At 70.9% G+C, this 54,290-nt stretch carries 58 protein-coding genes and 2 pseudogenes (1 of these 60 running past the window's edge); 38 read left to right on the top strand and 22 right to left on the bottom strand.

All coding sequences use genetic code 11. The annotated features are described in order from the left end of the window. The 5 genes from ACZ7OY_RS30095 to ACZ7OY_RS30075 all read left to right on the top strand — a co-directional run. On the top strand, positions 1 to 582 hold the 3' portion of the coding sequence (locus tag ACZ7OY_RS30095; protein ID WP_471914315.1) for a DJ-1/PfpI family protein. The gene continues 108 nt to the left of window position 1, outside the view; the window shows 582 of its 690 coding nt (coding positions 109-690); its start codon lies beyond the left edge, outside the window; its stop codon occupies positions 580 to 582. Between the two features lie 63 nt (positions 583 to 645). Beyond that, the gene (locus tag ACZ7OY_RS30090; RefSeq protein ID WP_471914314.1) at positions 646 to 963 is read left to right on the top strand and encodes a hypothetical protein; all 318 of its coding nucleotides are present in this window, start codon (positions 646 to 648) and stop codon (positions 961 to 963) included. 675 nt (positions 964 to 1,638) lie between these two features. After that, positions 1,639 to 2,580 (top strand): MerR family transcriptional regulator, encoded by a 942-nt coding sequence (locus tag ACZ7OY_RS30085; protein ID WP_471914313.1) that lies wholly within the window; start codon positions 1,639 to 1,641, stop codon positions 2,578 to 2,580. 146 nt (positions 2,581 to 2,726) lie between these two features. Further along, entirely contained in the window at positions 2,727 to 2,999 is a 273-nt protein-coding gene (locus ACZ7OY_RS30080) for a DUF3761 domain-containing protein (protein ID WP_471914312.1), read from the top strand. A 157-nt stretch (positions 3,000 to 3,156) separates the two neighbouring features. Continuing rightward, positions 3,157 to 4,116: a D-2-hydroxyacid dehydrogenase family protein gene (locus ACZ7OY_RS30075; protein WP_471914311.1), complete on the top strand. Its 960-nt coding sequence runs from the start codon at positions 3,157 to 3,159 to the stop codon at positions 4,114 to 4,116. Between the two features lie 27 nt (positions 4,117 to 4,143). Here the strand turns inward: ACZ7OY_RS30075 and ACZ7OY_RS30070 are convergent, their stop codons facing one another. Both ACZ7OY_RS30070 and ACZ7OY_RS30065 read right to left on the bottom strand, forming a co-directional pair. Then, on the bottom strand, positions 4,144 to 5,007 hold the full coding sequence (locus ACZ7OY_RS30070) for a PRD domain-containing protein (protein WP_471914310.1): 864 nt from the start codon (positions 5,005 to 5,007) through the stop codon (positions 4,144 to 4,146). Positions 5,008 to 5,111: 104 nt separating this feature from the next. Further along, positions 5,112 to 7,235, bottom strand: coding sequence for a glucose PTS transporter subunit IIA (locus ACZ7OY_RS30065; RefSeq protein ID WP_471914309.1), 2,124 nt, complete (start codon positions 7,233 to 7,235; stop codon positions 5,112 to 5,114). A 398-nt stretch (positions 7,236 to 7,633) separates the two neighbouring features. Between ACZ7OY_RS30065 and ACZ7OY_RS30060 the strand changes: the two genes are divergently transcribed. Next, entirely contained in the window at positions 7,634 to 8,152 is a 519-nt protein-coding gene (locus ACZ7OY_RS30060) for a zinc-binding dehydrogenase (protein ID WP_471914308.1), read from the top strand. 110 nt (positions 8,153 to 8,262) lie between these two features. Here ACZ7OY_RS30060 and ACZ7OY_RS30055 read toward each other — a convergent pair whose 3' ends face one another. Then, positions 8,263 to 8,682 carry a hypothetical protein gene (locus tag ACZ7OY_RS30055; protein ID WP_471914307.1) on the bottom strand — a complete coding sequence of 140 codons (420 nt, stop codon included), beginning with the start codon at positions 8,680 to 8,682 and terminating at the stop codon, positions 8,263 to 8,265. 420 nt (positions 8,683 to 9,102) lie between these two features. On the opposite strand from ACZ7OY_RS30055, the gene ACZ7OY_RS30050 reads away from it, so the two are divergent. From ACZ7OY_RS30050 to ACZ7OY_RS30035, 4 genes are all read left to right on the top strand, one after another. Further along, positions 9,103 to 9,729, top strand: coding sequence for an RNA polymerase sigma factor (locus tag ACZ7OY_RS30050; RefSeq protein WP_471914306.1), 627 nt, complete (start codon positions 9,103 to 9,105; stop codon positions 9,727 to 9,729). Beyond that, the gene (locus tag ACZ7OY_RS30045) at positions 9,726 to 10,769 is read left to right on the top strand and encodes a CU044_5270 family protein (protein WP_471914305.1); all 1,044 of its coding nucleotides are present in this window, start codon (positions 9,726 to 9,728) and stop codon (positions 10,767 to 10,769) included. The genes ACZ7OY_RS30050 and ACZ7OY_RS30045 overlap by 4 nt, the downstream gene beginning before the upstream one ends. A gap of 217 nt (positions 10,770 to 10,986) precedes the next feature. Beyond that, positions 10,987 to 11,496, top strand: coding sequence for a hypothetical protein (locus tag ACZ7OY_RS30040; RefSeq protein WP_471914304.1), 510 nt, complete (start codon positions 10,987 to 10,989; stop codon positions 11,494 to 11,496). A gap of 305 nt (positions 11,497 to 11,801) precedes the next feature. Next, the gene (locus ACZ7OY_RS30035) at positions 11,802 to 12,653 is read left to right on the top strand and encodes a COG4705 family protein (protein WP_471914303.1); all 852 of its coding nucleotides are present in this window, start codon (positions 11,802 to 11,804) and stop codon (positions 12,651 to 12,653) included. A 20-nt stretch (positions 12,654 to 12,673) separates the two neighbouring features. On the opposite strand, the gene ACZ7OY_RS30030 is transcribed toward ACZ7OY_RS30035, so the two are convergent. The 5 genes from ACZ7OY_RS30030 to ACZ7OY_RS30010 form a co-directional block, all read right to left on the bottom strand. Next, entirely contained in the window at positions 12,674 to 13,408 is a 735-nt protein-coding gene (locus ACZ7OY_RS30030) for a DUF4386 domain-containing protein (protein ID WP_471914302.1), read from the bottom strand. Between the two features lies 1 nt (position 13,409). Further along, entirely contained in the window at positions 13,410 to 13,715 is a 306-nt protein-coding gene (locus ACZ7OY_RS30025; protein WP_471914301.1) for a hypothetical protein, read from the bottom strand. A gap of 134 nt (positions 13,716 to 13,849) precedes the next feature. Continuing rightward, positions 13,850 to 16,597 (bottom strand): winged helix-turn-helix domain-containing protein, encoded by a 2,748-nt coding sequence (locus tag ACZ7OY_RS30020; protein ID WP_471914300.1) that lies wholly within the window; start codon positions 16,595 to 16,597, stop codon positions 13,850 to 13,852. 416 nt (positions 16,598 to 17,013) lie between these two features. Continuing rightward, positions 17,014 to 17,697 carry a lamin tail domain-containing protein gene (locus ACZ7OY_RS30015; protein ID WP_471914299.1) on the bottom strand — a complete coding sequence of 228 codons (684 nt, stop codon included), beginning with the start codon at positions 17,695 to 17,697 and terminating at the stop codon, positions 17,014 to 17,016. A 376-nt stretch (positions 17,698 to 18,073) separates the two neighbouring features. After that, complete coding sequence (locus ACZ7OY_RS30010; protein WP_471914298.1) at positions 18,074 to 18,805, bottom strand: TetR/AcrR family transcriptional regulator; 732 nt, start codon at positions 18,803 to 18,805, stop codon at positions 18,074 to 18,076. Between the two features lie 349 nt (positions 18,806 to 19,154). Here ACZ7OY_RS30010 and ACZ7OY_RS30005 point away from each other — a divergent pair, with 349 nt between their 5' ends. Further along, a complete protein-coding gene (locus ACZ7OY_RS30005; RefSeq protein ID WP_471914297.1) occupies positions 19,155 to 19,949 on the top strand; it encodes a polysaccharide deacetylase family protein in 795 nt (264 codons plus the stop codon). Here ACZ7OY_RS30005 and ACZ7OY_RS30000 read toward each other — a convergent pair. Beyond that, a complete protein-coding gene (locus tag ACZ7OY_RS30000) occupies positions 19,941 to 21,092 on the bottom strand; it encodes an MGDG synthase family glycosyltransferase (protein ID WP_471914296.1) in 1,152 nt (383 codons plus the stop codon). The genes ACZ7OY_RS30005 and ACZ7OY_RS30000 overlap by 9 nt on opposite strands. Before the next feature lie 414 nt (positions 21,093 to 21,506). Between ACZ7OY_RS30000 and ACZ7OY_RS29995 the strand changes: the two genes are divergently transcribed. Together ACZ7OY_RS29995 and ACZ7OY_RS29990 are read left to right on the top strand one after the other, a co-directional pair. After that, positions 21,507 to 22,355 carry an SDR family NAD(P)-dependent oxidoreductase gene (locus ACZ7OY_RS29995; protein ID WP_471914295.1) on the top strand — a complete coding sequence of 283 codons (849 nt, stop codon included), beginning with the start codon at positions 21,507 to 21,509 and terminating at the stop codon, positions 22,353 to 22,355. Between the two features lie 7 nt (positions 22,356 to 22,362). Then, a complete protein-coding gene (locus ACZ7OY_RS29990) occupies positions 22,363 to 23,280 on the top strand; it encodes a DMT family transporter (RefSeq protein ID WP_471914294.1) in 918 nt (305 codons plus the stop codon). Between the two features lie 103 nt (positions 23,281 to 23,383). Here ACZ7OY_RS29990 and ACZ7OY_RS29985 read toward each other — a convergent pair whose 3' ends face one another. Further along, positions 23,384 to 24,535, bottom strand: a complete 1,152-nt coding sequence (locus ACZ7OY_RS29985; protein WP_471914485.1) for an MFS transporter — start codon at positions 24,533 to 24,535, stop codon at positions 23,384 to 23,386. Positions 24,536 to 24,661: 126 nt separating this feature from the next. On the opposite strand from ACZ7OY_RS29985, the gene ACZ7OY_RS29980 reads away from it, so the two are divergent. Together ACZ7OY_RS29980 and ACZ7OY_RS29975 are read left to right on the top strand one after the other, a co-directional pair. Then, positions 24,662 to 25,447, top strand: a complete 786-nt coding sequence (locus ACZ7OY_RS29980; protein ID WP_471914293.1) for an AraC family transcriptional regulator — start codon at positions 24,662 to 24,664, stop codon at positions 25,445 to 25,447. Positions 25,448 to 25,626: 179 nt separating this feature from the next. Continuing rightward, positions 25,627 to 26,409, top strand: coding sequence for a DUF4232 domain-containing protein (locus ACZ7OY_RS29975; protein WP_471914292.1), 783 nt, complete (start codon positions 25,627 to 25,629; stop codon positions 26,407 to 26,409). Positions 26,410 to 26,483: 74 nt separating this feature from the next. Here the strand turns inward: ACZ7OY_RS29975 and ACZ7OY_RS29970 are convergent, their stop codons facing one another. Further along, the gene (locus ACZ7OY_RS29970) at positions 26,484 to 26,690 is read right to left on the bottom strand and encodes a DUF5988 family protein (protein ID WP_471914291.1); all 207 of its coding nucleotides are present in this window, start codon (positions 26,688 to 26,690) and stop codon (positions 26,484 to 26,486) included. 166 nt (positions 26,691 to 26,856) lie between these two features. On the opposite strand from ACZ7OY_RS29970, the gene ACZ7OY_RS29965 reads away from it, so the two are divergent. Both ACZ7OY_RS29965 and ACZ7OY_RS29960 read left to right on the top strand, forming a co-directional pair. Then, a complete protein-coding gene (locus tag ACZ7OY_RS29965) occupies positions 26,857 to 27,099 on the top strand; it encodes a DUF5302 domain-containing protein (protein ID WP_471914290.1) in 243 nt (80 codons plus the stop codon). 244 nt (positions 27,100 to 27,343) lie between these two features. After that, complete coding sequence (locus tag ACZ7OY_RS29960) at positions 27,344 to 28,330, top strand: L,D-transpeptidase (RefSeq protein ID WP_471914289.1); 987 nt, start codon at positions 27,344 to 27,346, stop codon at positions 28,328 to 28,330. 95 nt (positions 28,331 to 28,425) lie between these two features. Here the strand turns inward: ACZ7OY_RS29960 and ACZ7OY_RS29955 are convergent, their stop codons facing one another. After that, positions 28,426 to 29,322 (bottom strand): SCO6745 family protein, encoded by an 897-nt coding sequence (locus tag ACZ7OY_RS29955; RefSeq protein WP_471914288.1) that lies wholly within the window; start codon positions 29,320 to 29,322, stop codon positions 28,426 to 28,428. A gap of 157 nt (positions 29,323 to 29,479) precedes the next feature. Here ACZ7OY_RS29955 and ACZ7OY_RS29950 point away from each other — a divergent pair. Then, positions 29,480 to 30,214: pseudogene (locus ACZ7OY_RS29950) on the top strand (nSTAND1 domain-containing NTPase); the annotation flags it as partial. Positions 30,215 to 30,520: 306 nt separating this feature from the next. Here the strand turns inward: ACZ7OY_RS29950 and ACZ7OY_RS29945 are convergent. Next, positions 30,521 to 30,676 carry a DUF6131 family protein gene (locus ACZ7OY_RS29945; protein ID WP_351610354.1) on the bottom strand — a complete coding sequence of 52 codons (156 nt, stop codon included), beginning with the start codon at positions 30,674 to 30,676 and terminating at the stop codon, positions 30,521 to 30,523. A gap of 92 nt (positions 30,677 to 30,768) precedes the next feature. Here ACZ7OY_RS29945 and ACZ7OY_RS29940 point away from each other — a divergent pair, with 92 nt between their 5' ends. Then, positions 30,769 to 31,065: a hypothetical protein gene (locus ACZ7OY_RS29940; protein WP_471914287.1), complete on the top strand. Its 297-nt coding sequence runs from the start codon at positions 30,769 to 30,771 to the stop codon at positions 31,063 to 31,065. A gap of 38 nt (positions 31,066 to 31,103) precedes the next feature. On the opposite strand, the gene ACZ7OY_RS29935 is transcribed toward ACZ7OY_RS29940, so the two are convergent. Then, positions 31,104 to 31,547, bottom strand: a complete 444-nt coding sequence (locus ACZ7OY_RS29935) for a hypothetical protein (RefSeq protein ID WP_471914286.1) — start codon at positions 31,545 to 31,547, stop codon at positions 31,104 to 31,106. 220 nt (positions 31,548 to 31,767) lie between these two features. On the opposite strand from ACZ7OY_RS29935, the gene ACZ7OY_RS29930 reads away from it, so the two are divergent. Further along, positions 31,768 to 32,130: a PRC-barrel domain-containing protein gene (locus ACZ7OY_RS29930; RefSeq protein ID WP_471914285.1), complete on the top strand. Its 363-nt coding sequence runs from the start codon at positions 31,768 to 31,770 to the stop codon at positions 32,128 to 32,130. Between the two features lie 211 nt (positions 32,131 to 32,341). On the opposite strand, the gene ACZ7OY_RS29925 is transcribed toward ACZ7OY_RS29930, so the two are convergent. After that, a complete protein-coding gene (locus tag ACZ7OY_RS29925; RefSeq protein ID WP_471914284.1) occupies positions 32,342 to 32,626 on the bottom strand; it encodes a hypothetical protein in 285 nt (94 codons plus the stop codon). Positions 32,627 to 32,871: 245 nt separating this feature from the next. Here ACZ7OY_RS29925 and ACZ7OY_RS29920 point away from each other — a divergent pair, with 245 nt between their 5' ends. From ACZ7OY_RS29920 to ACZ7OY_RS29910, 3 genes are all read left to right on the top strand, one after another. After that, entirely contained in the window at positions 32,872 to 33,363 is a 492-nt protein-coding gene (locus ACZ7OY_RS29920) for a DUF2975 domain-containing protein (protein WP_471914283.1), read from the top strand. Next, positions 33,363 to 33,590: a helix-turn-helix domain-containing protein gene (locus ACZ7OY_RS29915; protein ID WP_471914282.1), complete on the top strand. Its 228-nt coding sequence runs from the start codon at positions 33,363 to 33,365 to the stop codon at positions 33,588 to 33,590. Before ACZ7OY_RS29920 ends, ACZ7OY_RS29915 begins: the two co-directional genes overlap by 1 nt. Before the next feature lie 258 nt (positions 33,591 to 33,848). After that, positions 33,849 to 34,361: a hypothetical protein gene (locus ACZ7OY_RS29910; RefSeq protein WP_471914281.1), complete on the top strand. Its 513-nt coding sequence runs from the start codon at positions 33,849 to 33,851 to the stop codon at positions 34,359 to 34,361. Positions 34,362 to 34,397: 36 nt separating this feature from the next. On the opposite strand, the gene ACZ7OY_RS29905 is transcribed toward ACZ7OY_RS29910, so the two are convergent. Then, positions 34,398 to 35,480 carry a sensor histidine kinase gene (locus ACZ7OY_RS29905; protein WP_471914280.1) on the bottom strand — a complete coding sequence of 361 codons (1,083 nt, stop codon included), beginning with the start codon at positions 35,478 to 35,480 and terminating at the stop codon, positions 34,398 to 34,400. A 179-nt stretch (positions 35,481 to 35,659) separates the two neighbouring features. Between ACZ7OY_RS29905 and ACZ7OY_RS29900 the strand changes: the two genes are divergently transcribed. Then, positions 35,660 to 36,739, top strand: a complete 1,080-nt coding sequence (locus tag ACZ7OY_RS29900) for an endonuclease/exonuclease/phosphatase family protein (RefSeq protein WP_471914279.1) — start codon at positions 35,660 to 35,662, stop codon at positions 36,737 to 36,739. Positions 36,740 to 37,269: 530 nt separating this feature from the next. Here ACZ7OY_RS29900 and ACZ7OY_RS29895 read toward each other — a convergent pair. After that, entirely contained in the window at positions 37,270 to 37,800 is a 531-nt protein-coding gene (locus tag ACZ7OY_RS29895) for an SRPBCC family protein (protein ID WP_471914278.1), read from the bottom strand. Positions 37,801 to 37,924: 124 nt separating this feature from the next. Here ACZ7OY_RS29895 and ACZ7OY_RS29890 point away from each other — a divergent pair, with 124 nt between their 5' ends. After that, entirely contained in the window at positions 37,925 to 38,248 is a 324-nt protein-coding gene (locus tag ACZ7OY_RS29890; RefSeq protein ID WP_471914277.1) for an HGxxPAAW family protein, read from the top strand. A gap of 65 nt (positions 38,249 to 38,313) precedes the next feature. On the opposite strand, the gene ACZ7OY_RS29885 is transcribed toward ACZ7OY_RS29890, so the two are convergent. Beyond that, positions 38,314 to 38,703, bottom strand: a complete 390-nt coding sequence (locus tag ACZ7OY_RS29885) for a hypothetical protein (RefSeq protein WP_471914484.1) — start codon at positions 38,701 to 38,703, stop codon at positions 38,314 to 38,316. A 143-nt stretch (positions 38,704 to 38,846) separates the two neighbouring features. Here ACZ7OY_RS29885 and sigJ point away from each other — a divergent pair, with 143 nt between their 5' ends. Beyond that, positions 38,847 to 39,779, top strand: coding sequence for an RNA polymerase sigma factor SigJ (gene sigJ / locus ACZ7OY_RS29880; protein ID WP_471914276.1), 933 nt, complete (start codon positions 38,847 to 38,849; stop codon positions 39,777 to 39,779). Positions 39,780 to 39,838: 59 nt separating this feature from the next. On the opposite strand, the gene ACZ7OY_RS29875 is transcribed toward sigJ, so the two are convergent. Beyond that, the gene (locus ACZ7OY_RS29875) at positions 39,839 to 40,243 is read right to left on the bottom strand and encodes a VOC family protein (protein ID WP_471914483.1); all 405 of its coding nucleotides are present in this window, start codon (positions 40,241 to 40,243) and stop codon (positions 39,839 to 39,841) included. Positions 40,244 to 40,702: 459 nt separating this feature from the next. Between ACZ7OY_RS29875 and ACZ7OY_RS29870 the strand changes: the two genes are divergently transcribed. The 4 genes from ACZ7OY_RS29870 (at position 40,703) to ACZ7OY_RS29855 (ending at position 44,006) form a co-directional block, all read left to right on the top strand. Then, on the top strand, positions 40,703 to 41,080 hold the full coding sequence (locus ACZ7OY_RS29870) for a hypothetical protein (protein WP_471914275.1): 378 nt from the start codon (positions 40,703 to 40,705) through the stop codon (positions 41,078 to 41,080). A 338-nt stretch (positions 41,081 to 41,418) separates the two neighbouring features. Next, positions 41,419 to 42,633, top strand: coding sequence for a globin domain-containing protein (locus ACZ7OY_RS29865; protein ID WP_471914274.1), 1,215 nt, complete (start codon positions 41,419 to 41,421; stop codon positions 42,631 to 42,633). 43 nt (positions 42,634 to 42,676) lie between these two features. Beyond that, positions 42,677 to 43,003, top strand: a complete 327-nt coding sequence (locus tag ACZ7OY_RS29860) for a hypothetical protein (RefSeq protein WP_471914273.1) — start codon at positions 42,677 to 42,679, stop codon at positions 43,001 to 43,003. 178 nt (positions 43,004 to 43,181) lie between these two features. Then, the gene (locus ACZ7OY_RS29855; RefSeq protein ID WP_471914272.1) at positions 43,182 to 44,006 is read left to right on the top strand and encodes a DUF1684 domain-containing protein; all 825 of its coding nucleotides are present in this window, start codon (positions 43,182 to 43,184) and stop codon (positions 44,004 to 44,006) included. Between the two features lie 276 nt (positions 44,007 to 44,282). Here ACZ7OY_RS29855 and ACZ7OY_RS29850 read toward each other — a convergent pair whose 3' ends face one another. Further along, positions 44,283 to 44,717 carry an ankyrin repeat domain-containing protein gene (locus tag ACZ7OY_RS29850; RefSeq protein WP_471914271.1) on the bottom strand — a complete coding sequence of 145 codons (435 nt, stop codon included), beginning with the start codon at positions 44,715 to 44,717 and terminating at the stop codon, positions 44,283 to 44,285. A 167-nt stretch (positions 44,718 to 44,884) separates the two neighbouring features. On the opposite strand from ACZ7OY_RS29850, the gene ACZ7OY_RS29845 reads away from it, so the two are divergent. The 5 genes from ACZ7OY_RS29845 to ACZ7OY_RS29825 all read left to right on the top strand — a co-directional run bounded on the left by ACZ7OY_RS29845 (position 44,885) and on the right by ACZ7OY_RS29825 (position 50,342). Next, a complete protein-coding gene (locus ACZ7OY_RS29845; protein WP_471914270.1) occupies positions 44,885 to 46,192 on the top strand; it encodes a M20 metallopeptidase family protein in 1,308 nt (435 codons plus the stop codon). 251 nt (positions 46,193 to 46,443) lie between these two features. Further along, positions 46,444 to 48,339, top strand: a complete 1,896-nt coding sequence (locus ACZ7OY_RS29840; protein WP_471914269.1) for an ATP-binding cassette domain-containing protein — start codon at positions 46,444 to 46,446, stop codon at positions 48,337 to 48,339. A 74-nt stretch (positions 48,340 to 48,413) separates the two neighbouring features. Continuing rightward, positions 48,414 to 48,938: a GNAT family N-acetyltransferase gene (locus tag ACZ7OY_RS29835; RefSeq protein WP_471914268.1), complete on the top strand. Its 525-nt coding sequence runs from the start codon at positions 48,414 to 48,416 to the stop codon at positions 48,936 to 48,938. A gap of 383 nt (positions 48,939 to 49,321) precedes the next feature. Beyond that, positions 49,322 to 49,735 carry an aggregation-promoting factor C-terminal-like domain-containing protein gene (locus ACZ7OY_RS29830; RefSeq protein WP_471914267.1) on the top strand — a complete coding sequence of 138 codons (414 nt, stop codon included), beginning with the start codon at positions 49,322 to 49,324 and terminating at the stop codon, positions 49,733 to 49,735. 133 nt (positions 49,736 to 49,868) lie between these two features. Beyond that, positions 49,869 to 50,342 carry a GNAT family N-acetyltransferase gene (locus ACZ7OY_RS29825; RefSeq protein WP_471914266.1) on the top strand — a complete coding sequence of 158 codons (474 nt, stop codon included), beginning with the start codon at positions 49,869 to 49,871 and terminating at the stop codon, positions 50,340 to 50,342. Here ACZ7OY_RS29825 and ACZ7OY_RS29820 read toward each other — a convergent pair. Together ACZ7OY_RS29820 and ACZ7OY_RS29815 are read right to left on the bottom strand one after the other, a co-directional pair. Further along, positions 50,339 to 50,761 carry a hypothetical protein gene (locus ACZ7OY_RS29820; RefSeq protein WP_471914265.1) on the bottom strand — a complete coding sequence of 141 codons (423 nt, stop codon included), beginning with the start codon at positions 50,759 to 50,761 and terminating at the stop codon, positions 50,339 to 50,341. The genes ACZ7OY_RS29825 and ACZ7OY_RS29820 overlap by 4 nt on opposite strands. 132 nt (positions 50,762 to 50,893) lie before the next feature. Further along, positions 50,894 to 51,283: a winged helix-turn-helix transcriptional regulator gene (locus tag ACZ7OY_RS29815; RefSeq protein ID WP_351621148.1), complete on the bottom strand. Its 390-nt coding sequence runs from the start codon at positions 51,281 to 51,283 to the stop codon at positions 50,894 to 50,896. Positions 51,284 to 51,429: 146 nt separating this feature from the next. On the opposite strand from ACZ7OY_RS29815, the gene ACZ7OY_RS29810 reads away from it, so the two are divergent. The 3 genes and pseudogenes from ACZ7OY_RS29810 to ACZ7OY_RS29800 all read left to right on the top strand — a co-directional run. Beyond that, entirely contained in the window at positions 51,430 to 52,275 is an 846-nt protein-coding gene (locus ACZ7OY_RS29810; RefSeq protein WP_471914264.1) for an SDR family oxidoreductase, read from the top strand. A gap of 236 nt (positions 52,276 to 52,511) precedes the next feature. Further along, complete coding sequence (locus ACZ7OY_RS29805; RefSeq protein WP_471914263.1) at positions 52,512 to 53,738, top strand: chitinase; 1,227 nt, start codon at positions 52,512 to 52,514, stop codon at positions 53,736 to 53,738. A gap of 443 nt (positions 53,739 to 54,181) precedes the next feature. Continuing rightward, positions 54,182 to 54,290, top strand: a pseudogene (locus ACZ7OY_RS29800) (lytic transglycosylase domain-containing protein); the annotation flags it as partial.

Below are 54,290 nucleotides of genomic sequence, written 5' to 3'. Positions count from 1 at the left end.
GAGCTGGTCTCCGCGGAAGGCCCTCGTGAAGTGATCAGCGGGACCGGAGGACTGACGCTGCGCGCCACCGGCACCCTCGACCCGAGGCGCGCTGACATGCTTCTGCTGCCCGGCGCCTCGGGCCGCGTGGGCGAACCCGGTGAGGTCCCGGCGGAAGAGGTGGGCACCGGCGAGCGGCGGCAGGACGAGTCCGTCCCGGTGCTGCTGGGCCGCACGCTGAACACCGGGCTCCCCGCGCTCCTGAAGCAGGCGATGGACGACCCGGACGTCACGGTCGCCACCGTCTGCGGCGGCTCGCTCGTCCTGGCCCTGGCGGGCCTGCTGGAGGGGCGTCACGCCACCACCCACCACCTGGGCCTGGACCTGCTGGACGCCACCGGCGCCCACGCGGTCCGCGCCCGCATCGTCGACGACGGCGACCTCGTCACCGGCGCCGGCGTCACCTCCGGGCTCGACCTCGGCCTGTACCTGCTGGAACGCGAGGTGGGCCCCCGTGTCGCGCACGCCGTCGAGGAACTCTTCTCCCACGAGCGGCGTGGCACCGTCTGGCGGGCCCAGGGCCCGACGCCGACCCCCTTCTGAACCCTCGGCCCGCGCCGGTCAGCCGCCCGCCATCCCCCTTGCGCAGTCAGGAAGAACATCAGCATGTCCGTCGAAGGCACCTGGAACCTGTCCGTCTCCACCCCCATCGGCAAGATCGAGGCCGTGGTCGAACTCCGTGAGCAGGACGGTCTCCTGACCGGCGTCGCCCGCGGAGCCGACGAGGAAGTACCCCTCCACGACATCGCCCTCGACGGCGACCGGCTCACCTGGAAGCAGGCCGTCACCAAGCCCATGCGGCTGAACCTGGCGTTCGACGTGACGGTCGACGGAGACACCCTCCAGGGCACCTCCAGGGCCGGCCGCCTCCCGACCTCCAAGGTCACCGGCGAACGCCGGACCGGACCCGAGCGCCGGCCGTGACCGCACGCCGGGGCTCCCCGCTTCCTCCCGCGGCTTCGTGCTGCGCGTGCATGGCCTGTTGGTGGGCGGCGAGACGGTCGGGTGACACCTCGGAGTCGTAGCCGGACACCTGCCGATCGCGCCCTCGAAGTACGACCTGGCGTCGACGCCGCCGATCCGCATCGGAGCGTCGGTGTCGGTGTCGGTGTCGGTGGGGTGATCCGACACGCCTCCAGGGCATCCTGGTCGCAAAGCACCCCGTCCTTGTAGATCTTGACGTACCCGGTCGGGTAAGCGGGACTCGTGTCGCGGGTGTTGATCACCAGCGCGTAATGGATCCACTCACCGGGACCGACCTTGTCCTCGAAGTACGATCCGGCGCCGAATCCGCCGTCGTTGAAGACGTGTCCGCTGATGCGGTTGGCGCGCAGTTCGCTGTTGTCCCGCGAGTACACACGGGCCAGCCACTCGTTCCCGCCGTCCGTGCCGGAGGCCTTGCAGCCGCAATCATGCCGCCGAGGACTCCCAGGACGAGTCCGACCGGCTTGTGAGCGATCTCGGACGCTTTCATGGCATCAGCCCTTCCGGCGCCGCAGCAGCCATCCGGCGCCTGTCACCGCAGCGGCAGTCACCGCGCTCGCCCGACCGGGGAATAGCCTTGCACCTCCAGTGACTGGAGACGGCAGAGTGCGGGACATGAACGCGACGACCCTCTACCCGATCGGGGAGCTTTCCCGCCGGACCGGCCTGTCCGTGCGGACCATCCGGTTCTACGCCGATTCCGGGGTCGTCGCGCCGACCACCCGAAGTCCCGCCGGCCATCGGCTCTACGACCTCGACGCACTGGTTCGTCTGGAACTCGTCCGCACCCTGCGCGAGTTGGGCCTGGACCTGCCCACGATTCAACGGGTGCTGGACCGCGAGCTGTCGATGGCGGAAGTCGCCGCGGCGCACGCGGAGGCCATGGACGTCCAGATCCGGACGCTGCTCCTGCGTCGGAGCGTGCTGCAGGTCGTGGCCGGACGGGGGTCCAGTCCCGAGGAGACCCAACTCATGCACAGGCTCACCCAGTTGTCCGGCGAGGAACGCCGGCGTCTGATCGACGATTTCGTGGCGGCCACCTTCGGCACGGAGGATGCCGACCCCGCCGCGGTGGCCCTGGTCCGCGCCGCCACGCCCGACCTGCCCGGCGATGCGACCGACGAGCAGGTCGCCGGATGGGTGGAGCTCGCCGAGCTGGTCGGCGACGCGGATTTCCGTGCCCGGATGCGCCGGACGGCCATGTTCCAGGCCGCGGGGCGTACGCTCGGCATCGAGCGCGCCGCCGGCGATGAACTGATGAGGTTCACCCGTCAACAGGTCACCGCGGCCATGGAGTCGGGCATGGACCCGCTCGGCGAGCGGGCCGCCCCGGTCGTCGACGACCTCGTACGCCGCTTCGCCGAGGTGTTCGCGCGCACCCCCGACGCGGAATTCCGGGACTGGATGGCACGGGAGTTCGAAGAAGGGCATGATCCCGTGGTAAACCGCTACTGGCGGCTGGTGTGGATCGTCAACGGCTGGCAGGTGGTTCCACACCTGCTCCCGGTGTATCCCTGGCTCATCCAGGCCCTGCGCGGCAAGGCCGCAATCGCTTGAACATCCGTACTCAGAAAGTGACTTCGATGATCTGACGGGTCGCCATGAACGGTCGTGAACACCGCGAAGCTCCCGTACCAGCCGGTAAGTCATTCAAGCCGATATAAGCTCCGGCTGCATTTGTTCACCTCACTCGGGGGATCCCCTTGCGCACGCGTCTTGCCGCTTCAGCGGTCACCATCGCCCTCGCGGGCGTCTTCTTCAGCGCACCGACCGCATCGGCGACGACGGCACTGCCGTCCACCAACACAGCCCACCGCTGCGTCCACCACACCACCGGACAGTGCGGCTGGACACATCACCAGAAGCCCAGGGACAAGTACGAGACGGCGAAGTGCAAGGACGCCTCCGTCTCGTACTCGCGGCACTCCCAGGGCACCTGCTCGCACCACCACGGCGTCCGGTACTGGTTCAAGTAGACCCACCACCGAGCGGATGCGCCGCCCGCCACCCACGGCAGGCGGCGCATCCGTCCGTCACATGGCCGTCGCCCGGTGAACGCGCCCTGCTGCCGGCTGCCCCCGCACCGGGTGCCCGGCCCCCGTCCCGACAGCGAGATTCCCTGGGAGGAACGACATGCCGTTCCGTTGCGCCGTACTCGACGACTTCCAGAACGTGGCGACCGCGTACGCGGACTGGACGGCGCTGGGCGACCGCGTGGAGGTCGTCTCCTTCACGGAGCACTTCACCCGTGAGGACGACCTCGCCGCGGCCCTCGTCGGCTTCGACTGCGCGGTCACCCTGCGCGAGCGAGTGCCGTTTCCTGCCACCCTGCTCGACCGGCTGCCCCGCCTGAAGCTGCTGATCGCCTCCGGCATGCGCAACTCGGTGATCGACTACACGGCGGCCAAGGCCAACGGCGTCACCGTGTGCGGCACCGAGAGCTCCTCCACCCCGCCGCTCGAACTCACCTGGGCCCTGCTCCTCGGGCTCGCCCGCGGCCTGGTCCAGGAGAGCAACGCCCTGCGCGAGGGCGGCCCCTGGCAGTCCACCGTCGGGGCCGACCTGGCCGGGCGCACCCTCGGGCTGCTCGGACTGGGCCGGATCGGCAGCCGGGTGGCCCAGGTCGGGCTCGCCTTCGGCATGGACGTCACCGCCTGGAGTCAGCACCTCACCGCGGAGCGCGCCGAAGCGGCCGGCGTACGCCTCGCCCGTTCCAGGGAGGAACTGCTCGCGGGCAGCGACTTCGTGTCCGTGCACCTCGCGCTGAGCGACCGTACCCGCGGCCTGCTCGGGGCCGCCGAACTCGCCCTGCTCCGGCCGACCGCCTATCTGGTCAACACCTCCCGGGCCGCCGTCGTCGACCAGGACGCACTGCTCGCCGTGCTGCGCGAGGGCCGTATCGCGGGCGCGGGTGTCGACGTCTTCGATGTCGAACCTCTGCCCAACGACCACCCGATGCGCACCGCGCCGCGTCTGCTCGCCACCCCGCACCTGGGCTACGTGTCCCGCGCCAACTACGAGCGCTACTACGGCCAGGCCGTGGAGAACATCCGGGCCTACCTCGACGACGCCCCGGTCCGGGTCCTCGGCTGACCTGCCGTCTCGCTCCGCGTCGTGGTCTCACGCGGCGGAGCTGTCGGCCTCCATGGTCATGCGGGCCACATGGAGTGCCAGGTAGGAGACCTCGTCCTCGCTCAGCTGACGCCCCAGACGCAGCTCGACGATCGTCGCCAGCTGCTCCGCGGTGCGCGTCGCGTCCGGGTAGTACTGGCGGATGCCCTTGCCGATCGTGGACTCCTGGCCGGTCAGCTGCTGGCGCTGCTGGATCCGTACGAAGAGGTAGCGCACGTGGGTGACGAACCTCGCCACGTTCATCGACTCGTGGGAGATGTCCAGCCCGTACCGCTCCCGTACGACGGCGAGCATCTGCTGGATGACCCCGGTCATCGTGTACGTGAACGACAGGTCGCCCGAGACGAACCCCGCGTTGACCAGGTGCAGGGCGAGCGCGACCGCCTCGGAGGCACCCAGTTCCGGCACCACGCGCTTGTTGATGGCCCGCAGCAGGCGCTGTGCCTGGGCGTACTCGGTGGCGTACAGGGTCTGGACCTCGGCGCGCAGCGGGTAGTCGATGTCGGTACCCTGCCTGGCTCGTTCCAGCGCGCCGGCGACGTGGTCGGCGACGGCGATGGCGAGGGTGGGGCGGGTGGACTCGCGTCCCTCGATGCCGACTTCTTCGAGGGCGCTCACGACGGCCTCGAGGACTTCCTCGCTGATGAGGGCGAGGGCCTCGCCGAGCCGGTCGGCGTCGTGGTCGTGGCCGTGGCCGTCGGTGGGGACGAAGACGCGCTCGATCAGCGCGGAGTCGACGGGCTTGCCCTGGTGGGAGCTGAAGCCGATGCCACGCCCGGTGAGGATGACCGGCTGGCCCTTCTCGTCGCTCGCGAGCACCACGTTGTTGTTGAGGACACGCAGAGCCTTCACCGCAGACCCTCCCTTCCGTCCGTCTCCATCCTCTCCCGAACCGAAGCGGCGCGCGCACGCCTCCCGTGAGGGGGGCGTGCACGCGCCGGTTCAGTGACGGGTGATCACCGCCGCACGGTCACCACCCGGGCGCCGGCGGTGACGTCCTGCCCGGTGTGCGGCTCGACCGAGGCCATGTCCGCGGTGTTCAGGACGGTCATGAGAACGACCGTCGGGTGCCCCGCGGCGCGCACCGCGCCGAGGTCGACCTCGGCGAGGAGGTCACCGGCGGAGACCTTCTGGCCGGGCTCGACGCGGACGTCGAAGCCTTCGCCCTTCATCTGCACCGTGTCGATGCCGATGTGGATGAGCACCTCGACACCGTCCGCGGTGCGGATCCCGAACGCGTGGCCCGTCTTGGCGACGGTGATCAGCTCGCCGTCGACCGGGGCGACGACGTGGCCGTGGGCCGGCTCGATGCCCACGCCCTCACCGAGCGCGCGGGAGGCGAAGACCGGGTCCTCGACCGTGCCGAGGCCGATCACACGGCCCGAGACCGGCGCCGCGAGCTCGAGGCCCGCACCGGCAGCAGCAGAAGCGTCCGCCGCGACGGTGCCGGCGGAGGCGCCGGTGGCACCCACGGTCACGAGCGCACGCTCTGCGGCGGCCGCGGGGGCGCCGACGGTGACCAGCTCACGCTCCTCGGCCGGTGCGGCCTCGGCGGGGGCGGCAACCTCACCGCGGGCGGCGGCCCCGGCGGCGTCACGCTCGGCGTTGGCCGCGATGCGCTCCTCCTTGGTGCGGTAGTCGGAGAAGTACACGAGAGCCATCGAGGTGAAGAAGGCCGCCGTGATCGCGATGATGTACTTGATCATCGGGTCGAAGACCGGGATGGTCAGCAGGGAGGTGAAGGCGAAGGCCTTGGTGTTCACGCCGCCCAGGATGCCGATGATCACACCGCCCACGAGGCAGCCGACCAGCATGCGCGGGTAGATCCGCTTGAAGCGCAGGTGGATGCCGTACAGCGAGGGCTCGGAGATACCGCCGAGCAGACCCGCGGCCAGGGCGCCGGTGGCGGTCTGACGCATGTCCTTCTCACGGTGACGGATCGAGAGCAGCAGGACACCGGCGGTGGCGCCGAAGCAGGCGAAGTTCCACGTGCCCATGGGGCCCTGGATGAAGTCGTACCCGAGGGTGTTGATGTTGACGAGCATCAGCGCGTTCAGCGGCCAGTGCAGACCCAGCGGCACCAGGAACGGGTACAGCATCGGGATGACGATCGCGAAGACGATCGGGGCGTGGCCGTTCAGCCAGGACAGACCCGTGCCGAGGCCGTTGCCGGCCCAGACGCCCATGGGGCCGATGAGGAAGGCGGTCAGCGGGATCATGATCAGCATGCTGAAGAACGGCACGAAGACCATCTGGACGTTCTCGGGGAAGATCCGCTTCAGGCCCTTGTAGACCAGGGCGAGCAGGGCGACCATCAGCAGCGGCACGAACACCTGGCCGCCGTAGTCGTTCAGCTGCATCGGCAGCCCGAAGACGTGCGCCACGGACTCCGAGGTGCCCAGCGTCGCGTTGGTGTGGGTGACGACGCCGGGGGTCTTGGACCCGATCATGCCGGTGAAGTTCGGGGTCATCACCGCGGCCATGACCGTGGCGCCGACCCAGGGGTCGATCTTCAGCTTCTTGGCCGCGTTGTAGGCGACCATGATCGGCAGGAAGTACAGCACCGAGCGCCACATGGCGTCGACGAAGACCCAGCTGGCGGACTTGTCCGCGGCGCGGAAGTCGACCAGGCCGAAGGCGTCGAGCATGGAGGCGATCGCGATGATCAGCGAGGCGCCGAGCAGCACGCCCAGGAGCGGGCGGAACGAGTCCGAGAGGTACTCGAAGAAGTTGTCGAGCCAGGCGTAGCGGCCGCGGCCCTTGGCGCGGATCTCGGCCTTGACGTCCGCGTCGGACTGCGGGCTGGGAGCGGCCCCGCTCTTCATCGACGGCAGGTTCATGATGTCGGAGTAGACGCCCGCCACGGCTCCGCCGATCACGATCTGGAAGCGGTCGCCGGACTGAGGCACGGTGCCCATGACACCGTCGAGGCCGTCGAGCGCGGTCTGGTCGACCTTCTTGGCGTCGTGGAGCTGGAAGCGCAGCCGCGTCGCGCAGTGCGTGAGGCTCTCGATGTTCTCGGATCCGCCGACGCCACGGAGGATCTTCTCCGCCAGCGCATCGGATGTGCGTGTGCTCATGGGTGCGTCCTAACATCCCTGGTTCGTGCGGTTCTGCACCGTTCTTCGATCTCTCCCGCCCGGACCGTGGCAGCAAAAAAGGCCTGGGTGGCGCACGTGGCGCCACCCAGGCCTTGCCTCCCGTCGGACCGGCCCGCCGCCGTCACCTCACATGAGGCGACGCCGATGGCGTCCATAGGGAGTAACAATCCTGCGATCGGGTTCGATCGAAAATTACTATAGCAGCGAAATAGCGCCATAGGAAGAAACTCTTCCGGACCGGGACAAACGGTCGATCTCCTGATGGATCACGACACTCCGGCCCTCCACCACTCCGCCACTCCCGACGGGGGGAGCCTCTCCGTGGTGGCTGTTTCCGAAGCCGACACGCAGGGACGTGGCCGACGGGGGCCGGAGCCATGAAGGCTCCCGGCCCGTCGATGGCCAGGTGGCCGCGTCGAGGACTTCCGAACCTCGATCAGGAGATCGAGAGATCAGCAGATCAAGAGATCAGGCGATCAGGAATCGAGCGGGCCATAGTGTCGCACGGCGCCGGGCATCAGGGCCAACGCCTGCCCGATGCGCGCCCCTGCCCGGTCGCTGGGGCGGCGGCGTACGGGACCGTGAGCACGCCGGAGAAGGCGGAATACGCGAGGCGCTTCGGATACGACGACGTCTTCCTGCGGGACGGTTTCACGGAAGCGGTGGGAGAGGCGACGGCGGGCAGGGGCGTGGATCTGGTCCTGGACCCGGTCGGCTGCCCCACCCGTCCGGCGAGCCTGGAGATCCTGGCCCCGTTCGGCCGGGTCGCCGTCTGCGGCGAGGCGGCTCGCCACCCCGACCGCATCCTCCCGGTCCTCCCGCTGTGGAAGAACAACCACCAACTGCTCGAGTCGGGCGAGAACATGGGAAGGGCCGTACTGCGAGTCCGCCCCTGAGCCCAGGGCACGTGTCCAGCGGGTCCGCCCCCGACTCCCCTCCACCGCAAGCCCCTTCGGCCCGGCGGACCGCGGGTCGCACTCCCCCTCGGTCCGCCCTCAGCGTGCGATCACCCGTGCGGGCTGCCGATGTCCCCCGTGAAGCCGTCGGTCGGACGCGGTTGGAGTGGCTGGGGAAATCCCAACTCGTCCAGCAGCGCGCCGAAGAGGTCCTCCGCGAAGGTCGCCCGCGAGCGCAGTAGCTCCTCGATCCGGGACTGCTGACCGGCAACTGGGACACCGGCCGCCGCAGCCCAGTCGAGGGCGCGTACGGCGTCGGCCGGAACATCCATGTCGAGTTCCGCGCGCTTGCGGCTCACAGCGTCGTCGAACTCGGGCGTGCCCACCCACAGGCTCACGTCGTCCAGGCCCTCCGGCTCCTCGGCGAGCAGTGCAGCAGCGACGTCCATGTTGAGCCACGCCTGCCAACGCTGCCCGTCGGTTCCCAGTCCGGTCACGAGAGCGAGGTCGCTGTCGGAGACGTCTGCCACGCAGGCCGGTGCACCGGTCCAGCCGACCAGAGCGGAAAGGTGGGTCGTCCTGCCACAGTCCCTGATCGAACCAAAGCGTCTGCCAGCCACCCGGACGCGGCCACCAGGCGTGCACGGTGTCCCTCGACTCCCGGTCGACGCTGTCGAAGGCGGGTGCTTCCAGCAGCGGACACTTGCTACGGGCAAAGACCAGGTGACCTGAGAGTCCCACGGGACCTCCTTCTCGGAGACGTTGCGCGCAGCCTATGAGCGGCCACTGACACGGCAGGCCCACGGCGAGGGGCCCACGGTTCCGGCCTACGCTGTCCGCCGGCCGGTGCCGATCGGCATGGGCGCCCGACGGGCCCCGCCACCGGGGCCGTACCGGTGTACGTGACACAGGCCACAGGAACTCCTCTGGTGCTGCGGAGAGAAGTGGTCGTGAGAGACGCAGAAGACGATGTGCGCCGCCGCGTGCGCCAAGGGGACCGCGCGGCGTTCGCCCAGCTGTACGAGGAGTTCGCCCGCGCCGTGTACAACCACGGTCTGCGGCTGACCGGCGACTGGTCGACAGCCGAAGAGATCATGTCCGAGACGTTCCTGACTGCGTGGCGGACCCGTGCGCGGGTGCACGAGGACGGCGGCTCGCTGCTGCCCTGGCTGCTGGGCATCGCCACCCACAAGGCGGACAACGCCCGCCGGGGACAACGCAGACGCCAGCTGTTCCTGGCGCGTCAGCCGCAGCCGCCCGCGGAGGAGGACTTCGCGCCCCGGACGGTCGGGCGGATCGACGACGCACGGCGCCTGCGTGCCGTGCACGCCGCTCTGGGCCGGCTGCGGCGCCAGGAACGCGAGATTCTGGCCCTGTGCGTGTGGTCCGGCCTGGACTACCAGCAGACGGCGGAGGCCCTGGGCATCGCCGTCGGCACCGTGCGTTCCCGCCTCTCGCGGGCCCGCAGGAAGCTGGCCCGCCTCGCGGAGGAAGACCGGGAACCGCCCGTCACCCGCGGAGAGATGACAAGTGCGGCCGCGATCGCGGCCCTGCCCGCACGGAAGGAGCTCACATGAACGACGGCGACCGCGAGGAGATCGCGCGCCTGCTGCCGGCCCCGGCCGACTGGGACCTTCCGCGCGAGCAGCACCTTCGTCACAAGGAACTGCTGATGCACCGCATCGACCGAGACATCGCCCAGGAGCAGGCGACCCGTACCCGCCCGGCCCGCCGGCTGCTGCGGCCCGCGCTCCTGGCCCCGGTCACCGCTCTGGCCCTGGCCGGCGCGCTGGCCGCGGGAGTCGCCCTGAACGGCAACGGCGGGACGCCCCCCGGCGCCTCTTCGCACCGTGCGGCCACGGACATGCGGCCCGCCGCGGCGCTCCTGGGCCGGATCTCCGACGCCGCCGGGGAGCGCACCACGCCGCAGGTGCGGGACGACCAGTTCGTCTACATCCGGGAGAAGGCGCGCGGTGCCGACCTGACCAGCGGGAAGGCCGTCCTCGGCCCGCTGCAGGACCGGGAGGTGTGGGCCGCTCAGGAACAGGGACCGCTGCACAAGCTCGGCCTGGTGCGGGAGGACGGCGAGACGCTGCCGATCAACGCCGAACTCGGTGACACCGACGGCACCCCGGCCGGTATCAACCGGGCCACCTACCGCTGGCTCGGCTCGCTGCCCACCGACCCCGACAAACTGCTGGCCTACCTGTACGCGAACACGCCGCACGCCGAGGGCCGGGGACGGGACCAGGCGGTGTTCGAGCAGATCGGGGGTCTGGTCGGCGGGGTGATGCCGCCCGCCACGGCCGCCGCGCTCTACCGGGCCGCGGCGAAGATCCCCGGCGTCACCGCGGCCCCGCAGGCGCGCGACGCGATCGGCCGCCGGGGGCTCGGCATCGCCCGTGACGACACGGACTACGGGGTCCGGACCGAGTGGGTCTTCGACGAGAAGGACTACTCCTATCTCGGCTCCCGCAGCTACCTGATCAAGGACACCTCGTACGGAAAGGCGGGCACGCTGCTGTCCAGCGAGGCCGAGCTGGAACTCGCCGTCGTCGACAAGGCCGGCCAACAGCCCACGGACGCGGAGCGCACCCGGATCCAGTCGCAGAGCTGACCGTTCGTCCCCGGGGTCCCCCGCTTCAGTCACGCTCCGGCCCCGCCGTCCGGACAGGACGGCGGGCCGAGCTCGGCCCCCGGGGCTGCGGCACGCCGGTGTCGGGGTCACCCGTCCGCCCGGTCCGGCGGGACATCGGCCCGCCTGCCTGGTCAGGCTGGACCCGTCCGGCGGGAGGGGGCGGTCATACGGTCCCGCCTCACTGATAGGAGCACTCATGCGCGGCCACTCTCGGCGTGCCCTCAGCAAGATCTTCCTGCTCGTCGCCCTGCTCGGGCTGACGGTCCCGACGGCGACGGCTTCCGCCTCGACCTCCGCCCGGGTCATCCACCAGCGCACCGTGGAGCTGGCCCTGAACGGCACTCTGTCGACCACTCCGGAGCCGGTCGACATCAGCGGACGTATCCGCATCACCGTCGTCACGGTGGCCAACGCGGGCGGCGGCGGGACCGCCGCCATCACCAGTCAGCTGCGCAACACCACCGGCATCGGACGCAGCACCGGCGGCCACTACCGCTTCGTCGGCAGCGACCGCAGCATCGTCGCCTGGCCGCCCGACCCGGTCAGCCCGCTGAACGTCTTCCCGCGCTTCCTGAAGATCTCCCCGCCGGGGTCGTTCGTCCCGCCCAACCCGATCCGGCCCGTCCATGTCCACACGACGGTCCTCTCGGACGGCACCATCGACAGCATCTCCGCGGACCTCCCCGAATCCGGTCCCGACGCCTGAGGCCAGGCTCTCGGAGCTCGACGGCGAGGCCGGTGGTCGCGATGGCCACCGGCCCGTCGTACGCCTTCGCCGGCGCCCCGGCCCCGTCGTGCGTCCGGCGATGCCGCCGCACGGCGTGGCGCCGTCCCGGTACCCCGTGCGCCACACCGCCCGAGCAGGCACGGGGCAGGCGTTCAGGATGTGTTCAGGCCGGCGCTGCGACGGTCGTCGATCGCGATCGTGTCGGCACGGTCGCTCACGTGGCAGGGCGCGCCCCCAGCGCGGGGCGAGCGCCCTGCCGTACGACACACAAGGAGCCCCCCACCTTGCAGCAGCCGAAAGTCCTCACCGACCTCGATGTCGCGGTTCCGACCACCTCGGTGATGAAGAAACTGCCCGAAGTCACCCTCGCGTTCTGGATCATGAAGGTCGCCGCGACGACGCTGGGCGAGACCGCCGGAGACCTCTTCTCCCAGACCCTGGGACTCGGCTACTTCCTCACGACGATCGCCCTATTCCTGATCTTCGTGGTGACGCTGGTCGTCCAGCTCCGCTCCAGCCGCTACAACCCGTTCTTCTACTGGACGGTGATCCTGTCGACCAGCATGGCCGGCACCACCATGTCCGACTTCATGAACCGCGACGCCAGCTCCAAGTATCTTTCCGTGGGCGCCACTTCACTCGGCTGGGGGCCGCAGGGCCTGGGCCTCGGCTACCCGTCCGGCGCGGCGATCCTGCTGTCGGTCCTGGTGGTCATCTTCGCGATCTGGCGGCTGAGCGGGATGACCTTCCAGATCCGCGACATCGTCACGTTCCGCGGGGAGGCCCTGTTCTGGTCCGCGATCCTTGTCTCCAACACGCTCGGCACCTCGATGGGCGACTTCCTCTCGGACAGCTCCGGCCTCGGGTATGCCGGCGGCGCGCTGCTGGTGACCGGGGCGCTCGCCGTCCTGGTGGCGCTGATGAAGGTGCCCGTGGTGCCGAACGTGCTCCTGTTCTGGATCGCGTTCGTCCTCACCCGCCCGCTCGGCGCGACGGCGGGCGACTTCCTCACCAAGCCGGCCGCCAAGGGCGGGCTGGACCTCGGCACCGCCGGCTCCTCGGCCGTCCTGCTGGCGGTCCTGCTCGGCCTCATGGCCTACGCGCACGTCCAGGAACGCGCGGCTGCCGCCTCGTAGCCGACGGAGCCGCGCGCTGTTCAGGCCTGGTCGGCGGTGGGGGCCGCGGGCCTGAAGCCCTTGACGAGCAGGTGGATGCCGACCGCGAGTTCCCAGGCGGCGATGGGCAGGGTCGCCAGGAACGACCACGCGGAGAGCTGGTCGTTGTGGCCGAAGAAGGTCGCGATGCCGGACGTCAGGAGCAGCGGTGCTCCGATGAAGCCCAGGACGGGAATGAGGCGTGGCACCAGCCGGGAACGGTACAGCAGCGTGCCGAACAGCAGGGCGTTGATGCAGGGCATGAAGCCGGGGCCGAGCAGGAACGTCCAGTCGCGGACGGCCACCAGCGCCTTCCCGGTGGTGACCAGTGTCGCCGCGTCCTGACCGGTCGCGCCGGTGAGGTCCTGGCGCAGGGTGATCACGGACAGCAGGCTCACCACGCCGGTCAGGATGACCGCGGCCTCGACCAGGCGTGCGGTGACAAAGCCCAGGGCCAGGGCCTCGCTGGTCCGTTTGACGACGGGGAAGACCGCGACGGCGGTGCCGATGCAGGCCAGGGCGCTGATCAGGTCGAGCAGACACCCCCACAGCACACGGGTGTCGTCGCCTGCGCCGGTGATGTAGTCGGCGTGGTCCAGGACAGGGGCGATCAGCAGGAGCGCGGGAATGGATGCCACGAAGGTGATCAGGTAGAACGCTCCGGCCGCGCGGGCGTGGTTCCTCGTCCGGTCGGTCCGTGCGTGTGCGGCAGAGTCCGTCGGTAGGGTGCTGGTCATGTCAGTCTCCGGGTTCTGAGTTCTCGGATGTGCGGGGTGGGCGCCTCGTCGGGTCGTCCTCCCGTGGGCCCGTCTCCACCCGGGCGACCGAGACCAGCGGGAGGCCGATGTCGCGCAGCCTGTGCAGCAGGCCGTGCAGTGCCGCCTGGTCCACGACGGGGCCCTGGAGAAGGGTTGTCCCGTCGCTGTCGGTGGTGAGGGTCATGCCGTCGAACCGGGTCGCCCAGCGGGGGTCGAGACGGCCCTGAAGCCGGATCTCGTACCAGCTGGGACGACGGTCCTGAGGACCGGTCGTGGGAGTGCTCATGACGCTCCTCGGGCCTTGCGGGTCAGGAAGCCGACCGCAAGGTCTCAAGCAGTGTGGTGAGCGGTCGTCACCAGATGTGGTGACCGAGGTGGTGATGGCGCGGCCGGGTCCTCAGGAGGCCCTTCTCCGGCTTTTCAGCTGCCGGGTGCGCGGGGGATGAGGCCGAGGCGTGCGGCCACCCGGACCGCCTCCCGCCGGTTGTTGACCCCGAGCTTGGTGTAGATGTGCCTGGTGTGCGTGCGCAGGGTGTTCAGGGACACATGGAGCCGGCGGGCGATGTCCGGGCCGGCGAGGTCACCGGCGAGCAGCCGCAGCACCTCCGACTCGCGCTCGCTCAACGGTTCTACGAGTGCGTGCCGCGTGGCCGCGGACGTCGTGCCCGTCGCCTCGCCGGTGGCGCCACCGGTCCGGCGGGCCGCGTCCAGGAGCCGGCGCGGGTACGCCCAGCCGGGCCGCTGCCGCACGACAGTGGTGAGCAGCGCGGTGAGCGGCGGTCCGTCGTCGGCGAAGACGCGGACATGGCCTTGCGCTTCGGCCAGGGTCAGGGCCCGCTCCAGGGCGGCGAGCGCGGCGGCGGAGTCGCCGTGGGCGTCATGGACCCGTGCCTGCAGTACGAGGATCTCGATGACGGCGGCGGTGCGTCCGCCGGCCTCGGCGGCCGTCAGGAGTCGTTGGAGGAAGGGGGCGGCGGTGCCGAGCGCGGATCCGCGAGGGTCGGCCGTGTGGGCGGCGAGCAGGATGCGGGCCAGGGTGATGTGCTCGTACTCGCGTACGTAGGACAGCTCGTCGTCCGTGGTCAGGCCCTGTCGGCGGACCCAGTCGCGGGCCTCGCCGAGGTCTCCGTGGGTGAGCAGCAGCCGCACCCGGGTGGCCGGGACCGGTCGTACGTCCGGGGAGAGGTCGCCGGTGTAGACGCGCTCCGCTTCCTCCAGCAGGTCCAGGGCGCCGGCCTGATCGCCCTCGGCGTCCAGGATCCGGGCCTGAGCGACCCTCCACCGGTAGGGGTGCTGCGGCAGGCCGGCGAGCTCACCGAGTTGCCGCGCTCGTTGCAGATGTCCGGTCGCGGCCGCGGCGTCTCCGCGTTCCCAGGCGATCTGGCACAGCCCGACGTACATGTCCGAGGTGCCGCGCAGGGTGTCCGGTGCCTCGGCGGCCAGCCGCAGGGCCCGTTCGTAGGTGCGTTGCGCGTCGGTCAGCCGGCCCTGGGTGATGCGGATGTCGGCCAGCGTGATCGAGCAGCCCAGCACGTCCGCGACATACCCCGCCCGCAGCAGGCCCTCGACGGCTGCGGAGTAGGAGGCGTGGGCGGCGTCCAGGTCGCCGCTGCCCCAACTGGCGAGCCCCGACAGGGCCGCTGCCGCCGCCTGGACCACGTGGTCGTCCGGGGCTGCCCGGTCGATGGCCCGCTGTGCGTGGCGCACGGTCGCGGACGAGTCGCCTCGCGCCAGGGAAAGGGCGGAGCGGTACATCTCGATCGCGCCGGGCAGCCGGGCCAGCGCACTGCGGTCGGCCACGACCGGTTCGGCTGCCGGGCCTGACTGTCCGCAGTCGTCGAGCAGCCGCTCGGCCCCGTCCAGACGGTCCTCGACCCCCTCGAACTCGCCGCGCGTCATGAGCGCGCCGACCAGACCCACGGCGAGCACCGGGCGCACGCGCACGACGTCGTCCGGGAGGTCCTTGATCCAGCCGCAGATGGTGGCCTCCTGCCGGTCGCGCTGCAACGCGGGGATCGCGCGTTCGACGAGGTCGGCCGCCCGGTCGACGTCTCCCGCCTCGAGTGCGTGGCCGACCGCGGGCACCGGCTCGCCGGCGTCGGCGTACCACTGGCCGGCCCGTCGGTGCAGGCTCGCGACCTCGTCGGGGCGCTCGTCGACCAGATGTGTGCGCAGGACGTCCGCGAAGAGATGGTGATAGCGGTACCAGCGGCGCCTGTCGTCGAGTCTGTCGACGAACAGATTGGCCCGGTCGAGGACTTCGAGCATGGCCTTGCCGTCCTGCCGTCCGGTGACGGCGTCGCACAGCGGGCCGTGCAGGCGGTTGAGGACGGACGTCCGGAGCAGGAAGTCGCGCACGTCGTCGCTCTGGCGTCCGAGGACCTCTTCGACCAAGTAGTCGACGACATACCGGTCGTCACCCGCGAAGCCCGCCACGAAATCGGAGACGTCCTCGCGTCCGCGGAGCGAGAGCGCCGCCAGCTTCAGCGCGGCGATCCAGCCCTCGGTACGCTGCTCCAGCGCCTCGACGTGCGCCGCGATCAGTTTCAGTCCGACGGCCTCGTCGAGGTAGGCGGCCGTCTCGTCGGCGGTGAAGCGGAGGTCGGCGGCGCGCAGTTCGACCAGTTCGCCGCGGGCTCGAAGCCGGGCGAGCGGCAGCGCCGGGTCGGCGCGGGTGCAGATCACCAGGTGCACCTGCGGCGGGAGGTGTTCGAGCAGGAACGTCATGCCTGTCCGGATGTCCGGAGTGTCGGCGAGATGGTAGTCGTCGAGGATCAGATCGAGCGGGTCGCTCAGCGCACCGAGTTCGTTGAGCACGGTGGTCAGGACGGTCTCGACCGACGTCGGGGCCGACTGCAACAGCGGCAGCGCACCGGCGCCCACACCGGGCGCGGCGCGCTGGAGGGCGGTGACCAAGTAGGTCCAGAACGACGCGGGTTGACTGTCGCGGGCGTCGAGGGACAGCCAGGCCGCGCGCCGCCCGCCGACGGCTGCGCCCGCCAGCCACTCGGCGACCGCCGTCGTCTTCCCGAAGCCGGCCGGGGCCGACACCAGGGTCATCCTCGACTTCGACCCACGGCCGAGGAGTTCGCCCAGGCGGGGGCGCGCCACCACGCCCTGCCGTATCCGGGGGCGGTACAGCTTGGTCTCGATCAGGGGGCTTGCCACAAGCGGTCCCCTCCCGCGTGTTCGAGCCGGTGCACACGAAAGTACGGCATCCCGCCCTGGCGGCCCACCGCCGACAGCAGAAGACCCCGCCCCACGGAACGCGGGACAGGGTCTTCACAGAGCGCCGGGCAGGCCTTGCACCTGCATTTCCCCGCAGGAAGCGGGACGTCTTTCCTTGGACCACCAACGCATCGCGGACCGGCGCGCTTTCGGCCGACCAGCTCAAGATCGATACTAGCAGGTGAAACGTGAACAACCCAGGTCGGCGAGGGAGCCTCACCGCTGCCCGGCCTGCGGCCCCGCCGGACGGCGGCGGCGTGGCGGGCCCCTGCGGGGACCCGCCACGCCGCCGTTTCGTCACCACCGTGCCCGGGTGGCGCGTTCAGCCGGCCGGACGTGCGGTGCGGTGCGCGGGGTCAGTGACGGTCGTTCCCGTGTCCGCGGTGGTCGCCGTGACGGTGGTCGTCACCGTGTCCGCGGTAGTCGCCGTGACGGTGGTCATCACCGTGGTGGCTGTAGTCACCGTGACGACGGTCGTCACCGTGGTGGCGGTAGTCGCCGTGGTGGCGGTAGTCGCCGTGGTGGCGGTAGTCGCCGTGACGACGGTCGTCGCCGTGGTGGCGGTAGCGGCCCCAGGACTCGTCGTCGACGAAGCGGCCGCGCTCGTCGCGCAGGGTGATGGTGCCGCGGTAGTTGTCCCAGGCGTGGTCGCGGCGGTCCTGGTACAGGTCGGTGCGGGTGTCACGCCCCTGACCGGTGTGGATACGGACCGTGTCGCGACCGCCGAGACGGTAGTGGTGGAAGACGTAGGTACGGCCGACGTTGTCACGCAGGGTCCAGCCGTCGAGGTTGACGGTCTGGCGCGTGCTGTTGGTCAGCTCGACCCATTCCTTGTTCAGCGAGCGGTCGGAACGCACGTCACGCCCGGGGGAATCGGCCTGCACGGCCGTGATCTCCACCAGCGACTCGTACGGCCGGGCCATTCCGGCCGCGGACGCCGGCAGCGCCGCCACACCCACCATGGCGCCCGCCGCCAGCGCGGCGGCGGCCAGACGGCGAGGAGAGATCCAGCGGGCGGTGACAGAGACAGAAGTGGACATGAAGTCCCCCTGACGGTGCGGGCGCCTGCCCCTGAGCGGCCGTGCCGGCCGCCGGGGCACCGGCGCGATGTACGAGGTCGCGGCCCCTTTTTGCGGCCGCACGCACACTCTGTCCGTAATGCACCGACTTCGAGTGGAAAACCGGCCGCTGTTACACGTTGACCACATTTCCGTGACTCTTGGATGCATTACCCATGTATGTTCCGAGTGTCCGTCCCTGGCACCCCGTCAGGCCGCCCGTCCCGTGCAGGCGTTGGGGAACCCTGCCCGACCGCCGTGCCACGCCATGCCGGGACCGAGCAGGCCGTCACCTGAAAGTGGGTAACGGCCCTCCGCCTCACCGGGGCGCGACCCGGGCGGAGCGGCCGCGCCCCCCTCACCTGCCGTGCCGGTCCAGTGCGGCCTGCACTCCGTCGAGGAAGACCTCCAGCGCACCCGGGTAGGCGCTGGTGCTCATGGTCCGCGCCAGGGTGTGCGCGGATTCGGCGATGCGGGGATACCGGTCGGGGGGCAGACAGGCATACGTCCCCTGCCAGGCCGCGCGGTCGGCCGCACCGGCTTCCGTGGGGAGCGCGTGGGCGGCCGCGTCGATGGCGGCGAAGCCCAGCGCGAAGTCGATGAACCGGTGGTAGTACCGGGCCGCGTCCTCCGGTCCGAAGCCGGCGTCGCGCAGGATGCCCAGACCGATCTCGACCCCCCGTATCTCGTTGGGCCGGCGGGTGACACGGGACGCCGTCAGCACCGCGACCTGGGGATGGGCGGTGTACGTGCGGTGCAGGTCCGTACCGATACGGCGCAGGTCCACGCGCCAGTCGCCGGTGATCCGCACATCCTTCAGGCTCATCCCGATCAGTTCGTCCGCGACCGCGAGGACGAGATCGTCGGTGCTTCGGAAATAGCGGTACAGCGCGGAGGGGTCGGCCCCCAGGGCGATCCCCAGACGCCGCACGCTCAGCGCGTCGTTGCCCGGCTGCTCCAGCAGGCGGATCGCCGTCTGCACGATCAACTCCTGGCTGAGCACGGTGCCCGTCCGCGTCGTACGGCGCCGCCGTCCGGCCGCGAGCCGGTCGGCGGGGGCCGCGTCGTCCGTGCCGTCGAAGGCGCTCACCCGGGCTCCGATCTCTGGGGGACTTGCGGCAGGCCCTCTTGCGGCCCTCCCGTGGACTCTTATGACAACTTGATTGACCTAAAAAGTCCAGAGCCGTGCGCTGTGGCTCCACCGGTGCGACAGGCTTCGGTTTCCGGGCGACAGCGAGGTGTGGCGACGAGCGCGGCTGTGGCGACGAGCGTGGTTGTGGCGACGCGGGCGTGGGTTTGGCGACGGGCGTGCTGGTTACCTCGGCACCGTCAGGACCGTCCCCGCCGCAGGCGAGCCTCTCCGTGTGCGGGGGACCCAAGCTGCGGCCGTGATGGTCGAGCGCCGCCGGTCCGCAGCCGTTCGAGGAGGTACGTCGTCGATGACCCGGCCGACCCGCCCCCCGCCCGTGCGCGGCATGTCCACGGGCGTACTGCTCCCCCTCGTCACCGTGGCCGCGGCCCACATCGGACCCGCCGCCACCTGGCTCCCCGGGCTGCGGCACCGGTTCTTCCCCGGACTGGCCGGCCTCGGCCGCCCGAACCACATCGCCCTGACCTTCGACGACGGACCCGACCCCGGCTCCACCCCGTGTTTCCTCGATGCCCTGGACGACCTCGGTGTCCGGGCCACCTTCTTCCTGCTGGGCGAGAGCGCGGTGCGGTATCCGGCGCTCGTCCGCGAGATGGCCGGGCGCGGTCACGAACTCGCCGTCCACGGCTGGACGCACGAGCGCCCCTGGCTGCCCTCGCCCGCCCGCGACCGACGCGAGGTCATGCGCTCCGTGGAGGCGTTGCACGGCCTCGCGGGGCAACGCCCGCGCTGGTACCGCCCGCCCTTCGGGATCCTGACCTCCGGACGCTGGGCGGCCGCGCACCGGGCGGGGCTGCGGACGGTCCTGTGGAGCGCCTGGGGGAAGGACTGGACGGACGACGCCACTGCCGTCTCGGTACGGGCGCTGGTCGGCGCCGACCTACGGGCCGGCGGCACGGTCCTCCTGCACGATTCCGACCGCGTCGCGGCGGCGGACTGCTGGCGCTCCACCCTGGCGGCGCTCCCGGACATCGTGAACGGCTGTCACGCGGCGGGGCTGGCGGTGGGACCGCTCGCCGAGCACTGCCCGGTGGGACGCGGCCGCGGTGCCGCCGCCGGGATTTCCGGCCGGGGCTCAGGGTGAACACCGCGGACCCGGCCGGGCGATCACTCGCGCGAGCACGTCGTCCCGGAACACCGCCCTTCCCGCCGCGATACGTCGATCCCGCTCCGGGCCCGGTGTGGTCAGGCGGTCGAGCGACCCGAGCAGGCCCGTAGCGTCGGCCGCGAGGTCGCACAGCCCGAGGGCGGCCATCCGCCGTACCCCTTCCGCCCCGTGTCCGGGCAGCGGCCGGTACCCGACCACGGGCACACCGGCCGCCAGCGCCTGGACTGCGGTCTGCCCGGCCGCGTTGTCCACCAGCGCGGCGCAGGCGCGCAGCAGCCGGGGCATGTCCGTCACCCAGCCGGGCGCGAGCACACCGGGTGTACGGGACAGCGCCCGGCGCAACCGCTCATTGCGCCCGCTGAGCAAGACCGGCAGGAAACCTCGCCCGGCGAGCAGCCGAGCCGTGTCGGGCAGATGTGAGCCGACGCCCCAGGCGCCGGCCGACACCAGCACCGCGGGGCGCCCGGCCCCACGGCTTTCCAGGTGTTCGCGCCAGGTGGGCGCCCCTTCGTCTCCTGCGTCACCGAAGAAGCGCGGGTCCACCACCGGGCCGACCGTCTCCGCCGCTCCGCCCAGCCACCGGCGCACCTGGCGGGCGCCGTCGTCCGAGACGCACAGATGGAGATCGTTGCCGGGATGCAGCCACTGCCGGTGCACCGCGAAGTCGACGATCATCACGGTGCTGGGCACGCGCAGCACACCGGCGGCCCGCAGCTCCCCCGTCAGCTGTGCCGCGAGATGGAAGACCGGAACCACCACGTCGGGGCGCGACCGGCACACGGATGTCATGAAGGCGTCGGCGGCGAGCCGGGCCAAGGGGGTGCCGGCCGGGCGACGGCCGGCGCCGAGCCTGAAGAACAGCTCGTAGATGCCCTCGTAGGCCCACGGGGCGCCTCGGACGCAGGCCGCGTAGAACCCGCGCAGTCCCGTCCCCAGACCGCAGGGCAGCAGCGCGAGCACATCGACGACGTGCGCCTGCTTCCCCTCGGCCCGGACGCGACGGGCGAGCTCGGCCGCCACACTGTCGTGCCCGGCTCCCATGCCTGCGCTGACCAGCAGCACCCGTTCGGCTTCCGGCGCCGAGGCCGCCTCGTGGCGAGCGGACGGGTGAACAGCCATGAATCCTCGGAATTCGGCCGCACTGGACTTCGGTGCCGTCGGCGGGCGACAGGCACGAGCCGGTCCCGCACGGGTACCGGCATTTCATTCTCACCCCCCGGTGAGGCAGCGGCCAGCCTGCCGGTGCGCACGGCGCGGTCGCGGTGCCGCGAGTTCAGGAACGTATGGCGCCGCTGCCACCCCTCGCCCGAGGCGATCGCCGAGGTCACAAGCTTGCCCGCGCCCGGCGGGACCCGGCGCCGGCCCTCTGTCGACCGCCGGTGAAGTCCGCTTTGTCCATGTCGGTGTGCCAAGGTGAAAGGACGTCCATGAGCTGGAGCGGCGGCAGCGGAGGCCGGGATGCCCTCGCACCGGTTCCGAGGAGGCACTGCCGAAGCAGCTTCTTCCTGTCCACCAGTGCAGCGAGGTCCGCCCATGTCTCACGCCCCTCACCACGCAGACGGGACAGCCACGGCTGTGCCCGCGCCCGGCTCTGCCCCGGCAGCGCACCCGCGCACCACGCACCGGGCAACCCGCTTGCGCGGCTCGGCCCTGGTGACGGGCGCCTCTTCCGGTATCGGTGCGGCCGTCGCCCGTCGGCTGGCCGCCGAGGGCGGCTGGGACATGGTCCTCAACGGACGCGACCCCACCCGGCTGAACCGGGTGGCCGCACAGGCGTCGGCCGTGGCCTTCCCCGCGGACCTCACCCGCCCGCACACCGACCGGCTCCTGTGCGACTTCGTCCTCGACCAGGTCGGCAGGCCCGACCTGATCGTGGCCTGTGCCGGGGTGGGCTGGGCGGGCAACTTCACGACCATGCCCAGTTCCGCCATCGAGGAGGTCGTCGCCGTGGACCTGCTCTCCACCCTGCATCTCGTACGGCAGTTCGTCCCCCACATGACACAGGCGGACTCCGGACGCATCGTGCTGATCGGCTCCGTGGCCGGCAGCGTCGCCGTACGCGAGGAGGCCGTGTACTCCGCGGTCAAGGCCGCGCTCGGCGTCTTCGCCGACGCCTTGCGGTACGAACTGCGCGCCACCGGCGTGGGCGTCAGCCATGTGATCCCGGGTGTGGTGGACACTCCCTTCTTCGCCCGCCGCGGGGTCCCCTACCTGCGGTCCCGGCCCCGGCCGGTGGCCCCGGAGCGGGTGGCCGACGCGGTCTGGAGCGCCGTACGACGCGGTCGCGACGAGGTGTACGTGCCGGGCTGGCTCCGGCTGCCCGCCCGGGTGCGGGGCGGGGCGCCCGGGCTGTACCGGTGCCTCGCCGCCAGATTCGGATGAGGAGCCCGTGGGAGCGCTCACGGTCGTCCTCGCCCTGCTGGCGGCGCTGTGCAACGCCTCGGCCTCGGTCCTGCAACGCCGGGCCGCCGCCGAGGAGTCCGACAGCCGGGCCGGTGCCCGGCACGCCGTGCGGTGGCTGACGCGCGTGCTGCAACGGCCGCACTGGCTCGCCGGCTTCGGTCTGCTGATCCTGTCCACCGTGTTCCAGGCCTGGGCCCTCGCCGTGGGCAGTCTGTCCGTCGTCCAGCCGCTGCTCGCCAGTGAGCTCCTGTTCACCCTGGTGGTGGGCAGCCTGGTGTTCCACCGCCGCCCTGATCTGCGTACCTGGTCGGCGTTCACCTCCCTCGGAGTCGGGCTGGCCCTCTTCCTCACCGCGGCCTCCCCTTCCGCCGGGCGCAGGACCGCATCCGACGGTTCCTGGCTGACCGCCGGGGGGGTCGTGCTCGCCGTGGTGGTGGCCCTCGTGCTGGCGAGCCGTCCGACGCGGGGCGGCCCGCGGGCAGCGCTGCTGGGCCTGGCCGCCGCGATGTCGTTCGCGATGACCGCCGCGCTGCTCAAGGAGGTCGTGGGACGACGGGACCAAGGGCCGGCGGGCGTGTTCACCCACTGGTCGCTGTGGGGGACGGCCGTCATCGGCCTGATCAGTTTCGTGCTGCTGCAGGCCGCCTTCCGTGCCGGATCGCTGACGGCGTCGCAGCCCGCCCTCACCTTGGGTGACGCCATCACGAGTGTCGCCCTGGGTTGGGCGCTGTTCGCGGAACACATCGAGCTCGGTGCGCGCCTCGTACCCGAGATCATCGGCATCCTGCTCATCGGCGCGGGCAGTCTCGGCCTGGCGGCCGCGCCCTCCGTCGGCGCCGCCTGGGACACCGTCCCCCGCGGCACCTCGGATTCCCACCCGGCGCAACGCCACCAGCCGCGCTGAGGGGACCCGACGGCACCGCACCCCACGAGAAGGCCCGGTACGGGTCCGCCGGGTCCGCGCACCAGCAGCAACGGCGCATCAGCCTGGTCCTGCGAGAGGGGAATCAGGTGGACCCGGCCGGGGCGGTCAGGACCTCGGGCTCCTGGTGCGTGGGCTCTCGCAGGGCGGTGGAGAGCAGCACGGCCAGCACCGGAACGGTGGCGAGCACGATGAGGGCGCCTCGGGGGCCGTAATGGGTGGCGACGATGCCCAGCAGCGGCATGAACAGTCCGCCGGCGCTCACCGCGAGGCCGAGGGTGACACCCGCCGCGGTCCCGGGACGGCTGGGCAGATAGTCCTGGCCGAGCTTGATGAGCACCGCGAACGGGATGTTGGAGACGAGCCCCACCAGCAACGCCGTCGGCAGCGCCGCGTACTTGTCGTCGCACACCAGCATGAGCCACAGGGCGGGCAGCATGGCCGCATTCCCGATCTGCACCGTGCGCACCATGCCGACCCGGTCGGCAAGCCGGCCACCGAGCAGCGTGCCGAGCACACCACCACCGAGCTCCAGCGTCAGCGCCGTACCGCCCAGCCCGCTGCTCGCCTCCAGACTGCGGATCCAGTACAGCGAGATGAACGTGTTCAGCCCGGTCGAGATCGTGGAGCGCACGACCTCGACCGCGGTCAGAGCCGCGAACAGCCACGGCCGGTCCGCGCCCTGACGCTGCACCTTCCTGGCCGCCGCGCCCGCCGTGCGCTGGTGATGGCGCAGCAGGACGAAGCCCATGAGCACTGCAGGGGGAATGAACAGCGCCGTCGCACCGACCCCGAGGCCGTCCAGGGCCGGGGTCACCAGCGCCGGGCCCACGAAGAAGCCCACGCTGCCGCCCGCGGCGAAGTAGCTCATCGCGGTGGCACTGCCTCCGGCCGCGCGGCGCGCGTCCCGCCCCGCCGGCGGATGGAACATCGCGATACCGAGACCGGCCATCAGCAGCAGCACGAACACCAGCGGATAGGAGGGCGCGAGCCCCGACAGGCCGGCCCCGATCCCCGCGAGGCTGATCCCCAGCGGCGACATCCATCGCAGCCGGTACCGGTCGGCCAGCAGCCCGATCGGCACCTGCGGCAGCGCGCTGCCCAGGGTGGCGGCAAGGGCGAGCCCGGAGGCCTGGACATAGCTGAAGTCGCGTTGCAGCACGAAGTAGGGGACGGCGGCGGGCACCAGTCCCTGGTAGAAGTCGTCGACGGCATGGGCGCCGGCCCAGATCCGCATCCGGCGCCAGGGTCCTTGCTCCGGCCGGTCACCGGCCTCACGCGCCGTGCCTGTTTCCTGTATCGCTGTCACGGCTCCACGATGCTCAACGGCACCCCAGGCGCGCTTCCCGTATTCTGCCTACCCATGTCGAAGATCCGCCACATGCCCGTCGCGCCCACCAAGACCGAGGCCCACGGCGGCGGCGACACGATCGAACGGCACCGCCACGACGACCACCAGCTGATCTACGTCAGCTCCGGAGTCCTCGCCATCTCGACGGAGCACGGGTCCTGGATCGCCTCCAACGACCGAGCCCTGTGGATCCCGGCGAACACCTGGCACGAACACCGCTTCTACGGCCGGAGCCGCTTCCACGCCATCGGCTTTCCCGCCCGGGGCACGACGGCCCTGCTCGACACCGAGCGCCCCACGGTCATCGCCGTCGACGCCCTCGTACGCGAACTCCTCATCGCACTCACCGGCACCGCCCTCACACAGACCGAGAACCACCACCTGGAAGCGGTGCTGCGCGACCGGCTGCGCCGCGTCACCGCCCAGCCCGTCGCCGTGCCCTCCGCCCATGACCGACGACTGGCCGAAGCCTGCCGTCTGATCGAGGAGAACCTGCGCCACCCCTACACCCTCGCCCAGCTCGCCGACCGCGTACACACAGGTGAACGCACCCTCTCGCGTCTGTACCGCGACGAATTCGGCATGACCTTCCCTCAGTGGCGCACGCGCGCCCGGATCTTCAACGCGATGGTCATGCTCGCCGAGGGCGCCTCGGTCACCGACACCGCGCACGCCTGCGGATGGGCGACGACCAGCGCGTTCGTCCACGCCTTCGCCCAGACCATGGGCACCACCCCCGGCGCCTACCGCGCAGGCGTGCACGCCTCACCGGCACCCTCCGCCGACACCACCGCATGACAGCCGGGTCGGCCGTCCCGGCCGGGGCCGACGACCGACGCCTGTGACCTTGCGGCGAACCTGTCCTTGATCGGTAACAGGAGCCCGCAGCCTGCGAGTTGAGGGAGATCTCCGGTGCAGAATCGGTCCGCCGTCGCTTCGACGGCCGACCACGCACGACCGACCACAGGGGGACCCCGATGAACGCCGCTGCCCGAGAGAAGACCAAGAGCTCCAACGCCTGGCAGCCCTACGCCCTGGGTGCCGCGGTGGCCGTCGCGCTCCTGACGACAGCGGCGTGCCAGTCCGGCTCGGGCGGCACCACGGACGAATCCAGGTCCTCCGCCCGGCCCGGCGCGACGAGCACCACGACACCGGGTACGACGGGCGCGACGCCGGCGGGTGCGAAGGCGTCGAGCGCGACGACGTCGGACGCGAAGACCTCGACCCGGCCCGGCGGCGACAGCGGCAGCGGCAGCGACAGCAACGAGAGCGGACAGGGCGGCAGCACCGCCAAGGCGGCCGGCGGCGACGACAGCTCCGGCATCCTCCTGTGCACCTTGCAGGACTTGTCGGTCACCGCCACGAACTACGACGCGAAGGGTGAGCCGGTTCGCCACCTCCTCCTCGTCGTCACCAACACCGGCCGCAGGAAGTGCGACATCCAGGGCGCCCCCGAGGTCACGCTCGGCAGCGCCAAGGCACCGACGCCGGTCAAGAAGGAGACCGACCCCGGCGAGGTGCTCACCCTCGCTCCCGGCGAGAAGGCGTACGCCGGCCTGCTCGCCACCGGCGGTCACAGGGACACCTACGACGTGAAGTCCATGACCCTCGGCCTCGGCAGCCCCGGCGGCGAGAGCGAGGCGGGCAGGCCGGTCGGCGTACGCATGCCCGTCGCCTCCTTCCAGGCCGACGACGGCCAGCGGGTCACCTACTGGGCGGGTACCGAGGGCCTGGCCATGCGTCCCGTCACCCAGCCCTGACGAAGAACCTCCACCCGGCCCGGCCCGCCGGCCGGGCCGGCACCGGCGCCCCGACCGCACCTGCCCGGCCCTGCCTACCCCGGGAGCTCCGTACGCTCCCACCACTCGTACACGGGCAACTTGCCGTGCTCGGTGTCCTGCTGACGCGTCGTGACCCTGAAGTGCTCGTATCCCCCGTTGAACGGGACCTTGATGTCGAGCCCCGACGCGGGAACCGAGACGATCCGTTCCGTGAGACCGTCGGGGCCGCCCTCAAGAACTGCTTTCGTGGTATCGGTCATAATCAGATTTTGTCCGCAGGTCCGACCGGCGCCTCCCGCGACGCGCCGAGGCGTCCGCGGCCGCCGTCGAATCGTGGCCGCCGTCCGCGGTACCGAAATCGGATGCCTCATCCGGGTCCCGGCATGCCAAGCTGTGCATTCCACTGCCAGATCCCAGGAGGTCCCCGTGACTACAGAGTCTCCATCCCAAGAGGGTGCGGAGCCGGCCGAGACCGAGTCTCCTGCCCTGGCACCCGACGACGACGGTCAGTACGACCTGAAGGCCAAGTTCCGCGAGGCCCTGGCGCGCAAGCGTGCCCAGCAGGCGGACGCCGCCGAACTCGCCGCGAGCCCCGGGGCGTCGAAGGTGCGCGGCACGCACGGCCCGGCGGCGAGCCAGCGCTCGTTCCGGCGCAAGAGCGGCGGCTGAGTTCCGCACCGGCCCACCGGTACAGGCCCGCAGGAACCGGCACGGCACCCGTCCCGGACGATGCCGCGCCGGTTCCTGCCGGGTGCCGAGGCTCTCCCCCTCTCATCCCACTGTCCTGGATCCGGTGGCGCACCGTTTTTTGGGACACGCTTTACGTGACGCATGGCAACTGGAACGTGGGCACTCGCTGTCTGAGAGGGAGTCGGGCCCGTCAGGGCCGAAGCGAGAGAGAGCGAGGCAGGGCGTGCGACGGCGTAGGAGCGGCATAGGCATCGCACTCGTCACGGCTGCGGTGCTGGTGGGCACGAGTGCCTGCGGCGGGGGCGGCAGCGACAAGGCCGGCGGGGACGACGCGAAGGCATCGGGCACACCGCGTGCGAGTGCCAGTGCGTCACCGACGAAGCCCGCGGGTCCGCCCATGCTGCTGGAGACGATCACCCCGCAGACGGGCACCACGGTCGGTGTGGCCATGCCGATCTCGGTGATCTTCACGAACCCGGTGGCGGCGAAGGCACGGGCCACGGTGGAGAAGCACATGCAGGTGAGCGCCTCGCAGCCGGTGGCCGGAGCCTGGCACTGGTTCGGCGACCAGCGCGCCGACTGGCGGCCGCAGAACTACTGGCCTTCCGGTACGAAGGTGAAGATCGACGTCGACATGAAGGGTGTCAGCAACGGCAACGGACGCTACGGCGTACGCAGCTACACGCACTCCTTCACCATCGGCGACGACGTACGCGCGGACGTCTCGGTGACCGGCCACACCATGAAGGTGACCAGGAACGGCAAGCCGGTCCGCACCCTGTCGATCAACGCGGGCAGCGCACAGTACCCGACGTGGAACGGCACGATGGCCGTCATCGACAAGCAGGAGAAGGTCCACATGACCTCCTGCAGCGTCGGCATCAGCTGCGACAAGGGCAGCCCCAACTACTACGACCTGACCCTGCCCTGGGACGTCCACCTGACCCAGTCCGGTACGTACGTGCACTACTCCACCGGAGACCCCAACCCGGGCAGCGGCAGCGCCCGCGGTTCGCACGGCTGCGTCCACCTGTCCCTGTCGGACGCCAAGTGGTTCTACGGCCAGGTCAAGCAGGGCGACCCGATCACCATCACCGGTTCGCCCCGCGCCAAGGCCTCGGCCGACAACGGCTACGCCTCGTTCAACCTGCCGTGGGACCAGTGGCTCGTGGGCAGCGCGTCCGGGCAGCAGACCACCGCCACGTTGTAGGACCCGGCGGTGGGGGCACGGCGGACGCACCCGCGCGGTGCTTCCTGACAACCCGTGCCCCGACCGCCGTCACGTCGCGGCCGGCCGTCGCCACGTCACGGCCGGCCGGGGTCCGCGCGCAGGTCGAGTCCCATCGGGTTGTCCAGCGGGATGTCGCCCTCCCGCAGCACGGCGCGGGTCAGCGGGCGCAGCAGCCGCAGGAGTTCATCGGTCTCCTCGGTGCCGAGCGCGTCGTAGGCGGTCGCCGCCAGCCGGTCGGTGCGTGCCTCGACCTCGGCGGTGAGCTGTTGTCCGCGCCGGGACAGCCGCCCGTCCTCGATCAGCCCCCGCGCGGTCAGCGCGTCGCGTCGCTCGGTCCACTCGTCCTCGTCGAAGTCGCGGGCCACCGTGTAGACCTCGCGGGGGATCCCCCGTGCGGTGGCTTGCAGGACGTGCGATTCGCGGCCGCCGATCCCGGCGGCGGCCAGGGCCGCGACATGGCCGTCGCCGCGATGCTCACGGAGCAGCGTCGCGGCCTGCCACAGCTGGGCGAGGGGTTCCTCGGGCACCGGCAGGGAGTGGTTGGCGGCGAAGAGCGCCCGGCCTTCGAGAGGTGCCGACCGGGCGGCGCGCATCGCGAGCTGTGCCGCCCGCGTCACCTCCGGGCCGTCGGCCGCGGGCCCGAGTGCCCGGCCGAGCGCGGCCACGGATCCCCGTAGCCGCGCGTGCAGGGCCTTGTCCGGCGGGGCGAAGCTCCACGCCGCGGGCACGGCCCGGCTCACCCGCTCGTAGCTGAAGTTGTAGAACAGCGCGTGCACGACGTCGGCGCCTGCCTGGCCCAGCGGGGCGGCCCGGCCGGCGAAGTAGCCCATCCAGTAGCCGCGGTAGCCCATCGCCCTGAACTCCTCCACCGGCTCCGGGGCGAAGTACACGACGGCGTGAATCGGTTCGAGCAGCCGCCACAGGTCACGGGCGACGTCGGCGGGGTCCGGTATCGATGCTGGCGTTGTCATGCCACCGTTCTACGCCTGAACCGCGTTCAGCCGGAACAATTCCTTCGAGCGGTTTATCCACCGTCGAGGGAACTGTGCCGGTGTGCCCACGCGTCTGAGGCGCGCAGCGCCTGCGACGGCCCGTCCCGTGCTTGTGATCATTCCGGGAGAGTGGTGTATGAGCCGCCACAACCTCATACCGACGGACCCGCAGCGGCTGGGCGCGTACTGGACGGCGGCGCGGCTGGGATCCGGCGGCCAGGGCGTGGTCTACGAGGCCTACGACGCCGCCGGGCGGCGCGTCGCGGTGAAGGTGCTGCACTGGGACGCCGCCTCGGGGGCGGCGGCCCGGCGCCGGTTCGCCAAGGAGGTGGTGGTCCGCGCCCTGGAGCACGAGCCCGACCTGAGTGTGCTGCCCGAGCCGTTGCGGTCCCTGGTGCGGGAGGCGCTGGCCAAGCGGCCCGAGGACCGGCCCACGGCGGCCGCGGTCCTGCTGCGGCTGCTCGGCGGCGGCTACGACGACCAGCAGGCACTGCGGGCCGGTGCCGGTGCCGCGGCCCTGGTCCGCGGCTTCGGCGAGGCGGCGCGGGCGACCGTGCCCTCGCTGGGCGAGGCGGCCGCGGCCGCCTACGACGGCCTGCCGCCCGCGGTTCGGGCCACGGCCCGTGAGGTCTGGCTCCGGCTGGTGGTCCCGGGCACCGCACCGGACGGATCCCATGACACCGTGCGCGCCGCCGACGAGGACGAACTGCTGTCGGAGCGTTCCTCCGGCGAGCAGGCGGCCGTACGGGAGACGATCACCGCGTTCGCCGACGCGGGTGTCCTGCTGCACGAGGCGGCCACGGTCCGGCCGGCCGCCGCGGCGGTGCTGCGGGCCTGGCCGCGGCTGCGGGAGTGGGTGGCAGGACACCACGCAGCGCACCGCGCCGCGCCGGCTCACGAAGCTGTCGGGCATCCGCTCGATGGTCACCGCGCTCACGTTCGCGCCGGACGGTCGCCGGCTGGCGGGCACGGAGTGGGGCGCCGAGGTGTCCGCCGGCCGGGGCGTCGTGTGGGACGTGAGCCGGATCGCCGACATCGTCACGCACCCCGCCGAGCGGGCGTGCGACCTTGCCGGGCGGGGGCTCGACGCGCAGGAATGGTCACGCTACACGGACGGTCTGCCCTTCCGGAACACCTGCGCCCAGCGCTGAGCGGGAAATCCGCCTCCTGCCCGGGGCTACCAATAATGTCGGCGGCCGCCGACGGCGTGACCGGCCGCTCCCAGAATCCAGAGAATGACACCCACGACCAGGAGAATGACCCCGATCGTCCAGAGGATCGAAATTCCCGTCAGGAATCCGACGACGAGGAGAATGATGCCGAGGATGAGCATGGCGTCCTCCATTCCGCTTGACGTTGCACAACAGGGGTAGGTGGTGATGATGGCCCGCGACCTGTGAGGTCGCAGATCAAAGGAGCGTTTCCATGATTCTCATCCTTGGCCTCGTCGTTCTGGCTCTGGCCGTCGTCGTCGGGCTGGCGGGAGTTTTCGGCAATATCGGTGCCGGACACAGTCTCGGAGCGGGCGGCGACTTCTCGGTTTTCGGCTACCACGCGACTTCCTCGACCGGGTCCCTCTTTCTGAGCGGAATAATCGTGGGAGCCGTGGGTTTCCTGGGCCTGGCCCTGGTTCTGATCGGCGCCCGTCATTCGGCCCGCCGCTCCACACACACCCGCCGAGCACCCCGTCTGTTCCGCCACAAGGCCTCCACCGTCGGCTGACAGCAGCCGCAGCACCCTTGCGCCCTCGGACCACCGCATCAGGGGCCCGGGGGCGTCGCGGTGTGGTCCGGGTGGCCCGGGGTGCGGCGGACCGTCTTGAAGTGGGCTTCCAGGAGGTGGTCGCGGCCCTCTGCCAGTTCCTCGACGATCTGGTGTTCCATCGCGGCGAAGGGCCGGTAGTAGGTGGAGTTGTAGGCCTCGACGATCTGGAAGGTCCAGCATCCCGGGACGACGTTCCGGCCGACGAGTTCACGCTCGACCAGTGCGGCCTGCTCCTCGTGGCCCGCCTCGCGCAGGAGCCCGACCGCGTAGTCCAGTTCGAAGTCCGCCGTCCCGGTCAGCTGGTGGAACCCGTACAGATGGCCACGGGCACGCTCCGTGGTCTCCAGCGCCTTCGACAGCGCGCCCAGGGCGCGCACCGTCTTCTCGTCGACACCGGGGGGCACTTGATGGTCCTGGTCCAGCTCGCGATCGTTCTCCATGATGGTCCTCTGCCCGGGAGGTGCCCCGCCCAGCGGCCGACTGGGCCGTGCGGCGTACACCGGGCTCACCCGTCGGCTGCCGCCGGCCCTCCGCCGTCGCGTGCCGTCCCGATTCCCGGGTGTCCGGTATGGAGCGGACATCGGGGGTACCCGCCGGACAGCCGGGACGGAGGATCCAACGCTGTGCCGTCCCCCATAGACCGGAGGAGTTGTTTTTCGCGTGACTGAGCATGTGTGGAACTACCAGCCGACCGCCGGCCGCCTGGCGGGTGCGGACCTGACGGGCTACAAGGTCGAGGCGACCGACGGCAGCATCGGGAAGGTCGACAAGCACTCCGACGAGGTCGGTGACGCCTACCTGGTGGTCGACACCGGCGTGTGGATCTTCGGCAAGGAGGTCATGCTGCCGGCGAGCACCGTGGTCAGCATCGACCCCGACGAGGAGAAGGTCCTGGTCGACCTGACCAAGGAGCAGATCAAGAACGCTCCCGAGTTCCACCGGGACAAGCACCTCGGCGACCCCGGATACCGGGACGAGCTGGGCGCCTACTACAGCGCTCCGTACGGTGGCCCCTTCGCCTGACCTCGCCACGCACCACTCTGGTCCCGGTGCCCTCGGGGTGCCGGGACCAGAGACGTCCGCGCATACGGCTCCACAGGCGGCCAAGCGGCGCGAGCGAAGCCGCGACCGTCCGCTTGAGGTCGCCTGCGGGAGCAGGCCGACGTACCGCCCCGCCTCTTCCCGACCGGGCGACTTCACCCCACACCGGCCGGGATCTCGCCCGGACCGGCACTCACGCGTGGGCCACGACCTCGCCGGCCGTGACGCGGGGAGGGTTGGGGAGCAGTGGCGCAAGGTGGTCCCGTACGAAGTCCGCAGCCCTCGAGTTCGACTCGTCGGCGCCGGACCGGTCCTGGAAGACGCTGGTCGAGACCATCACTCCGTCCCCGGCGTCGATCCAGTAATAGGCCACGAAGCCCGGGACCTGGCGCATGAGCGGCACGAACCCCTCGCCCACCAGGCGTGCGGCCTCGGCCGGATCAGTTACCCCTTCGTACCGCCGAACTGCTGCGTACATCGCCAAGCTCCTCACAGCGCGCCGGGTTCGTCCTCTGCCTGGACCTCGTACCCCTGCGACGGCCGGCCGGGCTCCTGAGGCGCCCGGCAATCACCCGGAAGGCCGCCACGGGCGATCCGAACGGCGGCTGCCGACCCGGACACCCGGCCCCACGCACGTCCGCCACGTCGGGACATCGACGCACACCTTGCTCCACCTATCGAATTTCGATAGATTCCCATCGTAACTCGATTGAAGGATGGGTCATGGGAAAGCTGACAGTGCAGGCGCTGCGCGCCGTGCTAGCGGTGGTGCTCGCCGGCACCGTGCTCGTACAGGCCGGGATGGTGTGGGTGTTGGTCAGCGGGAGCGACCCGGAGGACGGGTCGATACCGCTGACCGCGTTTCGCGTGATCACGATCCTGGGCATGGTGTCGGCCCAGGTCGCCCTGGTCAGCGTCTGGCGGCTGGTGGCGATGGTGCGACGCGGAACCGTGTTCTCCCACGCCGCCTTCCGGTACGTGGACGCCGTGATCGGCGCGATCGTGGCGATCGCCCTGCTGTGGTTCGCGGTCACGGCCGTCAACGCGCCGGGGCAGCGGGAGGACCCCGGCGTCACCGTCATCATGGGCGGGATCGGCCTGGCCATCCTGGGGGTCGCGCTCATCGTGCTCGTACTGCGGATGCTGCTCGCCCAGGCCGTCGCACGCGACGTCGAAGCAACGCGGATGCAGGCCGAGTTGGACGAGGTGATCTGATGCCGATCGCCGTCGACATCGACGTGATGCTGGCCCGGCGGAAGATGTCCGTGGGCGAGCTCGCGGACCGGGTGGGGATCACACCCGCCAACCTGGCGGTACTCAAGAACGGCCGCGCCAAGGCGGTGCGTTTCGCCACCCTCGCCGCGCTCTGCGAGGTGCTCGAGTGCCAGCCGGGCGACCTGCTGCGCTGGGAGACCGAGGACGCCGACGCCGTGGTCGGCTGAGGTACTCGGGTCAAGCTTTTGCCTCTTTGAGTCCTGATTCACACAGCACGGCAGGCCGAGGGCCCGGGCCTCGGGTCGCACCCCGCGCGTACGGGGCGGCCCGAGGCCCGGGCCGCCTGCTGTGACATCGCTCATTCCCTCGGGCAGAGCCTCTGTCTACGCTGGTGCGTCACAGGCGGGGCAGCGCGGCTCCGCGAAACAGCTCGCAGGACGGATCGGCCGGACACCGGCGAGCACGCTCCCGAGAGACCCACTGCCGTGCCCCATGATCTGACGCCCGTCATAGCCGCCTCCGCTCGCTGGCTCCTGGCCGCCTACCCCGCGCCCTCAGGTGCCCTCAGCCGGGCGCTGGCCGAGGTCCAGGCCCGGCAGGCCGCATCCCTCGCCGCCGCCCTGCGCTACCCCACCGGCTTCGACGTGCAGCTGCTTCATCTGCTCGCGCCCAGCGGGGCGCACCGTCTGGACTGGCTGAACGGATACGATCCGCAGCCCGAGGACTCCGCCTGGCGGACCTGGGTCGACGAAACCGTCGTCAGCTGGGCAGCCTGTCTGCTGGCGGATCCCGCCCTGGCCGGAGCCGCTCAGCGAGCCGTCCGGGAAACCGAGCACCACGGCGAGGCAGGCGAACTGCAACGGCTGACCGATCCCGGCGACCGGGACAGCGAAGCCGCCGTCCTACTCCGCCATCCCGACCTTCTCGAAACCGTCGCCGCGCTGCACCGACCCGAGCTCATGGAACTGCTCAGTGCCGAGGGCGCCGAGCTGTCGTGACCCCTTCACTGTGGTGACAGGGGCCGGTTCCTCCGCTCACCCGTCGGCCTGCCGGTCCATGGCTGGAAGTGCCACCGTGATGCGGATCCCGCCGCCGGAGCGCGGGGTGAGAGTGAGTGCGCCGTCGTGCGCGTGGGTGATGGTCCTGACGATGGCCAGGCCGAGGCCGACGCCCGCGTGATCGGTGTGTATGCGCTCGGTGCCGCGCTGAAACGGTTCGGTGAACGTCGAGACCAGCTCTGGGGCGAGCTGCTCGCCGGTGTTCTCGACGGTGAGCACCACGGCCTCGGGACGCACGCTCGTACTGACCCACACCGTGCCCTGTTCGGGCAGGTTGTGGACTATGGCGTTGTGCACCAGGTTCATGGCCAATTGCAGCAGGAGCGCCTGCGATCCGAGGGTGCGGCCGATGACGCCACCGGTCTCGATGGTGACGCGGTGTTTCTCCGCGAGGGGGAGAAGCGTTTCGGTGGCCTCTTCCGCCAGGAGGGACAGGTCGACCGGTTCACGGGCGAAGGCGCGCCGGTCCGCGCGGCTGAGCAGGAGCAATGCCTCGGTCAGGCCGATGGCCCGGGTGTTGACGGTGTGGAGACGGTCGATGAGTTCGCCGGTGTCGGCGTCCGGATCGGTGCGGGCCACGTCGAGAAGCGTCTTCGAGATCGCCAGCGGGGTGCGCAACTCGTGTGAGGCGTTGGCCGCGAATCTCTGCTGTTCGGCGACGTGCGCTTCGAGCCGCGCGAGCATCGCGTCGAAGGCGTCGGCGAGTTCGTGGAACTCGTCGCTGCGGCCTTCCAGGTCGATCCGGTGGGAGAGCGAGCCGTTCGCGGCCATGCGTGTGGCGCGTGTGATGCGCGTGAGCGGAGCGAGCATGCGACCGGCGAGGATCCAGCCGCCGAGCAGACCGAACACCAGCAGGAAGGCCAGCACGACGGCCGCGATCGGGGCGAAGTCCCGTAGGACGGAGTACTGGTAGTCGGGCTGGAGCAGGAGCCCGACGTGCGGCACCCGGGTGAGGAACACCCATACCGCCGCCAGCAGCAGACCGCCGGCCAGCATCAGGAATCCGGCATAGCTGAGGGTGAGTTTGACGCGGACGCTCAGACCGGGCTGCCTATCCACGCTCTCGATGCTACGAACCGACGCATATCGCCGGCATATCGAAAACCGGATACGTGTCGGCAACACCGCCTCGGCTTGACTGGCAGCATGCCTCGAACCTCGCACTGCGCGCACATGTATGCCCACCCCACCCGGAACCCGAGGAAGCAGCAGTGACCGGCAGTACGCAAGGACGGACGATGACGCAGGTCGGTACGCCGGAGACCGGCCGGGGCGATGCCGGACCCCGGGCTGCCCGCCCAGGCGCGCTGCACAGGGCCGTCCGCCGGGCGATCCTCGCCGGTTCCCGGCCGGGGCCCTGGAGGCGCGGGCCGGTGCTCGCGGCGTCGGCGGTGCTGCTCGGCCTGCTCATGCTGCTGCACGCGAAGATCCCGAACCGGATCGGAAACCTCGGCAGTCTGACGGAGACGTTCCTGCCGTGGTTCGGCCTGTTCATCCCGGTGCTGCTGGCCGCGGCGCTGTGGCGCCGCTCCGCCTCCGCGGTCGCCGCGCTGCTGCTGCCGGTCGTGGTGTGGGTGAACCTCTTCGGCGGGCTGCTCGGCGACAAGTCCCACCCGGGCAGCGACCTCACCGTGGTCAGTCACAACGTCGACGCCGACAACCCCGACCCGGCTCGCACCGCGCGTGATCTGGCCGCCTCCGGGGCGGACCTGCTGGCCCTGGAAGAGATCACCGCGCAGGCGAAGCCGCTGTACGAGAAGGCGCTGGCAAGGGCATACCCGTACCACACGGTGCTGGGCACGGTCGGGCTCTGGAGCAGGCTGCCACTGTCGGACACCCGACCGGTCGACACCAAGCAGGACGCCGGACCGCTGGGGGACGCCAAACCGGCCGACGAGAAGATGACGTACAACCGGGCCCTGCGCACCACGGTGGCCACGGACCACGGACCGCTGGCCGTGTACGTGGCCCACCTGGGATCGGTACGCGTGTCGCCCGCGAACGGCTTCTGGACGGAGAGCCGGGACAGAAACGCACGGGCGCTCGCCGAGGCCATGGCCGCCGAGCACAATGAGCGGGTGGTGCTGCTCGGTGACCTGAACGGCACCACGGACGACCGTGCGTTCACCGGCCTCACCTCGCGGCTGCGCTCGGCACAGGAGGCAGCCGGGGACGGTTTCGGCTTCAGCTGGCCTGCGGCGTTCCCGGTCGCGCGGATCGACCAGATCCTGGTGCGCGGCGTGAAGGCGGACAGCTCATGGGTACTGCCGACCACCGGCAGCGACCACCTGCCGGTGGCGGCCGGAATCAGCTGGTAGGCCGTTGCCGAAGGTCTGCCTCAGCCGTCCACCGCCTGGGGCACGCCTGCGTCCGAGCCCTTCTGCCGCGAGTGCGGGGTGCGCCATCTGCGCATGGGCGTCGGCTGACGTGCCCAGGCGCGCGAGGGGGTGCGGCGCCCGGGCCCCTATGGAGCGCCGCTCGCCTATGGAGCGCCGCTCGGTACCTGTCCGCAGCGTTCATCCGGCCACCACATGCGCGCGATGTCCTTCCGGATCTCGGGACGCGAGCCCCCGTCCGTCTCCTCCAGCGCGCGACGACTGGACGCGGACCTCCTGCCGGCCTTCTCCTGCACCATCCTTCGACGCATCTGCCTGCCTCCTCTGCCGTGTCCTGCCGTCTCTCGAGTTCCTTGCTTCTCCCGAGTTCCGCGTTCCGTGCGGTTTAGGCGTATTTCAATCGAGCTGCTGAAATATTCAGTCTCGCTCGCCTGCGCGAGCGTGAATGCACTCGCCCGCCTCTGCTACGGACACCCGCGCTGGAGCAAGACCGAGAACGGCATGACGGCAAGTCAGACGGCGTCCTCGGCCAGCGCCTTGATGCCACGAAGGGTGGCTTCCATCCCGGCGTGCAACTCCTGCAGCCGGAATGCGATGAACTCCTCCTCCCGGTCCGGCCAGCGCTCCAGGGCCAACGTGAGTCCGCTGCGGCCCGGCCCGACGCGGACCGACTGCCGCAGCCGGCTGCCCCCGCCTTCGACGTCGAGTTCGTAGCGCCAGTTCGCCATGGCCTTCGCCGGATCCAGCGTCGGTTCTCCGTAGTGGCCGTCCGCATCGGTGACGGCCCAGGCGAACACGTGCGGTTCGGTCAGCTCGACCACATGGGAGACGGTCCGCCACTCGCCGAGCCGCCGGTGATGGTTGTAGCCCTCGAAGCACGCACCCTCCGAGGGCCGGTCTGCGCCGTCGAGCCATGCGACACGCTGTAGTTCAGGGCTGAGCCGGGCGGTCAGGCCGATGTCGGTCACCAGTTCCCAGACGCGCGGCACAGCCGCCGCGACGTGAACGTCACAGTGCGCACTCGGACCGTCAGCGAATCGCACAACGCCCCCTTCGATGCCGGTTTTCCTGATCAACGCGTCGGGCGAGTAGTCCGTTCCGAGTTCGGTGAGCTAAATTCCTTACTTGCTAAGCCATTGCAGTCCACGGACGCAAGGAGGCAAGTACGTGAGTGGACACCACGACGAAGGCCACACCATTGCCGGATGGACAGGTTTCGCCGTCGCCACGATCGGGGCACTCGCCGTCGGCATGGGCGTCGTCAGCTGGCGCCCGGGCATCTGGGTCGGGCTCGCCGTGCTGGTGACAGCGGTTCTGATCACGTGGGCCCTGCATCTGGCGGGCTGGGGCAAGCCGCCCGTACCGCGCGGCATCGACCAGCGGCGGCTCTCGGCGCGGGACCACTCCGTACGCGGCGGCCACGAGAACTGCTTCGGGTGCCGGCTGGCAGGGCGTCCCAGCGGCCGGGCCCGGACGACCGAGGCGCCCTGACGGCGATCCGTACCCCCGAACCCCTGCCGGCCCGGACCGAAACCGGCCCGCGGTGCGGGTCGCCGTCATCGGTGGTCGCTGCGCGGGCCTGTGGCGGTGTGCCGGGACAACGCCAGCACGCTCAGACCGAACATCAGGACACCGAGGGGGAGATGGACCGACGGAACGTGCGCGATGCCGAGCACCACCTGGATCGAGGCCAGTACGAGGAACCCTGACGCGTGCCAGACCGGCCGGGGCGAGCCGCCGCCCGGCTTCCACGCCAGCACCGCCGCAAGCACGTACAGCATCGACGCCCCGTACATCACCCGGGCTCCCACACTGTGCAACGTCTCTCCGTAGGAAGCGGTCAACAACAGGCCTGCGGAGACCGCCTGAAGGAAGATGGTCAGGGTCTGGAGAGTGATGGCGATCCGCAGAAACGCGGAGCCCCGTCGTACGCCCGTCGATGCCATCGCCTTCGTTGTCTTCGCCGTCTTCGCCGTCTCAGTGGCCATGTCACAGTCCCCTTCTGCGCCCTCGGGCGACAGATCGATAAGGTCTCACCAGTCCGACGACGCAGGCGGACGAAAGGTAAGGCGAGGGGGCCACCGGAAGCATGGGAAGTGCGCGGGCCGGTACAGCGGAGGCAGCCGACGAGCGACGTCAACTGGTCAATGTCGCCTACCGATTGCTCGGTTCGGTGACCGATGCAGAGGACGCCGTCCAGGATGCCTACACCCGCTGGTACGGGCTGCCGCAGGCCCGGCAGGAGGAGATCCGCTCCCCCGGCGCCTGGCTGACGACGGTCACCAGCCGCATCTGTCTGGACCTGCTCGGCTCGGCGCGGGCCCGCCGTGAACACTACGTCGGCGCATGGCTGCCCGAACCGCTGCCCGACCGCACCGAGTGGAACCATACGGTCGGGGCCGATCCCACCGGCTCCGCGGACCCCGCCGACCAGATCGTCCTGGACGAGTCGGTGGCCATGGCCTTCCTCGTGGTCCTGGAGTCGATGACGCCCGCCGAACGGGTGGCGCTCGTCCTGCACGACATCTTCCGGTACCCGTTCGCCGAGATCGCCGACGTGCTCGGACGTACCCCCACGGCCTGCAAGCAGCTTGCGTCCTCCGCCCGACGGCGGGTCGGCGCCGCAGACGCCCCGGCGACCGCGACCGGCCGGGCCGAGGTGGTGCGGCGCGTGAAGGAGGCATGGGAGACCAAGGACATCGCAGCCCTCGTCGGTCTCCTCGACCCGGCCGCCGTGATGACAGCCGACGGTGGCGGCCTGGTCGGCGCCGTGCTGCACCCGGTCCAGGGCGGCGCGCGCATCGCCCGGTACCTGGTCGCCATCGCCGACAAGGCTCCCGGGCTGGAGTTGCTGGAGCGCTCGGTCAACGGTGTGCCGGGCCTGGTGGCGCGGCGTGCCGGGACCGTCATGACGGTGGCCGCGTTCGACGTCTCCGACGGGCGCGTCACCCGGATCTGGGCGGTCCGCAACCCGGAGAAGCTGCGACCGTGGACGCGGCAGGACAGCTGCCGCAGCCACTGAACCCGTCGCTCAACCCGCGTCCCTGACAGCAGCGCGTACGGTCTCGGTCTGCCGGGGCGTCAGGAGTTGCTCCAGCCGCGGGTGCTGAGCACCAGCCGGTAGCCGTCAGGGTCTTCGACGCTGGCACCCCAGGTGTCCCAGTACGAGTTGCGCGCCTGCACGCGCTTGCCCCCGTGGCCTTCCAGGCGTGCGAGCAGCGCTTGCGGTACCTGCTCGTCGAGATAGACGACGAGCAGGTCCCCCTCGGTGGGCCGTGGTTCGACCGCGGCGTCGTGGACGAGTTCAAGGTGCCAGGAGGCGTCGGGCCAGCCGACCATCAACAGATCGTGCTCGTCCGGCCCGCCTGCGCTCTCCGACCGGAACAGCACGCTCAACCCGAGCCCGCCGACCCAGAACCGTTCCGCCGCGGCGAGGTCACGGGAGGGCCGGGCGATACGGATGTGGCTCTGGCCGGTGGCGGGCATGGCATGCTCCTCGACATCGATCATGTACTGACCGAGGCAGCGTAGGGAACGGTGTCTCCCACCGCATCGGCCCCGCGGCACAGGACCGATCCGTCGTGAGTCCTACGCCCCCCGAACCGGGCCGATTTGGCCGCGCTGAAAGGCAAAGCGTCTCCCTGTCCTGGGGAGACATCCCAGGCTTCCCCGTTCTTGCAGGTCAACCGGGGTGAGACCATCCCACCGTTGTGGGTCGGGCGGCGGCTGCCGGAAGATCCTGTGCGTAGTCGGAAAGAGCGTCCGCGACGAGTGGCAGCGCCGAGCCGGCCGACAGGTTCCGGGCGTGAGCGTCCGCAAGCACCCTTGGCGTGCAGGGAATTCGCGAAAGCGGGACATGTCCGCCGCGGCTTTGTCCGGGCCTGGTCATGTCCGGTCGCCGATCGCGGGCGGCTTCGAATGGTTCACTGAATTCTTGGAGGTCTGATGAAGTCCGTCATCCGGAAGGCTGCGGGATTCGCGGCGGCCGGCGTGACCGTCGCGGCCATGTCCTTGACGGGCGCGTCCGCGGCCCACGCGGAAGCCCCCACCCAGGGTTGTCCGTACCCCTACGTCTGCTTCTACCTGAACAACGCCGATCTGCTGGCGGGCAAGCCGATCTCGAAGTACCGGGACGTCACCAGTGGCTACCAGGCGGTCAAGCCTCGGCCGCACTACGGGGTCCTGAACACCCGCAACGACGACGTGGCGTATCTGCGGCTCCAGGACGGGTCCTCGATCTGCCTTCCGCCGAACACCCAGACGCTCTTCGCCGACGGCTACAGCGTCACCGGAATCAAGATCTCCAGCAGCTCCACGTGCTGAATGGGCTGGGACGACCGGCGGGCGCGCGTGATCGCGCCCGCCGGGCCGGCGCCGGCTACCGTCCGGGCCTCCCCGAAGGACCGCTCGCGGACGAGGCCGTACGTGCGGTGGACCGACCGGCCGGGCCCACGGGTGTGGACCGCATCGTCAACAGGCCGACTCTCCTCCGTGCTTCGGGACCGTTCGGCCCCCGGTGAGGACCATCGGGACCTGATCACGGACACCGCCGAGGAGAGACGCTGTCGGTGAAGCGGAAACCGGCCCCGCGGCGTCGCTCCCGAGCGTCACCGTCCGCGTCGCGCCCGTCATCCGCCGCACCGCACTTCCCTGGAGGTTCCATGTTGTCCGCGGAGTCCGCAGCTCTCGTACGGGCCACCCTGCCCGCCGTGGCCGGGGCGCTCGACGAGATCACCACCCGCTTCTACGCCGCCATGTTCCGCGAGCGGCCGGAACTGCTCGACGGGATGTTCAACCGCGGCAACCAGGCCAGCGGGGCCCAGCGCCGCGCGCTGGCCGGTTCGATCGCCGGGTTCGCCACGGCGCTCCTGGAGAACCCCGGCGCGCGGCCCGACGCGCTGCTGTCACGTATCGCCCACAAGCATGCCGCCGTCGGTGTCACCGACGACCAGTACACGATCGTCCACAAGTACCTGTTCGGCGCGATAGCGGACGTCCTCGGAGCCGCGGTCACTCCCGAGGTCGCGGCCGCCTGGGACGAGGTCCACTGGCTGATGGCCGGCGCCCTGATCAGCCGGGAGGCCCTCCTGTACCAGGACGCGGGGGTACAGCCCGGCGGGAGCCGGCGGCCGTGGACGGTCGTCGAACGCCGTACGGAGACCTCCGACGCCGTTTCCTTCCTGCTGCGTCTGGCGGACGGCGAGCCGGCACCGCGGGCCCGCGCCGGCCAGTACGTGAGCGTCCGGGTGCGCATGCCCGACGGTGTGCACCAGTTGCGCCAGTACACCCTGTCCTCGGACCCGGGTGGTGAGCTGCGGCGGATCACCGTGAAGCGGGCCGCGGGCGAGGGCGGGGAGCCGGACGGTGAGGTCTCCACCCTGCTGCACGAAACCCTGGGTGAGGGTGACGAGTTGCTGCTGTCCGCGCCGTTCGGCGATGTCTTCCTCGACGACCCGGCCGACGCCGTCACCCCGGTCGTCCTGGTCTCGGCGGGTATCGGCTGCACCCCGATGACGGGCATCCTGGCCCATCTCGCCGCCCTCGGCTCGACCCGGCCGGTTCTGGTCCTGCACGCCGACCGCTCCCCCGCCGACCACGCGCTGCGCGCGGAGACACACACGCTCGTCGAGCGGCTGCCGGACGCCCGGTCCGTCTTCTGGTACGAACGCCCGGGCCCGGAGGAGCCTGCGGCGCGAGCCGGACTCATGGACCTGAGCGGAACCCAACTCCTCGCCGAAGCCACGGTGTTCCTGTGCGGCCCGCTCCCCTTCATGCGCGACGTGCGCGGACAGCTGCTGGCCGCCGGTGTCTCCCCGCGTCGCATCCGCTACGAGGTCTTCGGCCCCGACCTGTGGCTGCCCGGCACCGCGGCCTGACCACCGAACGCCGATGCATTCCGCTCCTGAGGAGGGATCCCCCGTGACCACCGACAGCACACGACAGGCCCCGCCGATCCGGCTGCGCACCGACGGCACCGTCGACGAGGCCACCCTGGCGTACGCCCGTACGAAGATCGACGCTGTCCTCGCCCGGCCGGGGCTGCCCACCGTCACCGGCGAGGTGCGCAACGCCCGAGCTGCGGCCCACCACGCCGGTCACCCGTGGTCGGCCACGGCCGACGTGCGCGTCGGGAGCCGTCAGGTCGTCGTGCTGGCCGAGGAGGCGACGGGCAACCTCCGCCGACCGGGCCGCCGTCCATTGACCGCCCGTCCATTGACCGCCCGTCCATTGACCGCCGTCCGTTGACCGCCCGTCCTTGGCGACCCGGTGAGGAACAGGCCCGCCTCGGCCGCCCAGGCCCTCACACGGCTGACATGAAGCTGTCACACACGAGCGGAATGCGGGCTCACCGACCGCCCGTTCCCACTGACATGACTGATGGCGTACCGCTCGACGCATCCGGCGTGCAGAAGCAGGAGATCTCATGACCACCGAGGCGACCACGGCAGACCTCCATGCCTTCACCGAGCAATGGCTGGAGTGGTACCGCGAACAAGAGGCCCGGCTCTCCGGCCCACACGGGTTCCTGGCGATCACCGGCCTGCACTGGCTCGACGACCGGCCGCAGCGCTTCACCGACGCCCCCGGAACCTGGCACACCGGCCCCGACGGGGTCGTCGTCACACTGGATGACGGTGAGGAACTGGTCGTCGAGGGGAAGCCGGTCGACGGTGAGCACCGTTTCGGCGTGCTGCCCGAACGCGGCGGCGTCGACGCGATCTGGAAGGACGCCGTCATCGAGGTCGCCAAGCGGGGCGGTCAAGACATCGTGCGCCCCCGGCACCCGGACGCGCCGCTGCGCACGGCCTTCACCGGAACACCGGCCTACGCCCCCGACCCGCGCTGGGCCGTGACGGGCCGGTACATCCCCTTCGACGAACCGCGGCCCACCACCGTGGGTGCCGTGGTCGAGGGTCTGGAGCACGTGTACGACGCGCCCGGCAGGATCGAGTTCGAGGTGGACGGGTACCGGCTGTCGCTGACCGCGTTCCCCGGGTCCGGTCAGGGCCGGTTGACCGTGCTGTTCACCGACGGGACCTCCGGGGTCACCACCTACACCGCCAGCCGGACCCTGTCCGTCGCACCGCCCGCTGCCGACGGCACGGTCGTCCTGGACTTCAACCGGGCCACGAACCTGCCGTGCGCCTACACGGACCTGGCCACCTGCCCGCTGCCGCCGGCGGAGAACCGGCTGACGGTGGCGATCGAGGCGGGCCAGAAGACCCCGCGCGAACGCGGCGGTTCCTGAACCGTGACTCCCCGGAGGTGACGGCGGCCGTCCCGGCCCTCCGGGGGAGCGTCCGGTTCCGGCATTGACGTCGGCGGAGGCGGGCCCGACCCGTGACGTCCTCGCCGACCCCGGCACGCGTACACCCGGCAGCTGCCGGCGAGCGCCCCCGGTCTGACCGACGCACGCCGTGGTCCGTCCCTGTCCGGGTTCACGACGGACACGGCGCCCCTGCCCTCGCACCGGTGGGCGGGTCGGGCTCGGGCAAGTCCACCGCCGCCCGGCTGGTGCTCCGGCTCACCTAGGGCTGTTCGTGGGGGTCGCTCCGGCTGCGACGAGGAGGGCGGCGGTCTCGGCGTGGGCTCCGTGGTCCGCCCAGTCCAGGGGGGACAGACCCCGTCCGTGTTCCTCACGCAGGCAGGGGTCGGCTCCGTGGGCCAGCAGGGCGCGCACGGTCTCGGTGTGCCCCCAGCACGCGGCCGCGCACAACGGTGTGCCGTCCGAACCGTCACCCCTGCTCTCGGCGTCCGGGCGGGCGCCGGCCTCCAGGAGCAGGCGCGCTATCTCGGCCTCTCCCTGCACGGATGCCAGATAGAGGGGGAGGGTGCCGTCACGGTCCCCCCGCTCCGGGTGCGCTCCACTCCGCAGCAGTGCCCGCACCTGTGCGGGGTCGGCATCGAGGATCGCCCCGAAAAGTCGGCGGGAGAGCTTCTTCTGTCGCCGCTGATTCATGGTCGTCGAGCCTAGCGATCACAACGCCTTGAGGCGACACGCCGACCCTGCCACAGCCTGTGGTCCAGGTGTCCCCACCCCGAAGCGGTGGCTCACCGGATGGGCAGGGACATGCGTCTGCGGCGAACGTGTGTCTCGGCAGACCACTTGAGCCGAAGGAGAAGACAGTGACTCGTCCTGTGGAACGCGCCCTCGCGCGCCGCACGTTACTGGCCGGCGCGGCGGCGGCCGGCGCGGGGGCCGTCCTGGCGGGCGCCGGTCAGGCCACCGCTGCCGGGTGGGCAGGACCGGTGGGGCAGGCGGCCGTGGACGCCGAGACCGCGCGGGTCCGGCAGGCGCTGATCGAGCTGCGCCGGGACATCCATCGGCATCCCGAAGCCCCGGGGCGGGAACGGCGTACGGCCGCCGTGGTGGCCCGGGAGCTGCGGGCGGCCGGACTGACCGTGGCCACCGGGGTGGGGGGCCACGGTGTGGTCGGCGTCCTGCGGGGCTCGCGCCCCGGCCGGACGGTCGCCTATCGGGCGGACATGGACGCGGTTCCGCCCACGGACATCGTCGGGACGGGCCCCGCGCCGGCCCATGTCTGCGGGCATGACGTCCACACCGCGATGGGCATCGGCGTCGCCCGGGTCCTGGCGCGGCTGCGCCGGCGCCTGAGCGGTACAGCGGTGTTCCTCTTCCAGCCCGCCGAGGAGACGCTCTCCGGCGCCCAAGCGCTGATCGATGCGGGCGTGCTGGAGCGGCTGGGCATCGAGGAGATCCACGCGCTGCACTGCGGACCGTTCCCGGTCGGCCGGTTCGCGGTGCCTCCGGGCTACGGAATGCCGGGCCAGGACAAGGGGGAGGTGGCACTTCGCGGACTGGACGCGGTCGACGCGGCGCGGCGCCTGGCCGCCGAGATCGGTGCGCTCGCCACGGTCGCCGTACCGCAGGGCCCGGCGGACCTGGAGCGCATCGTCGCCGACGCACAGACGCCCGACGGGCCGCTGAAGCGGTTCGTGGCCCTCCGGGCCACCGTCCAGGAGGTCGACCGGGCCACAACGGCCCAGGAGGCCAAAGTGAGTGTGTCCTACCGCTGCTGGCCGCAGGAGCGGTACGTGGAGGTACGCGACGCCGTCCGTCGGGCGGCCGCCCCCTACGCGGGTGCCGAGGTACGCTTCCCGGCCGAGCCGTTCCCGGCCCTGGTCTGTCCGGAGCACGACGCTCACCTGCTGGCCCGCCATCTGCACCGCGCCCTCGGCCCGGACACGGTCACCGAACTCCACGCCTCCTTCCCGCCGTTCAGCGGCGAAGACTTCGCCCTGTACCTGAACCGCATTCCCGGCACCTACACGTTCCTCGGCGTCCGGAGCCCCGGTGCACCCATCACGACGAGCTATCCGCACTTCCCCGACTTCCTCCCGGACGAGCGCGCCATCGGTATCGGCGTACGGGCGATGGCCGGCTGGATCGCGGAGCGCACCCGCGGGGCATAGCGCCCGCCATCGCGGCGGCCGTCGTCCGCGTCGCGGCGGCGGTCGTCGGCATCGCGGCGGCCGTCGTCGGCGTTTCGGCCAACCGCCCTGTCCAGCACACCTGTTGCAGGGACTGGATCCATGCATCCGGCACGCGACGCCACGCGCACTGTCCCGGGATTCCAGGTCCGGCCGAAACACATGTGTTCGATATCCCGGGTCGGTCGTTGAGCCCCACGACCATGCTGGACCACCGTCAAGGGGGCTCGACGTTGACCTCGGACGACACGAACCGACAGCAAGCCACCACACCTCCGCCACCGCCACCACCGCCGGCGGAGATCACCTACAGCGGGCAGTACTCCGTCAATCCGCTCGCCGAGGTCTCCTTCCGGCGGATGTGCGCACAGATCCCCTCCGTCCTGGGCCGGATCGCCCGGCTGGCATGGCGGACCGATCGGCGGGCCGTTCAGTTCCTGCTCGGCTGCCAGGTGGTCACCGGTGTCTCGGCCGCCGTGCTGCTGGCCGCCACCGCCCGCGCCATGAGGCCCGTCCTGGGCGACGGCTCCGCCGGAGACCGGCTGCGCGGAGCCGTCCCCGCGCTGCTGGTGGTCGCGCTCGCCGCCGCGCTGGGCCGCGGTGCGGCGGCCGTGGCCACGTACGCGGAGCGGCGGGTCACCCCAAGGCTGACGACGGAGACGGACAGCTCGCTGGTCGAGGCGGTGTGCCGGGTGGAGGCGTCCGCGTACGCGGAGGAGGGGTTCTCGGACCGGCACGAGGCGGCCGAGATGGGGGTGATCCGCACCCAGGTGATGGTCACCGACGCCCAGCGTTTCCTGTCCGCGCTGATCCGGATGGTCACCGCCGGCGGCGTGCTGTCGGTGCTGAACCCGCTGATGCTGCCGCTGCTCCTGCTCGCCGTGCTGCCGGCCGGTGTGGGGGCGGTCCTGACCGCCCGGGTCGACTACGAGATCCACTACGCCAACGTCGCCGACCGCAACGTACGCGGCATGATGCGCTGGTGGGCGACCACCTCGAAGTACGGCGACGAGGTACGCGCCAACTCGATGAGCGACTACCTCGTCTACTGGTACCGGGCCCTGTCCGACCGGTGCGACCGGCGCACCCTTGCCGCCGCGCCGCGCACCCTGCGGATCGCGGTGCTCTCCGCGTCGGCGGGCGGCGTCTTCCTCGTCGCCACCTGGGCAGCCCTCGCGTGGCTGGCGGTCTCGGGCCGGATCGAACTGGCCGTCGCGGCCACGGCCGTCATCGCCGTGCAGACCACGCTCGCCGCGCTCTCCCAGGTCGTCGTCAACGGCGCCGCGGTCTTCCACACCAGCCTCTACCTGAGCGACATGCAGGCCTTTCTCGACGACGCCGCGGCTCGCGCCCCCAAGCGTGGGGCCGTCAGGCACGGCGCCGCCACCGAGCAGATCCGGCTCGAGGAAGTCGTCTACCAGTACCCGGGCAAGGACAAGCCGGCCGTCGACGGCGTCTCCCTCACCCTGGAGCGCGGTCAGATCCTCGCGATCGTCGGAGCGAACGGCTCGGGCAAGTCCACCCTCACCCGCCTCCTCACCGGCATCTACCTGCCGGACAAGGGCCGGGTCACCTGGAACGGCACCGACCTCGCCCAGGTGGACCCCGCCACCGTGTGGGCGCGCACCGGCCTGGTCCCGCAGATCTTCGCCCAATGGCCGATGCCGGTCCGCGAGAACGTCACCCTCGGCCAGCCCCGCACCCACGACGACACACCCGTCTGGGAGGCCATCGACGCGGTCGGCCTGCGCGAGGCCGTCGACGACCTCCCCGCGGGTCTGGACACCCTGCTGTCCCGCGACATCTTCGGCGGCTCCGAGCTGTCCGGCGGCCAGTGGCAGCGCGTGGCCTGCTCCAGGGCCCTGTACCGCCGCCCCGGGCTGCTGATCCTGGACGAGCCGACCTCCCAGATGGACCCGCGCGGCGAGCACCAGATCTTCGAGGAGATCAAAGCCATCGCCGCCGGCCGCATCACCATCGTGGTCACCCACCGCCTGGAGAACACCAAGATCGCCGACCATATCGTGGTGATGGAGCACGGCAGGATCACCGAGCAGGGACGCTACGACGACCTCGTCCACGCCGACGGAACCTTCGCCGAACTCCTTGAACTCTCCCAGGACCGCTGACCGCCTCCGCCTCGTCCGTCCCGCCGCCGTACGGTCTCGTGGCAAACGCGCCCCGAGCCCGTAACGTCAGGGCCATGAGCACCGCATTGCCGACCCTGCACGGACGGCGGGGCGTGGTCCTGAGGCCCGCCGACCACCGGGACATCCCGTGCCTGGCCGCGATCCGCGCCACGCCCGAGGTGCATCGGTGGTGGCGGGGCGGCCCCGACCTGGCGGCCGAGGTGGCCGGGGATCTCGCCGACGCGGACACCCGGGTGTTCGTAGTGGAGTACGAGGGACGGGTGGTCGGGCAGATCCAGTGGTACGCCGAGCAGGACCCGGAATACCGGCACGCCGGCATCGACGTCTACCTCGACCCGTCGGTGCACGGCCGGGGCCTGGGGACGGACGCCGTCCGCACCCTGGTCCGGCACCTGATCGAGGACCACGCCCACCACCGTCTCGTCATCGACCCGGCGGCCGACAACGCGGCGGCCATCGCCTGCTATCGCAAGGTGGGGTTCCGTCCGATCGGCGTCATGCGGGCCTATGAGCGGGGCTCGGACGGAAGCTGGCACGACGGCCTGCTGATGGACCTCCTCGCCACCGACCTCACCTGACACCCCTCACGTATGCCAGGTCACATCCGGTCCACCCGCACCGTGAGCCCCCGTGCGCGCAGTGTCGCGGAACCGGTGAAGCACCCCACATGACCCACGTCACCCACTAACCGCGATAGTGGACAAAAAGGGACAGGTTTAGAAGCGGACGCATGCTCTGACCTGGGGATTGAGAGCCAGCTCACACGGACCAGCAAACACCCCAATGCGGCCACAACTAGTAAAAGGGGTCATTGCGGACATCGGTCGGGGCTGGTTGTCTTGAGGACGTCGCCAGGCACCACGGCCCCCCAGGGGTCACGGTGCCGACGCATGCCAGGACCGGAACACACGGCCCACCGGCGAGCGAGCGACCTCCCTGTCCCCGAAGAAAGAGGCTCTCTGTGTCCGTGTCCGCCATCCGTCGCATCGCCAGCCCGAAGAAGGCCCTCTCCGTCGTCGCCATCGCCGGCGCCGCCGCGGGCATGGCCCTGACCGCGGCCCCGGCCCAGGCAGCGACCACCTCGGCCTCCTCCGCCCAGGCGATCGCGCACCGGATGATCCCGGACGCGGCCCAGTACAACGCCTTCAACCAGATCGTCACCCACGAGAGCGGCTGGAACCACACCGCCACCAACTCCTCCTCCGGCGCCTACGGCCTCGTGCAGGCCCTGCCCGGCTCGAAGATGGCCACCGCCGGTGCCGACTGGAAGACCAACCCCGCCACCCAGATCAAGTGGGGCCTGGACTACATGAACTCCCGCTACGGCAGCCCCGCCCAGGCCTGGGACTTCTGGCAGACCCACCACTGGTACTGATCCACCGATCAGCCAGTCACCCCCGGCACGCCGACCTGAGCGCGCCATCCGCGAAGGCGGCGGCCCCCGACCCCGGGGCCGCCGCCTTCGGGCGTTTCCCGCCCCGCCCGGAGCTCCTGCCATGCTGCATGTCATGCGCATACAGATCACCTCGGCCGGGATGACCGAGCTCAACCAGGTTCTCGCCGATCATCACCGGTACTGGGGAGAGCGCGACCTTCGGCCCCTGCACCTTCGGGCGCTGGTGCAGGAGTTCGGTGAAACCTGCCTGGCCGCCCGCACCGAGGACGGGATTCACGGGTACATCCTCGGGTTCGTCACCCCGACCGGCACCGGGTACGTACACCTGATCGCCACTCGCGACGACGCCCGCGGCACCGGGCTCGGACGCCGTCTGTACGCCGCGTTCGCCGACGCCGCGCAGCGGCAGGGCGCGCTGCGACTGAAGGCGATCACCTCCCTCGGCAACACCGGGTCGATCGCGTTCCATCGCAGCCTCGGCTTCGACGCGCAGACGGTCGACGACTACAACGGCCCCGGTCAGGCCATGGTCGTCTTCCGCCGCGCTCTGCCGTTCGACACCGTGCAGCCCCGCGCGATGCCCTAGCCCTCCGGCTCCCAGGCCCACAGCAGCTCGAACTGGCTCAGGTCGCCGTCGAGTTGGAGGGAGGTGATCGGGACACGGTCGTAGAAGGCGAGGACCATGTCACTGGCCCTGTCCCGGGCAAAGGCGTCGGCCGTGTCCTGGCCCTCGTCGTCGGCGGGCAGCGCGCCGGGCGGCGCCGGAAGACGGGCGATCCGGGCGCCGTCGGCGGAGAGCGAGACGCGCCAGGAGCGGCCCTCGGTGGTGTGGAAGTCGAGGGCGGCGGGCTTGTGCGGCCAAGGGCTCGTCGTTGCGCAGCAGGTGGACATGAGCTCCTCGACACCGTCGAGTGCCACCTCCTCCGGCAGCGGCTGCCCGTCACCGGCGGTGAGCTGGGCGTCGTAGGTGTGCACCGCGATCTCCTGGAGCTGGTGGCGGGCCACGGCACGGGAGGTCTGCGGCGACTGCGACGAGCCCCACCACGTCGAGCAACCGCGGCGGCCACACCGCATGAGCCGCACGCCCGTCGGCGACGCGACGCTCCGCTCGGTCCCGACGGACCTTTCGCCGACGTGCTATCGGGCTGGATCGGTGTCGTAGTCGTGCCGGGCCTGCTCGACCCTGTCCAGGTTGGCGGCAGCCCAGCCGGCGAGGTGCGCGAAGAGCGGGGCAAGACTGCGGCCCAGTTCGCTGATCTCGTACTCGACCCGAGGGGGGACCTCCGGGTGGTACGTCCGTACGACCATGCCGTCGCGCTCCAGTTGCCTCAGCCGCTGGGTCAGCACTTTCGGCGTGATCGCGCCGATCCGTCGTTCCAGCTCGACGAAGCGCTGCCGGCCGTGCGCGTTGAGCGTCCACAGGATCGGCGTGGTCCACCGGCTGAACACGATGTCCACGACCGCACTGGTCGGACAGGCGAGTTGAGGGTCGACCGCAGTAGCCACCCCGTCGGTTTCACCGGCCACGTGCACCCCTCGGGATAGTCGCTTTCCTCTAGGTACCTACTATATCGGCGCTGTTAGCGTCCTCGTGTCGTCCGGAGCGCGGCTCCGCGCGACGGTCCCGCCCGCCCGGGCGTGGCAACCATGCTTGTTCGACACGGGAGTTGTTCATGTTTGTAGTGACGGGGGCAACCGGCAACGTCGGCCGTTCGCTCGTACAGGCCCTCGCGGCGGCGGGTGTCCAGGTGACCGCGACATCCCGGGGGATCTCGGCGGCGGACGTACCGGAGCACGTCGATCACAGACGGGCCGACCTGGTCGACCCCGAGAGCCTGCGGCCCGTGTTCGACGGTGCCGACGCACTGTTCCTCCAGAACGGAGGCCCCAGCGCGCATTTGCTGAACCCGCAGGACATCCTCGACGTGGCCAAGGCCGGCGGCGTCGGCCGAGTCGTCCTGCTGTCCTCCCAGGGGGTCGCGACCCGACCCGGGTCGGCCTCGCACGGGGACACCGCGCGCTCCATCGAGGACGCCGTCCGGCAGTCCGGCATGGCCTGGACGATCCTGCGGCCCGGAGGCTTCAGTTCCAACGCGTACGCCTGGGCCGAGTCGGTGCGTACCCGAAGGACCGTCGCCGCACCGTTCGCCGACGTCGGCCTGCCGACGATCGACCCGGACGACATCGCCGAGGTCGCCGCCGCGGCCCTGCGGGAGGACCGACACACGGGATTGGTCTACGAGTTGACCGGGCCCGCGCTCGACACGCCCCGCGAGCGGGCCCAGGCGATCGGCGCCGCACTCGGCGAACCCGTCCGGTTCGTCGAGCAGACCCGGGACGAAGCCCGCGCGCAGATGCTCCGGTTCATGCCCGAGTCCGTGGTCGAGACGACGCTGACCATCCTCGGCGAACCCACCCCCGCGGAACAGCGCATCAGCCCCGATGTCCAGCAGGTCCTCGGCCGCGCACCCCGCGCCTTCGCCGACTGGGCTCGGCGCCGCATCGCCGCTTTCCGATGAATCCGCAGTCTTCGGCCAGGACGAGTTCGGAGCATCGACCCGGAGGTTGCAGACAACTCCGCCCGCCGTAGGCGATTCGTTCCCGGCTTGACACTCAAGTAGCGGGCGGGAAACGGCACTTGGGTAAACTCTTCGTCTGGTCCAGACCAAAGAGTCGTCTGGTCTAGTCCAACATGATTGACGTGATCGCGACAGTGCCCGGAAGCTGGGGCTTCCCCCACCCCTCTGGAGGCACAGTGAGACGTCTTCGCGCATGTCTGGGCGCGGCAGCCGCCGTGAGCCTGGCCGCGGCCGGCGCGACCGCACTCGTCGCCGGCAGCGCCTCGGGCGCGACCGCCGCGCTCAGCAACCGGTGGTACGCCGCCGCCCCCTACCTGATGCCGACGGACAACGATCCGCCGGACGCGGCCGCGATCATGGACGCGACCGGCCTCAAGGCGTTCCAGCTCGCGTTCATCCTCGCCCCCAACGGCGGCGGCTGCTCGCCCACTTGGGGCGGAACGTCGGCGGTGTCCTCGGACACCGCCGTGCAGTCGGTCATCAACACCATCCGCGCCAAGGGCGGTGACGTCTCCGTCTCGATCGGCGGCTACGGCGGCACCAAGCTCGGCCAGGCCTGCTCGGACGCGACCGCCACAGCTGCCGCCTACCAGCAGGTCATCACCAAGTACGGCCTGCATGCCATCGACTTCGACCTCGAGGAGCCGGAGTACGAGAACACGGCGGCCGTCAGGAACGAGATCGGCGCCGCCAAGATCCTCCAGCAGAACAACCCGGGCCTGTACGTGTCCGTCACCACGGCCGGAACGGCGGACGGCACCGGCTGGTTCGGCAAGCAGATGCTGCTGGAGGCGAAGTCCCAGGGCTTCACCCCGAACAACTTCTCCATCATGCCGTTCGACGGCGGCTTCAACGGCGCCGCGTCCCAGACCAGCGCGCTCGCCAACTTCAACACGATCCTCCAGTCGACGTTCGGCTGGGACCAGGCGACCGCGTACGCCCATGAGGGCTTCTCCGGCATGAACGGCCGCAGCGACACGGGCGAGTACTTCTCCCAGGCCGACTTCCAGACGGTGCTGGACTTCGCCACGAGCCACAACATGGACCGCTTCACCTTCTGGTCCCTCAACCGGGACCGCCAGTGCTCCCCCGCCGACAACGGCGGCCGCACGTCGGGCACCTGCTCCAGCGTGACCCAGAACTCGTGGGACTTCGCGAAGTACTCGGTGAAGTTCGCCGGCGCCACCCCGCCCACCGGCACACCCACCCCGACGCCCACACCGACCCCCACGCCCACACCGCCGGGCAGCGGCTGCAAGACGCCCTGGAACGCGGCCACGGTCTACACCGCCGGTAACGAGGCTTCGTACAACAACCACAACTGGAAAGCCAAGTGGTGGACCCAGAACGAGACGCCGACCGGCGTCGACTGGGGTCCGTGGCAGGACGAGGGCACCTGCTGACAGTCCCATCGCACCTCTTGAGGGGATGGCGTCACCCGAGACCCGGGTGACGCCATCCCCTCGGCACATTCGAGACCGCGGTCACATCCACCCCACCCGCACCGTGAGCCTCCGTGCGCGCAGTGTCGCGGAACCGGTGAAGCACCCCACATGACCCACGTCACCCACTAACCGCGATAGTGGACAGAAAGAGACAGGTTTAGGCACACATCTGTGCCCTGACCTGGGGATTGAGAGCCAGCTCACACGGACCGGCAAACACACCAATGCGGCCACAACTAGTAAAAGGGGTCATTGCGGACATCGGTCGGGGCTGGTTGTCTTGAGGACGTCGCCAGGCACCACGGCCCCCCAGGGTCACGGTGCCGACGCATGCCAGGACCGGAACACACGGTCCCCCGGCGAGCGAGCGACCTCCTTGTCCCCGAAGAAAGCGAGCCTCCGTGTCCCTCGCCGTCATCCGTCGCATCGCCAGCCCGAAGAAGGCCCTCTCCGTCGTCGCCATCGCCGGCGCCGCCGCGGGCATGGCCCTGACCGCGGCCCCGGCCCAGG

Source organism: Streptomyces sp. NPDC107559 (genome assembly GCF_055657365.1).
Note: the sequence above shows the minus strand (reverse complement) of the source record. Positions and strands in the feature narration are given on the sequence as shown.

What these genes read in the sequence shown, in the direction of transcription:
- ACZ7OY_RS29865 (WP_471914274.1), top strand. Translation starts at nt 41,419, where the DNA reads ATGTTGTCCGCGGAGTCCGCAGCTCTCGTACGGGCCACCCTGCCCGCC.
- ACZ7OY_RS29945 (WP_351610354.1), bottom strand. Translation starts at nt 30,676, where the DNA reads ATGCTCATCCTCGGCATCATTCTCCTCGTCGTCGGATTCCTGACGGGA.
- ACZ7OY_RS30085 (WP_471914313.1), top strand. Translation starts at nt 1,639, where the DNA reads ATGAACGCGACGACCCTCTACCCGATCGGGGAGCTTTCCCGCCGGACC.
- ACZ7OY_RS30005 (WP_471914297.1), top strand. Translation starts at nt 19,155, where the DNA reads ATGACCCGGCCGACCCGCCCCCCGCCCGTGCGCGGCATGTCCACGGGC.
- ACZ7OY_RS29850 (WP_471914271.1), bottom strand. Translation starts at nt 44,717, where the DNA reads ATGAATCAGCGGCGACAGAAGAAGCTCTCCCGCCGACTTTTCGGGGCG.
- ACZ7OY_RS30075 (WP_471914311.1), top strand. Translation starts at nt 3,157, where the DNA reads ATGCCGTTCCGTTGCGCCGTACTCGACGACTTCCAGAACGTGGCGACC.
- ACZ7OY_RS29980 (WP_471914293.1), top strand. Translation starts at nt 24,662, where the DNA reads ATGTCGAAGATCCGCCACATGCCCGTCGCGCCCACCAAGACCGAGGCC.
- ACZ7OY_RS29985 (WP_471914485.1), bottom strand. Translation starts at nt 24,535, where the DNA reads ATGCGGATCTGGGCCGGCGCCCATGCCGTCGACGACTTCTACCAGGGA.
- ACZ7OY_RS30060 (WP_471914308.1), top strand. Translation starts at nt 7,634, where the DNA reads ATGAAGGCTCCCGGCCCGTCGATGGCCAGGTGGCCGCGTCGAGGACTT.
- ACZ7OY_RS30090 (WP_471914314.1), top strand. Translation starts at nt 646, where the DNA reads ATGTCCGTCGAAGGCACCTGGAACCTGTCCGTCTCCACCCCCATCGGC.
- sigJ (WP_471914276.1), top strand. Translation starts at nt 38,847, where the DNA reads ATGGGAAGTGCGCGGGCCGGTACAGCGGAGGCAGCCGACGAGCGACGT.
- ACZ7OY_RS29935 (WP_471914286.1), bottom strand. Translation starts at nt 31,547, where the DNA reads ATGGAGAACGATCGCGAGCTGGACCAGGACCATCAAGTGCCCCCCGGT.
- ACZ7OY_RS29875 (WP_471914483.1), bottom strand. Translation starts at nt 40,243, where the DNA reads ATGCCCGCCACCGGCCAGAGCCACATCCGTATCGCCCGGCCCTCCCGT.
- ACZ7OY_RS30015 (WP_471914299.1), bottom strand. Translation starts at nt 17,697, where the DNA reads ATGTCCACTTCTGTCTCTGTCACCGCCCGCTGGATCTCTCCTCGCCGT.
- ACZ7OY_RS29975 (WP_471914292.1), top strand. Translation starts at nt 25,627, where the DNA reads ATGAACGCCGCTGCCCGAGAGAAGACCAAGAGCTCCAACGCCTGGCAG.
- ACZ7OY_RS30000 (WP_471914296.1), bottom strand. Translation starts at nt 21,092, where the DNA reads ATGGCTGTTCACCCGTCCGCTCGCCACGAGGCGGCCTCGGCGCCGGAA.
- ACZ7OY_RS30030 (WP_471914302.1), bottom strand. Translation starts at nt 13,408, where the DNA reads ATGACCAGCACCCTACCGACGGACTCTGCCGCACACGCACGGACCGAC.
- ACZ7OY_RS29995 (WP_471914295.1), top strand. Translation starts at nt 21,507, where the DNA reads ATGTCTCACGCCCCTCACCACGCAGACGGGACAGCCACGGCTGTGCCC.
- ACZ7OY_RS30040 (WP_471914304.1), top strand. Translation starts at nt 10,987, where the DNA reads ATGCGCGGCCACTCTCGGCGTGCCCTCAGCAAGATCTTCCTGCTCGTC.
- ACZ7OY_RS29970 (WP_471914291.1), bottom strand. Translation starts at nt 26,690, where the DNA reads ATGACCGATACCACGAAAGCAGTTCTTGAGGGCGGCCCCGACGGTCTC.
- ACZ7OY_RS30025 (WP_471914301.1), bottom strand. Translation starts at nt 13,715, where the DNA reads ATGAGCACTCCCACGACCGGTCCTCAGGACCGTCGTCCCAGCTGGTAC.
- ACZ7OY_RS29900 (WP_471914279.1), top strand. Translation starts at nt 35,660, where the DNA reads ATGACGCAGGTCGGTACGCCGGAGACCGGCCGGGGCGATGCCGGACCC.
- ACZ7OY_RS29810 (WP_471914264.1), top strand. Translation starts at nt 51,430, where the DNA reads ATGTTTGTAGTGACGGGGGCAACCGGCAACGTCGGCCGTTCGCTCGTA.
- ACZ7OY_RS29885 (WP_471914484.1), bottom strand. Translation starts at nt 38,703, where the DNA reads ATGGCATCGACGGGCGTACGACGGGGCTCCGCGTTTCTGCGGATCGCC.
- ACZ7OY_RS29870 (WP_471914275.1), top strand. Translation starts at nt 40,703, where the DNA reads ATGAAGTCCGTCATCCGGAAGGCTGCGGGATTCGCGGCGGCCGGCGTG.
- ACZ7OY_RS29940 (WP_471914287.1), top strand. Translation starts at nt 30,769, where the DNA reads ATGATTCTCATCCTTGGCCTCGTCGTTCTGGCTCTGGCCGTCGTCGTC.
- ACZ7OY_RS29920 (WP_471914283.1), top strand. Translation starts at nt 32,872, where the DNA reads ATGGGAAAGCTGACAGTGCAGGCGCTGCGCGCCGTGCTAGCGGTGGTG.
- ACZ7OY_RS29835 (WP_471914268.1), top strand. Translation starts at nt 48,414, where the DNA reads ATGAGCACCGCATTGCCGACCCTGCACGGACGGCGGGGCGTGGTCCTG.
- ACZ7OY_RS29925 (WP_471914284.1), bottom strand. Translation starts at nt 32,626, where the DNA reads ATGTACGCAGCAGTTCGGCGGTACGAAGGGGTAACTGATCCGGCCGAG.
- ACZ7OY_RS29915 (WP_471914282.1), top strand. Translation starts at nt 33,363, where the DNA reads ATGCCGATCGCCGTCGACATCGACGTGATGCTGGCCCGGCGGAAGATG.
- ACZ7OY_RS29855 (WP_471914272.1), top strand. Translation starts at nt 43,182, where the DNA reads ATGACCACCGAGGCGACCACGGCAGACCTCCATGCCTTCACCGAGCAA.
- ACZ7OY_RS29825 (WP_471914266.1), top strand. Translation starts at nt 49,869, where the DNA reads ATGCGCATACAGATCACCTCGGCCGGGATGACCGAGCTCAACCAGGTT.
- ACZ7OY_RS30065 (WP_471914309.1), bottom strand. Translation starts at nt 7,235, where the DNA reads ATGAGCACACGCACATCCGATGCGCTGGCGGAGAAGATCCTCCGTGGC.
- ACZ7OY_RS29955 (WP_471914288.1), bottom strand. Translation starts at nt 29,322, where the DNA reads ATGACAACGCCAGCATCGATACCGGACCCCGCCGACGTCGCCCGTGAC.
- ACZ7OY_RS30045 (WP_471914305.1), top strand. Translation starts at nt 9,726, where the DNA reads ATGAACGACGGCGACCGCGAGGAGATCGCGCGCCTGCTGCCGGCCCCG.